This is a genomic window from Ancylomarina euxina, assembly GCF_003863355.1.
GTDB classification, from domain to species: Bacteria; Bacteroidota; Bacteroidia; order Bacteroidales; family Marinifilaceae; genus Ancylomarina; species Ancylomarina euxinus.
The window spans coordinates 57672-115342 of record NZ_QQWG01000009.1 but is presented as its reverse complement, the minus strand read 5'-3'; the positions used below and the strand labels follow the sequence as shown (position 1 = coordinate 115342).

Annotated in this window: 44 protein-coding genes (1 of these 44 only partly in view); 26 read left to right on the top strand and 18 right to left on the bottom strand. The window is 35.7% G+C overall.

The features are described 5' to 3' along the window. The first annotated feature begins 33 nt into the window (after positions 1-33). Complete coding sequence (gene cysN / locus DWB61_RS10505) at positions 34-1305, top strand: sulfate adenylyltransferase subunit CysN (protein WP_125030872.1); 1272 nt, start codon at positions 34-36, stop codon at positions 1303-1305. 350 nt (positions 1306-1655) lie between these two features. On the opposite strand, the gene DWB61_RS10500 is transcribed toward cysN, so the two are convergent. After that, positions 1656-3149 carry an OmpP1/FadL family transporter gene (locus tag DWB61_RS10500; protein ID WP_158614394.1) on the bottom strand — a complete coding sequence of 498 codons (1494 nt, stop codon included), beginning with the start codon at positions 3147-3149 and terminating at the stop codon, positions 1656-1658. Between the two features lie 68 nt (positions 3150-3217). Then, positions 3218-4657, bottom strand: coding sequence for a hypothetical protein (locus tag DWB61_RS10495; protein ID WP_125030870.1), 1440 nt, complete (start codon positions 4655-4657; stop codon positions 3218-3220). Positions 4658-4937: 280 nt separating this feature from the next. Here DWB61_RS10495 and proS point away from each other — a divergent pair, with 280 nt between their 5' ends. The 5 genes from proS to DWB61_RS10470 all read left to right on the top strand — a co-directional run bounded on the left by proS (position 4938) and on the right by DWB61_RS10470 (position 11295). Further along, positions 4938-6413, top strand: coding sequence for a proline--tRNA ligase (proS, locus tag DWB61_RS10490; protein ID WP_125030869.1), 1476 nt, complete (start codon positions 4938-4940; stop codon positions 6411-6413). A gap of 141 nt (positions 6414-6554) precedes the next feature. Then, positions 6555-7238, top strand: coding sequence for a hypothetical protein (locus DWB61_RS10485; protein WP_125030868.1), 684 nt, complete (start codon positions 6555-6557; stop codon positions 7236-7238). A gap of 39 nt (positions 7239-7277) precedes the next feature. After that, on the top strand, positions 7278-8504 hold the full coding sequence (pepT, locus tag DWB61_RS10480) for a peptidase T (protein ID WP_125030867.1): 1227 nt from the start codon (positions 7278-7280) through the stop codon (positions 8502-8504). Between the two features lie 151 nt (positions 8505-8655). Beyond that, on the top strand, positions 8656-10752 hold the full coding sequence (locus DWB61_RS10475; protein ID WP_125030866.1) for a sensor histidine kinase: 2097 nt from the start codon (positions 8656-8658) through the stop codon (positions 10750-10752). A 30-nt stretch (positions 10753-10782) separates the two neighbouring features. Then, complete coding sequence (locus DWB61_RS10470) at positions 10783-11295, top strand: hypothetical protein (RefSeq protein WP_125030865.1); 513 nt, start codon at positions 10783-10785, stop codon at positions 11293-11295. 8 nt (positions 11296-11303) lie between these two features. Here the strand turns inward: DWB61_RS10470 and DWB61_RS10465 are convergent, their stop codons facing one another. Beyond that, on the bottom strand, positions 11304-11621 hold the full coding sequence (locus DWB61_RS10465; protein ID WP_125030864.1) for a winged helix-turn-helix transcriptional regulator: 318 nt from the start codon (positions 11619-11621) through the stop codon (positions 11304-11306). Between the two features lie 131 nt (positions 11622-11752). Between DWB61_RS10465 and DWB61_RS10460 the strand changes: the two genes are divergently transcribed. From DWB61_RS10460 to DWB61_RS10440, 5 genes are all read left to right on the top strand, one after another. Continuing rightward, on the top strand, positions 11753-12769 hold the full coding sequence (locus tag DWB61_RS10460) for a YhdH/YhfP family quinone oxidoreductase (protein WP_225423377.1): 1017 nt from the start codon (positions 11753-11755) through the stop codon (positions 12767-12769). Between the two features lie 242 nt (positions 12770-13011). After that, positions 13012-15459: an ATP-binding protein gene (locus DWB61_RS10455; protein ID WP_125030863.1), complete on the top strand. Its 2448-nt coding sequence runs from the start codon at positions 13012-13014 to the stop codon at positions 15457-15459. A gap of 113 nt (positions 15460-15572) precedes the next feature. Then, on the top strand, positions 15573-16886 hold the full coding sequence (locus DWB61_RS10450) for an anthranilate synthase component I family protein (protein ID WP_125030862.1): 1314 nt from the start codon (positions 15573-15575) through the stop codon (positions 16884-16886). Positions 16887-16963: 77 nt separating this feature from the next. After that, positions 16964-18292, top strand: coding sequence for a tRNA lysidine(34) synthetase TilS (gene tilS, locus DWB61_RS10445; RefSeq protein ID WP_125030861.1), 1329 nt, complete (start codon positions 16964-16966; stop codon positions 18290-18292). A gap of 58 nt (positions 18293-18350) precedes the next feature. Continuing rightward, entirely contained in the window at positions 18351-19433 is a 1083-nt protein-coding gene (locus tag DWB61_RS10440) for an alpha/beta hydrolase family protein (RefSeq protein ID WP_125030860.1), read from the top strand. Between the two features lie 72 nt (positions 19434-19505). Here DWB61_RS10440 and DWB61_RS10435 read toward each other — a convergent pair whose 3' ends face one another. After that, on the bottom strand, positions 19506-21716 hold the full coding sequence (locus tag DWB61_RS10435; RefSeq protein ID WP_125030859.1) for a S9 family peptidase: 2211 nt from the start codon (positions 21714-21716) through the stop codon (positions 19506-19508). 340 nt (positions 21717-22056) lie between these two features. On the opposite strand from DWB61_RS10435, the gene thrS reads away from it, so the two are divergent. From thrS to rplT, 4 genes are all read left to right on the top strand, one after another. Next, on the top strand, positions 22057-24009 hold the full coding sequence (gene thrS / locus DWB61_RS10430) for a threonine--tRNA ligase (protein WP_125030858.1): 1953 nt from the start codon (positions 22057-22059) through the stop codon (positions 24007-24009). A gap of 22 nt (positions 24010-24031) precedes the next feature. After that, the gene (infC, locus tag DWB61_RS10425; RefSeq protein ID WP_125030857.1) at positions 24032-24586 is read left to right on the top strand and encodes a translation initiation factor IF-3; all 555 of its coding nucleotides are present in this window, start codon (positions 24032-24034) and stop codon (positions 24584-24586) included. A 28-nt stretch (positions 24587-24614) separates the two neighbouring features. Beyond that, positions 24615-24812 carry a 50S ribosomal protein L35 gene (gene rpmI, locus DWB61_RS10420; protein ID WP_125030856.1) on the top strand — a complete coding sequence of 66 codons (198 nt, stop codon included), beginning with the start codon at positions 24615-24617 and terminating at the stop codon, positions 24810-24812. Between the two features lie 94 nt (positions 24813-24906). After that, positions 24907-25260: a 50S ribosomal protein L20 gene (gene rplT, locus DWB61_RS10415; RefSeq protein WP_125030855.1), complete on the top strand. Its 354-nt coding sequence runs from the start codon at positions 24907-24909 to the stop codon at positions 25258-25260. A 72-nt stretch (positions 25261-25332) separates the two neighbouring features. On the opposite strand, the gene DWB61_RS10410 is transcribed toward rplT, so the two are convergent. The 7 genes from DWB61_RS10410 to DWB61_RS10380 all read right to left on the bottom strand — a co-directional run bounded on the left by DWB61_RS10410 (position 25333) and on the right by DWB61_RS10380 (position 33008). Further along, positions 25333-25689 carry a hypothetical protein gene (locus DWB61_RS10410; protein WP_125030854.1) on the bottom strand — a complete coding sequence of 119 codons (357 nt, stop codon included), beginning with the start codon at positions 25687-25689 and terminating at the stop codon, positions 25333-25335. 237 nt (positions 25690-25926) lie between these two features. Further along, on the bottom strand, positions 25927-26895 hold the full coding sequence (locus DWB61_RS10405) for a YitT family protein (protein WP_125030853.1): 969 nt from the start codon (positions 26893-26895) through the stop codon (positions 25927-25929). Between the two features lie 78 nt (positions 26896-26973). Continuing rightward, the gene (locus tag DWB61_RS10400; RefSeq protein WP_125030852.1) at positions 26974-28275 is read right to left on the bottom strand and encodes an AmpG family muropeptide MFS transporter; all 1302 of its coding nucleotides are present in this window, start codon (positions 28273-28275) and stop codon (positions 26974-26976) included. Positions 28276-28302: 27 nt separating this feature from the next. Continuing rightward, positions 28303-29616, bottom strand: coding sequence for a SpoIID/LytB domain-containing protein (locus tag DWB61_RS10395; protein ID WP_125030851.1), 1314 nt, complete (start codon positions 29614-29616; stop codon positions 28303-28305). A 16-nt stretch (positions 29617-29632) separates the two neighbouring features. Then, positions 29633-30595, bottom strand: a complete 963-nt coding sequence (locus tag DWB61_RS10390) for a DUF4922 domain-containing protein (protein ID WP_125030850.1) — start codon at positions 30593-30595, stop codon at positions 29633-29635. Positions 30596-30639: 44 nt separating this feature from the next. Continuing rightward, positions 30640-31551: an N-acetylmuramoyl-L-alanine amidase-like domain-containing protein gene (locus tag DWB61_RS10385; protein ID WP_125030849.1), complete on the bottom strand. Its 912-nt coding sequence runs from the start codon at positions 31549-31551 to the stop codon at positions 30640-30642. Between the two features lie 2 nt (positions 31552-31553). Continuing rightward, positions 31554-33008 (bottom strand): glycosyltransferase family 2 protein, encoded by a 1455-nt coding sequence (locus DWB61_RS10380; RefSeq protein ID WP_125030848.1) that lies wholly within the window; start codon positions 33006-33008, stop codon positions 31554-31556. Positions 33009-33438: 430 nt separating this feature from the next. On the opposite strand from DWB61_RS10380, the gene dapB reads away from it, so the two are divergent. The 3 genes from dapB (at position 33439) to DWB61_RS10365 (ending at position 36354) form a co-directional block, all read left to right on the top strand. Beyond that, positions 33439-34152, top strand: a complete 714-nt coding sequence (dapB, locus tag DWB61_RS10375; RefSeq protein WP_125030847.1) for a 4-hydroxy-tetrahydrodipicolinate reductase — start codon at positions 33439-33441, stop codon at positions 34150-34152. Between the two features lie 68 nt (positions 34153-34220). Further along, positions 34221-35612, top strand: coding sequence for a signal peptidase I (gene lepB / locus DWB61_RS10370; protein WP_125030846.1), 1392 nt, complete (start codon positions 34221-34223; stop codon positions 35610-35612). A gap of 103 nt (positions 35613-35715) precedes the next feature. After that, positions 35716-36354, top strand: coding sequence for a WbqC family protein (locus tag DWB61_RS10365; RefSeq protein ID WP_125030845.1), 639 nt, complete (start codon positions 35716-35718; stop codon positions 36352-36354). 171 nt (positions 36355-36525) lie between these two features. Here DWB61_RS10365 and DWB61_RS10360 read toward each other — a convergent pair whose 3' ends face one another. Further along, entirely contained in the window at positions 36526-36951 is a 426-nt protein-coding gene (locus DWB61_RS10360; protein WP_156190233.1) for an NUDIX domain-containing protein, read from the bottom strand. Beyond that, a complete protein-coding gene (gene nth / locus DWB61_RS10355; RefSeq protein WP_125030843.1) occupies positions 36951-37601 on the bottom strand; it encodes an endonuclease III in 651 nt (216 codons plus the stop codon). The genes DWB61_RS10360 and nth overlap by 1 nt, the downstream gene beginning before the upstream one ends. Positions 37602-38090: 489 nt before the next feature. On the opposite strand from nth, the gene DWB61_RS10350 reads away from it, so the two are divergent. Together DWB61_RS10350 and DWB61_RS10345 are read left to right on the top strand one after the other, a co-directional pair. Continuing rightward, the gene (locus tag DWB61_RS10350) at positions 38091-38942 is read left to right on the top strand and encodes a C1 family peptidase (RefSeq protein WP_125030842.1); all 852 of its coding nucleotides are present in this window, start codon (positions 38091-38093) and stop codon (positions 38940-38942) included. A 153-nt stretch (positions 38943-39095) separates the two neighbouring features. Next, a complete protein-coding gene (locus DWB61_RS10345) occupies positions 39096-40961 on the top strand; it encodes an ABC-F family ATP-binding cassette domain-containing protein (protein ID WP_125030841.1) in 1866 nt (621 codons plus the stop codon). Between the two features lie 65 nt (positions 40962-41026). Here DWB61_RS10345 and DWB61_RS10340 read toward each other — a convergent pair whose 3' ends face one another. The 4 genes from DWB61_RS10340 to htpG all read right to left on the bottom strand — a co-directional run bounded on the left by DWB61_RS10340 (position 41027) and on the right by htpG (position 48254). Continuing rightward, the gene (locus tag DWB61_RS10340) at positions 41027-42145 is read right to left on the bottom strand and encodes a mechanosensitive ion channel family protein (RefSeq protein WP_125030840.1); all 1119 of its coding nucleotides are present in this window, start codon (positions 42143-42145) and stop codon (positions 41027-41029) included. Positions 42146-42155: 10 nt separating this feature from the next. Continuing rightward, positions 42156-45194, bottom strand: a complete 3039-nt coding sequence (locus DWB61_RS10335) for a hypothetical protein (protein ID WP_125030839.1) — start codon at positions 45192-45194, stop codon at positions 42156-42158. A gap of 444 nt (positions 45195-45638) precedes the next feature. After that, positions 45639-46094 (bottom strand): hypothetical protein, encoded by a 456-nt coding sequence (locus DWB61_RS10330; RefSeq protein WP_125030838.1) that lies wholly within the window; start codon positions 46092-46094, stop codon positions 45639-45641. Between the two features lie 108 nt (positions 46095-46202). Beyond that, positions 46203-48254, bottom strand: a complete 2052-nt coding sequence (gene htpG / locus DWB61_RS10325) for a molecular chaperone HtpG (RefSeq protein ID WP_125030837.1) — start codon at positions 48252-48254, stop codon at positions 46203-46205. 434 nt (positions 48255-48688) lie between these two features. On the opposite strand from htpG, the gene DWB61_RS10320 reads away from it, so the two are divergent. From DWB61_RS10320 to DWB61_RS10295, 6 genes are all read left to right on the top strand, one after another. After that, the gene (locus DWB61_RS10320) at positions 48689-49480 is read left to right on the top strand and encodes an ABC transporter ATP-binding protein (RefSeq protein ID WP_125030836.1); all 792 of its coding nucleotides are present in this window, start codon (positions 48689-48691) and stop codon (positions 49478-49480) included. A gap of 3 nt (positions 49481-49483) precedes the next feature. Next, positions 49484-51142, top strand: coding sequence for a hypothetical protein (locus tag DWB61_RS10315; RefSeq protein ID WP_125030835.1), 1659 nt, complete (start codon positions 49484-49486; stop codon positions 51140-51142). A gap of 107 nt (positions 51143-51249) precedes the next feature. Beyond that, complete coding sequence (locus DWB61_RS10310; RefSeq protein ID WP_125030834.1) at positions 51250-52710, top strand: aminoacyl-histidine dipeptidase; 1461 nt, start codon at positions 51250-51252, stop codon at positions 52708-52710. 153 nt (positions 52711-52863) lie between these two features. Continuing rightward, positions 52864-54882 (top strand): alpha-amylase family glycosyl hydrolase, encoded by a 2019-nt coding sequence (locus tag DWB61_RS10305; RefSeq protein ID WP_125030833.1) that lies wholly within the window; start codon positions 52864-52866, stop codon positions 54880-54882. A gap of 130 nt (positions 54883-55012) precedes the next feature. After that, a complete protein-coding gene (locus tag DWB61_RS10300; RefSeq protein WP_125030832.1) occupies positions 55013-56704 on the top strand; it encodes an alpha-amylase family protein in 1692 nt (563 codons plus the stop codon). 161 nt (positions 56705-56865) lie between these two features. After that, positions 56866-57096 carry a hypothetical protein gene (locus tag DWB61_RS10295; RefSeq protein WP_125030831.1) on the top strand — a complete coding sequence of 77 codons (231 nt, stop codon included), beginning with the start codon at positions 56866-56868 and terminating at the stop codon, positions 57094-57096. A gap of 42 nt (positions 57097-57138) precedes the next feature. Here DWB61_RS10295 and glgP read toward each other — a convergent pair whose 3' ends face one another. Beyond that, positions 57139-57671 carry the end of an alpha-glucan family phosphorylase gene (glgP, locus tag DWB61_RS10290; protein WP_125030830.1) on the bottom strand. 3706 nt of this gene lie beyond the right edge of the window, so 533 of the gene's 4239 nt are visible here — the last part of the coding sequence; its start codon lies beyond the right edge, outside the window; its stop codon occupies positions 57139-57141.

Sequence of the window (57671 nt, the reverse complement as noted above, 5' to 3'; positions counted from 1 at the left end):
TCGTTTATGAATCTAGAATAAAAAGAAATAAATATGTCAGATAAAACATCAGGATATTTAGATATGGAGCTTTTACGTTTCACCACTGCTGGTAGTGTGGATGATGGTAAAAGTACCCTAATTGGTCGTTTGTTATACGATAGTAAAGCCATTTTTGAAGATCAAATGGAAGCTATCGAGATTTCTAGCAAAAAGCGTGGCGACACCGAGGTTGATCTTGCTTTACTTACCGATGGTTTAAGAGCCGAGCGTGAGCAGGGCATCACCATTGATGTGGCTTACCGTTACTTCGCGACTCCAAAGCGTAAATTTATTATAGCTGATACGCCAGGTCATATTCAGTACACACGAAATATGGTAACAGGAGCTTCTACAGCCAACTGTGCTCTTATTTTGGTTGATGCTCGTCATGGTGTTATTGAGCAAACTCTTCGTCATTCATATATTGCTAATTTATTGCAAATTCCTCACCTTATTGTATGTATCAATAAGATGGACTTGATGGGGTATTCTGAGGAGACCTATGAAAACATTAAGAACGAATATCAAAAAGTTGCTGATAAATTGAATATTAAAGATGTTCGCTTTATTCCTATTTCAGCCAAATTTGGAGATAATGTGGTTGATGCTTCTGAAAATATGGATTGGTATAAGGGTGAGACCTTATTGACTTTATTGGAGACGATTGAAATACTTGACGATAGAAATCATAAAGATGCTCGTTTCCCAGTTCAATATGTAATTCGCCCTCAGAGTGATGAGTTTCACGATTACCGTGGATTCGCTGGTCGTGTAGCTAGTGGCATATTCAAACCAGGTGATAAGGTTAAGGTGTTGCCTTCTGGCAGGGAAACAACAATTAAAGCAATTGATACTCTAAATGGTGAGTTGGATATCGCTTTTACGCCTCAATCTGTAACTTTAAGATTGAATGATGAAATTGATACATCACGAGGAGATATGATTGTAGCCGCTGACAATGTTCCAAGAATGGAGCAAGAGTTCGATGCTATGGTTTGTTGGATGAATGAACGTCCTATGATACAGGGAGGTAAATATACCATTAAGCATACTTCAAACGAAACACGTTGTATGGTGCGTAATGTAAACTTCAAAGTTGATATTAATACTTTGGAAGAAATGACGGATGATAAAACTATTGGATTAAATGATATCGCTTCATTGAAGCTTAAAACGGCTAAACCTTTGTTTTTCGATTCGTATAATAAAAATCGCAATACAGGTAGTTTTATTTTAATTGATGAAGCAACTAACGAAACTGTTGCTGCAGGTATGATTAGATAAATCTGGTTTAGATATAGAATAAAAAAAGCTCCCATCGGGAGCTTTTTTTTTGTCGCATTAAATGTCGTTTAAATTGAAATATCCTACGATGTTTTCTTAGATAGCTACATTGTTTTAGGCATGAAATTAGGTTTTTTTTTAGTGTGCTCAACATGTTAATAATCAGTATTTATATAGGGGCTGTGAAAACATGCTTATGTTTTGACCAAAACTACACTATGTTTTTTTTGTGCCGATAACTATAGCTTTTTATGGCATTTTTTTCGAAGCTCAAAACGATTTAAATATTTGTTTAGTAGAGCATCTTGTGTCGCAGTAAAAATGTTTAAAGCAAACATTTTTCAATGAAGTTAAAATTTGAAGCCAAAAGTTAATCGAACTTGATGATTTTTATCTTGAAGGTCAACTTTTCCTGATGAAATTAAATCGCCATCAGCAGTGGGAGTACTATAGTATATGTATGATTCATCCTTATCTGAATAGCTATAAGCCGCATCGAAGAAGAAATTGCCTTGACGAATACCGAAACCAGCAGAGTAAATATTGTATGACTCATCTATTGAGCTAGCTTTATATGGGTCTCCATAATTTGCAAACCCACCTCGTAAGCTTAAAGCGGATGAAACTCGATATTCTAAACCAGCTCTTAGGTTCCCAACACTTTCATAGGATGATTTAATGATATCATTCGCCTCAGGAGCTTCTGTGGTTCCATTGAAATCAAAATCATCTTGTCCATCAGAAAATTTGGCATTTGAGTAATCTACAAATTCGTAATCAAGACTAAGAATTGCTTTTTTAGAAAGAACTACGGCACCACTTAATGTGAATTTCATAGGTGTTCTATAGTCATAGGTGTAGCTTGATAATCTAGTTTTGTCTGCATAATTTGAATACCCATCATCATCTTCAGTTTTAAAATGTGAAGCCATTCTGTTTTGGAATTCATCTTCCATTGAGAAGAATGTTGGTGTATGTAATGAAGCGCCTAATCTGATATTTTGATTTGGCTTGTAAATCATACCAATCTTAAGATTAGCACCGACACCTGTTGTTTTTACATATTCTTCAAAATAATAATTATTCAAATCCGAAGCACTGTTTGTTAGTGTACTTTCAGTAAAACGAGCTGTTGATTTGTAATTAATACTTTGAATACCAAGTGAAGCTCCTATGTATAATTTATGAGCATAGTTGGCTCCAAAAGCAATATTAAATTCACCCAAATGACCTCTTTCTTCTACCGTTTTTCTTTGATTCATTTTTTCTCCAGGAAAAATAGGTAGATCATAATCTAGGGGGTTTTCATCTTGTGGATTCAATAAGTAAGTTTCATACGCTAAATTTTCAGTCATTGAATTTAACTGATTTGCTGATAAACCATCTGCATTTGTTTCAAACACATCCAGCATGCTTGATTCAGAATTTAGGATTTGAGAGATTGAAGATTTTCTAAAGTTATTGATCCGATTGTAGCCAATCCCAAAATTGAAATTCTGCCAGCCATCTTCAGAAGTTATTCTTGGCTTCATAGTGGCGACGTAACCAATATTGCTGATTCCAAAAGTGAATTTGTCATCACTAAGGTTGCCGCTTGTACTCTTTCTCATTTCCATGGTAGGCGTGAAGGTGAACTCAGAGCTTTGGTAGACTCCAAGGCCAGCTGGGTTTATACCAATACTAGAGAAATCTCCTCCTAGAGCTCCAAAGGCGCCACCCATGGCTGTTGATCGTGCTGTTCCTGTGTAGAACTGCTGAGAATATCGCAGAGCATCATCTGCAGTTTGTGCGTATAATATTCCTGAAAAGACTGTAAGGAATAATAAAGTGATATATCTTTTCATAGTCATGTGTATTTAAATAGCAGGTTAAGAAAAATTTAGTTAATCAATATCCAGATTCAAGTAGCGGTTTATCTTCTTCTAGTTGTGCTTCCACTTGAGCGGTTTCCACTATTTGAAGAACGAGAAGATGAACTTGATGAACGAACAGCTCCTGAAGAGCGTGACGAAGATGAACTTGGAGCTCTATATGAGCTAGAAGAGCTTTTTGTTGAACTTCTGTTATAGCTTGGAGTGCTCTTAACTTTACTGTAATTAGATGTTCTAGTACTAGTTCCTCTCATATTAGTCGATCGTTTTGTTCCAGAGTTATTATACGATGGACGTGAATTACTTTGAGGCTTTGTATAGTTACTTGTTCTTCTTCTAGTTGTAGTACCGCTTTTTGTTCCTTGATAAGTTGAACGGTTCTGTGTCCCATATCGAGTTGTAGTACCCTGATAGTTTGAACGTTTAACAGTTCCCGTTGTATTGGTACGTCTAGTACTTGTTCCTACACGATTGCTATATGAACTTCTATTGTTTCTAGTACCATATTTCTGAGCTGCAGTACTTCTTCTAATTGCATCTTGAGCAGTAGCAGCAGAGCGACGAGTTGTAGTCCCTGATTTGGTGTAACCAGCTGAGCGATTAACTCTGCTTACAGTACCATCTGTTATTGTTGCAGAACGCCTATTCGTGTATGCTCTATTAGTGCCAGCTTTTGATCCCATAGAAGATCTATGTCCGTAATAGTTGTTTGAATATCCTGAACCGTAGTAATTACCATGGTGATAATTATGTCCGTAGTATGGATAACAGCTATTTCCGTAGTATGGATAATTGTTATAATAAGAGTGTCCCCATCCAAAATTTAATGACCAGTAGAAATCGTCGTAGAAACCAAATCCTAAACCAAAACCGAAGTTAGAGCCGCAGTAAGGGGAATAGTTATAAGCAAAAGTTCGACCATAACGTGCAGGCGAGAAATTGAATGAGTTGTAGTAACCAAAGTTAGTCCAAGTAGGTGTCCACCATACGTTGTCTCCATCAACATAAACATTCCAATCTGGATCACCGGCTAGCCACATAGCCATATTATAACCACTGTTGTCGTAGTAGCCAAATCCTTGTGGATACCATTGTCTTAGCCTTTCAGCCTCTTCGCGATCGTAGTCACTACCTTTAAATTCATTGATATAATACCCTTCTTCTTCGTTGTAGTAGGTTGTGTCAATGCTTTCGATAGAGTCATTTGCAAGCATCTGACGATACTGCTCTTGAATCAGTTGAAATTCTCTATCATCGCTAAAAGTAGCCTTAGATGTAGGCTCAGTCTTTATAGTTTGTTCGATAATAGGTTCTTTTTTCTCGGCATGAGTCGTATAGACTGCCATTTCCTTATCGATTAATGTTTCTTCTCCAGGAACATAATAAATGTCATCCTGAAATGCCGATGTTCCCACATATGAGGGAGAACAAGCCGTTGCTATAAGCAAGGGAACGATTAGTAATTTGAAGTAAGCTTTCATCTGGATATGATTTAAGGTTTAGCTTTGATGTAATTTATCTGATTGGATTATTAACCTGTTTAGACAAGGACAAAAATCGAGCCTAAAATGTGTTTAATAATTATTCAATCACCTAAGTTTCATGTCTAGCCTTCAATATGATTATCTAATAATATTTTATACTTTTGTAGCCTAATTTAAAAGCCTAAAGTCTGATCTCTGATAATATATCAATGAAAACAAATTTTAAGAACTTTTAAGTATTATTTAGTTAGCAAATACTATACCAAAACAATATAAAATGGCAAAAGTTTTAACCAGTAGAAGCGAAAATTACTCGCAATGGTATAACGACTTAGTAATTAAGGCCGATCTAGCAGAAAATTCTGCAGTTCGAGGTTGTATGGTAATTAAACCATATGGCTATGCTATTTGGGAAAAAATGCAAGCAGTTCTTGATGGAAAGTTTAAAGAAACCGGACATCAGAATGCTTATTTTCCACTTTTAATTCCTAAGTCATTTCTTAGTAAGGAAGCTGATCACGTAGAAGGTTTCGCAAAAGAATGTGCAGTTGTAACCCATTATCGTTTAATGAACGACCCTAATGGGAAAGGCGTGATTGTTGACCCCGATGCACGTTTGGAAGAGGAATTGATTATTCGTCCGACTTCTGAAACAATTATTTGGAATACCTATAAAAACTGGATTCAATCATACCGCGATTTGCCTATTTTGATTAATCAATGGGCAAACGTAATGCGTTGGGAAATGCGTACGCGTTTATTCCTACGTACTGCTGAATTCCTATGGCAAGAAGGTCATACTGCTCATGCAACTAAAGAAGAAGCTTTGGTTGAAACTGAGCAGATGATTAATATATATAGTGATTTTGCTGAAGGTTGGATGGCCGTTCCTGTCTTAAAAGGAACAAAGACTGAAACAGAACGTTTTGCAGGTGCATTGGACACATATTGTATTGAAGCATTAATGCAGGATGGTAAGGCACTTCAGGCTGGAACATCTCACTTTTTAGGACAGAATTTTGCTAAAGCTTTCGATGTTAAGTTTACAAACAAAGAAGGTAAGGAAGATTATGTTTGGGCGACTTCATGGGGTGTATCTACTCGATTGATGGGGGCTTTAGTTATGGCTCACTCTGATGATCAGGGTTTGGTACTACCTCCAAAATTGGCTCCAATTCAGGTTGTGATTGTACCAATTTATCGCAAGGAAGAAGAGTTGGCTAAACTTGCAGAGGTGATTGATCCAATTGTGGCTAAGCTTAAGGCTAAAGGTATTTCTGTTAAGTTTGACGACAGTGATAATCGTAAACCAGGATGGAAATTTGCTGAATACGAGTTGAAGGGCGTTCCTGTTCGTTTGGCTATGGGTGCTCGCGACCTTGAGAATGGAACGGTTGAGTTAGCTCGTCGTGATACTTTATCAAAAGAGACGGTTGCTGTTGAAGGTGTTGAGGATTTGATTGAAAATCTTCTTGAAGAAATTCAAAACAGTATTTTCCAAAAGGCACTTGATTTCAGAACAGAAAAGACAACTAAAGTTGATTCTTACGATGAGTTTAAAGACTTATTGGAAACGAAAACTGGATTTTTCTTAGCGCACTGGGATGGTACTGCTGAAACTGAAGAAAGAATTAAGAATGAAACTAAAGCAACAATTCGTTGTATTCCTTTTGATAATGAGGAGGAAGAGGGTGTTTGTATGGTTACTGGTAAACCATCGAAGCAACGTGTTGTATTTGCTAAAGCATATTAAAGTCTAAATTAATTTCGCTGTTTAACGAAATTTAAACTTATAAATAACCGCTTCCGATTCTTCGGAGGCGGTTTTTTTTTACCTTTATCAGATGAATCAAAGGAATGATTCTTCGCTCAAAATTAACCAAACCCAAATAGAATGAATATACTCAACACTAAATCAGCCATATTACAAACCATCCGTGAAAAATCCATTTTAAAACAATTGGTTTATAAGAATACTTCTGAAGTTTTTGCCGATTTGAAAGAAGTTCTTAAAAATTTAGTTGAAGAGTATAATGCTGAACTTCATGATCAGTCTGATGCAGTAAAGTTGGATTATAAAGATAGAGGAGCATCTGAGGTTCAAATTCGTATCGCTTCGGATATTTTAATTTTTAGTATGTATTCAAATGTTTTTCAGTTTGATAGAGAGCATGCCGTTTGGAAGAAAGATTACGTTAAGCACAATCCTGATAATTCTTATTCAGGAGTTATTAATATCTATAACTTCTTGTCAGATTCTTTTAAATACAATCGATTAGAAGACTTAGGTTATTTGGTTGCACGTGTTTTTATCAATAAAGAGAAACATTATATTGTAGAGGGGAAACGCCAAATGGGACTATTAGAAAATGATTTGTCTCAATCGATAAGTAATGAAGATAGTTTGAGGAAAATAATAGAGACGGCTATAAATTATTCATTGAATTTTGACTTATTGGTGCCACCTTACGATGATGTTAAGATTTTGGCAGTGGCCGATATCGATGCGAAAATTCAAAGCTCAAGAATTAAAACGGGTAAACGTTTAGGCTTCCAGTTCAAGTCAGACGATGTTTAAATAATTCAGAAGTAAATAATAATATGATACCTATATAAAATGACTGCAGTTGTAGATAAATTTATAAAATACGTTAAGTTCGATACAGAATCTGATACTCAAACAGGCATGACTCCTAGTACACCTGGACAAATGGTTTTGGCTCAGGAATTGGTTAAAGAACTAGAGGAGATGGGCATGAGTCAGGTTTCTCTTGACGAGAATGGATATGTAATGGCCGTATTGCCTTCGAATATCGATAAGGAAGTTCCAACAGTAGGCTTTATATCTCATATGGATACCAGTCCTGATTTTACAGGAAAGCACGTGAAGCCTCAATTTGTTGAAAATTACGATGGGGGTGATATTGTTCTGAATACAGAGAAAAATATCATTATGAAAGTGTCCGATTTTCCTGACTTGAAAAGGTATATCGGACAAACCTTGATTACAACTAATGGAACAACTCTGCTTGGAGCAGATGATAAAGCAGGTGTTGCTGAAATTATGACAGCTGTTGAGTATCTCATTAATCATCCCGAGATTAAGCACGGTCCGGTTCATATTGGTTTTACACCTGATGAAGAGATTGGACAGGGGGCTGACTTTTTTAATGTGAAGAAATTTGGGGCTGATTTTGCTTATACACTTGATGGTGGCGAGCTAGGGGAGTTGCAGTTCGAGAATTTCAATGCAGCTTATGCTGAAGTTACCTTTAAGGGGCGTAACGTGCATCCAGGTATGGCTAAGGATAAAATGATAAATTCGATGAATATTGTTCAGGAATTTAGATCTCAATTGCCTAAGGACGAGGTTCCGGAAAGAACGGAAAATTACGAAGGTTTTTATCATCTTTTAGGTATTGAAGGAAGTGTTGAGAATTCTAAATTGAAATATATCATTCGTGATTTTGATATTAAAGCTTACGAAGCACGCAAACAAAAATTCGAAACAATTTGTAAAGAATTACAGCTTCAGTATGGAAAGGAGAATGTGATACTTGAGATGAAGGATCAGTATTTTAATATGCGTGAAAAGATAGAGCCTGTAAAATTCATTGTTGATATCGCTGAGCAAGCCATGAAAGATGTGGGAGTGACACCTATAGTGGTTCCAATCCGTGGTGGTACCGATGGTAGCCGTTTATCGTATATGGGACTGCCTTGTCCTAATATTTTTGCTGGTGGGCATAATTTCCATGGTCGCTTCGAATATGTTCCAGTTGATTCAATGCAGAAAGCAGTTGATGTTATCCTAAAGGTCGTTGAACTGATTTCGAAACGATAAGCTTGATGATCTTAGTTTAAAAACGGCATGTAACGATTTGTGTGCCGTTTTTTTGCTTCCCCGTGAGCTTCGCCTATTCCTTCTATCGGTATGATAAAAAACACTAGAAAATAAATAATGCACAACTTAATTATTCTCAAAAAAGGAAAAGATGAGTCAGGTAATCAAGAGAGCTATTGTAGCTATAATATCAGTTTTTTGTCTACTAAATATTACATTTGCTTCTGAAATTCCCATTTATGATATTGGGAAAGAAAATAGTCAACTTAAAGATTTTACAGTTGGACTAATCGTTGACTCAGACCAAGAGAATATTGATCAGATTTCCAAGATTAAAGATGTTGAATTGCTTAACTCTCGATTCACAATCACCTCACTTGAAAATAATTATTGGTTTGCTTTTAGAATTAAAAATTCGACATCACAAACTATAAGGCGAGTTGTTGGATTTGATGAAGTCTTTATGGAAACAGCCGATCTTTATTATCGGACAGATGCAGGCTGGCATCATGAAAAGAATGGTTTGTCCCAGCCAATTAATCTTAGAGAAATTAAGAATCGATGTCCTGTGTTTTTTATATCCCTTAGCGCAGGAGAAACTAAGACAATTTATCTTAAACTACATTCAAAATTTTCTGGAGTTGTTGGTGTTTTTCTTGAAGAAATCCCTGAATTCGTTTTGGATGAACAGACCAGAATTATAGGATATTGGGGCTATTTTGGAGCAGCATTAGCTATTCTGTTATATAATTTATTCCTGCTATTCCACATTCGAGAAAGGATTTATTTATATTATGTGATTAATGTAATCTGCATTATCGTTTTCAATCTTCTTTATAGTGGATATTCACTGTATCTCAACTCAGATGTCAATACATTCTACGATCTACATGTTTCAAGTGCTGTAATGGGTGTGTTTCTAACCCTTTTTACACGAGAAATATTAAGGCCTAAAAATCAATGGATCAATAGAGTGTTAAATATCATTATTGGGATTTATGTAGTTCTATCTTTTCTGCTTGTAATTGATATTTGTTTTTATGAATGGCTCTTGCTTTTTGCTATGCCTTCGATGCTTTTTCTTTTGTTTACTGGTGTTTATTATCTGATAAAAAAGACACCTTTAACACGCTTTTATGTAATCGCAATGAGTGGGTATTTATTGGGACTTTTTATGATTGCTGCTGTAAGTATTGGCTTGATTCCTTTTAATACATTTACTAGATATGGATTTTTAATGGGTTCATTTATTGAACTGTTAGTGTTTTCTCTAGCTTTAGCATATAGGGTAAAGTTGCTTCAGGTTGAAAAAATAACTTATCAAAATCAACTACTGGCTACAGAGAAATCAATGAATAATAAACTGGAAACTCAAGTTCAGCTTCGTACAAAAGATCTTGTTCATTTAACCAGAGAGTTACAGACGACGAACATTAAATTAGCTCAACAAATCGATGAAAAAAATAACGCTTTGACGGCGTTAGAGAAATCAGAATTGGAATTGCACGAAAGTAATGAAACAAAAGATAAATTCTTCTCTATAATAGCTCACGACCTGAAAAGCCCGCTCAGCGCAATGCTTGGCTTGTCAAAACTACTAAATGATAATTTTGATGATTTTACTGTGTCTGAACAGAGGAAATACTTAAGTTATATTCATCAATCTGTTAAGCATACACACAAATTGCTTGACAATTTACTTTTGTGGTCCCTGTCGCAAAAAGGAGTCATTGAATTTAAACCAGAAAAATTAAAATTGAATTTATTATCAGCTGAAACGATAGAGTTGTTGAAGGAAGTCGCTGCAGGTAAATCAATAAAGATAAAAGATGAAACTCAAGAAGATATATACGTAAATGCAGATTCAAATATGCTCTTAACGGTTCTTCGGAATTTAGTTTCAAATGCGATTAAGTTTACTCCTAAGGGAGGGGAAATTATTATAAAAGCCCAGAAACTATCAAGTGAAAGAGAGCTAAACTTCACAGAAATAAGTGTGAAGGATAATGGAATTGGTATTTCACTTGAAACACAATCAAAATTATTTTCACTGGGAGAAAATTCTATTACCAATGGAACGGAGAATGAGACTGGTACAGGCTTAGGATTAGTGCTTTGCAAAGAGTTTGTGGAAAAGCACGATGGTAATATCCAGCTTGATAGTGAATTAGGGAAAGGTAGTACTTTCTATTTTACGATACCAACAAATATTGCACGTTCAGAATTAGAAACAGTGTCTGGTTGTTAAAAATAGTTCATTTCAAATTCTTAAAATGATATGCTAGATCCTAATAAATTAAGGTTTGCGGAATTGTATCAGCAAATTGAAAGTCTATATGAAAGTAAGCAGTATGAAGATATTATTGAATTCGATGAGGTTTATTTGCAGCTTGATTCATCAAATTTAGATCCTGATAAACTGCAAGCTTTAGCAGGAATGTTTGCTCGAGCTTATATGAAACATGGTCAGCAAGAGAAAAAGCCGGGTTTAATCAGACAATTTAAAATGAGCTTATGGTATGCAAATTTGGGTGGTGGTGACAGTGATATTATGAATTGGAAGTTGAGTCTTGAAGAAGCTGTGTTGATGCGATATGTAAAGGTGAATAAATATATTTTATATCTAATTCTGTTATCAATATTGCTAGTAAGTCTTGATCTGCTTCCTTCAAATAATGATTATTTGCCTGAATTGACGGGAGTTGCAGTAGTTTGGTATGTTCTAAATATTGTGATGAACTGTCGAGTTAAGCGATTGTATTTAAATTTAATGCGTTTGATCTACTCTTAACTCCAAATTTATTCTTCTATTTGTTTTTCAAACAAACGACCTCCTTTAAACATAGATTTAAGGATAGGAGAGATTTCATCCCCCAGATCAGTTAAGCTATACTCTACCTTAGGAGGAATGACAGCATAGGCTTTTCTGTTTATGATACCGGCTTCTTCCAGTTCCTTAAGATTTTTACTGAGCATACGGTCGCTAATGTCAGGAAGGAGTTGAATTAATTCCTTATAACGTTTAGTGCCTTGTTTGAGGTGTAGGATGATGGTCGCTTTTCGTTTTCCTTTAACGAAATTGATGAATGTATCGATGGGACAATAACCTTTTTCCAAAATTTAAAAAATTTAGTTGTCTGAAAATCAATGTTTCTGAAAGGAATGTTAGTGGCGAACCTAAATGTAAGCTCTTGATTGATAGTTAAACTCCTCGTAACTTTGCACAAGATAAGGATAATTTAGAACAAATGGAATTGAGATTAATTATGGAATCGACACAGACTTTTAAGGCCTTGCGTGTAAATGAAGAGGATGGGAAATACATCAGAAGAATTGAAGAACGTCAATTAAGCGATTTGCCAGAGGGTGATGTACTTATTCGAGTAAAATATTCATCCTTAAATTTTAAGGACGCTCTTTCCTGCATTGGGAATAAAGGGGTGACTCGAAATTATCCGCACACACCTGGTATTGATGCTTCTGGCATTGTTGAGGCATCTTCAGATTCTAGATTTAAAGTAGGTGATGAGGTCGTTGTTACATCTTATGACTTAGGAATGAATACCGATGGTGGTTTTAGCGAGTACATTCGAGTTCCTGCAGATTGGATCGTGCGTAAACCTGCGAATTTAAGTTTAAAGCAAGCTATGGTTTTTGGAACTGCAGGTTTTACAGCAGGATTATCAGTTGAGCGTTTATTGGCTGCTGGTCAAACTCCGGAAATGGGACCTGTTGTTGTTACAGGAGCTCTTGGTGGAGTAGGTGCAGTTGCTGTGTGTATTCTTAATAAGTTAGGTTTCGAGGTTATTGCTGCCACAAGCGATTTGAATGATGGTGATGAAATTCTTAAGAAGTTGGGAGCTTCAAGTAGAATTGATAAGACTGAAACAGATGATCAGTCTGGTCGACCGATGTTAAAACCAAAGTGGGCAGGTGCTATTGATGTGGTAGGAGGGAATGTTCTTTCAACACTCCTTAAGGCTTGTCAGCCTATGGGAAATGTGACTTGTTGTGGTAATATAGGATCAGGTGATTTGGAAGGAACGGTTTATCCATTTATTTTAAAAGGTATTAGTTTAATTGGTATCGACTCTCAGAACTGCCCGATGGGATTGCGCCAAAAGGTTTGGGATAAGTTGGGTCAAGAATGGAAATGTGAAGAACTTGATAAAGTTGTGATAGAGTCTAGTCTTAAGGAACTAGATGCTTATATTGATAAAATGAATGACAAGAAAAGTAGAGGGCGTGTGATTGTGAAATTATAGCATCAAATAATAGATGATTTTAAAAGGCAGCCTGAGGGTTGTCTTTTTTTTTTTTTTGTTCATAAACATTTATTATATTATGCTGTAATTCAATTGTCTATATTGATATTGTAAGTGCTATTATGCGTATGGTTAATGAAAGTATCTCTACTAAGAAGATTTTTTAATATATAATCTAAGGGTTAGACGTGTCATCAAAATATGAATAATGACAAAAGAAATATTTCTAACGTATTTTATTGTTGATTAAATATTGTCTAATGAAAAGGTTCCTTATTGTACTGATTTATGTTTTATTAGCAACTCACTATGTAGATGGACAAGAGGTGGTTCGGATTGGGGCGTTTAATCATTATCCTGCAATATTTAAAGATGTTGATGGTGAGATAAAGGGATTTTATGTTGATGCACTACGGGAAATAGAATTAAAAGAGAATCTTAAATTTATTTATGTCTTTGGTTCGTGGAATGAAGGTCTTGAAAGAATAAAAAATGAAGAGATTGATATCATGGTTAGTGTGGCTTATACTGAAGAACGAGCTACCTATATGGATTATTGTTCTTCCCCTTTACTAACGGTTTGGGGTGAAGTATATGTTGATGATTCTTCTGATATTGATGGTATTCAAGATTTACAGGATAAAAGAATCGCTGTAATGAAGGAGGATATTAATGCTTGGTGTATAAAAGACTTAATTCGCAAATTCTCAATTGATTGCACGTTTGTGGAAGAAGATGATTTTGATCAAGTGTTTAACTTGGTTGCATCATCCAAGGTTGATGCTGGTGTTGTTAATAACACTTTTGGTGCTGGAAAATCGCGTGAATATGGGCTTCGCTCAAGTGGAATTGTATTTCATCCTTTTGATATTTTTTTCACAGTTAAGAAGAATACACACCCTGATTTATTAGAGCTTTTAAATAATTCTCTTCAAGATTGGAAATATAAAAGTACTTCTGTTTTTAATACCTCAAGGCAAAAATGGTCGCATGGAAAAGTGGACTCAATACAAGTTTCCCCTTCATGGTTAAAAGAAACAACTGTTCTTGTGATTATTGTGTTGATATTATTGATTCTTTTCATTGTTTTACTTCGTTTTAAAATTAGTGTTGCCACAAGAAAAGTGAAAAAAAGTGAAGAAAAATTGAGCCGGGCATTAATTGCAGCACCATTTCCAATTATGATACATGCTGAAGATGGAGAAGTGATATCAATAAATGAAACATGGACGGAATTAACAGGTTATTCTCTTGAGGATATACCAACTTTTTCAGATTGGAAAGAAAGAGCATTTAGACAAGAAAGACCTAATGGGAAGAGGCATATTGATGAGTTGTATCTATTTAATAGCAAGATGGAGGAGGGTGAATATAAGGTGTTTACGTCTTGGGGGGAGAAAGTCGTTTGGGATTTTATTTCTGCTCCTTTAGGAAGTTTTGAGGATGGAAGAAAGCTTATTATCTCAATTGCAAAAGATGTTACTGAACGTAAATTAAATGAAGTGGAGTTAATCCAAGCTAAAGAAAAAGCTGAAAAAAGTGACGCTTTAAAATCAGCTTTTCTTGCCAATATGAGCCATGAAATCCGTACTCCGATGAATGGCATACTTGGTTTTGCAGATCTATTAAAAGAACCTCAATTAAACAGTGAGGAACAGCAAAAATATATTCAGATAATTGAAAAAAGTGGTGTGCGGATGCTAAATATTATTAATGATATTATTGATATTTCGAAAATTGAATCAGGATTAATGGAAATGAATATCAAAGAGTCAAATATAAACAAGCAAATAGAGTATATCTATACTTTTTTTAAACCCGAAGTTGAAGCTAAGAATATGCGGTTTACATTTAATACTCCTTTGCCTTTAGAAGAAGCTATTATTAAAACTGATCGGGAGAAATTATTTGCTGTTTTAACCAATTTGGTTAAAAATGCGATTAAATATAGTGAAAAAGGCTTTATCGATATTGGTTATGTAAAGACGGGTAAGCACATGGAGTTTTATGTAAAAGATACAGGGATTGGAATAGAGAAAGATAGACAACAGGCAATCTTTAAGCGATTTGTGCAAGCTGATATTTCAGATAAAGAAGCACGTCAAGGTGCTGGTTTAGGTCTGGCTATTTCCAAAGCTTATGTTGAAATGCTTGGTGGGAAATTTTGGGTTGAAAGCGAAATAGACAAGGGGTCAACTTTTTACTTTACGGTTCCTTGTGAGTTAGAGTTGAAAGAAACAACTATTGCTTCAACTGAACTTGCCGATGGTGAATTAGATAGTCAAATTAGAAACTTGAATATATTAGTTGCAGAAGACAATGAAGAATCAGCCTTGCTTTTAAGTATTCTTTTGAAAAGAAATTGCGATAAAATTTCGTACGTAAAGAATGGATACGAAGCTGTTGAGTTTTGCCATAATAATCCAGATGTCGATATGGTATTCATGGATGTTAAAATGCCTCAAATGGATGGCTATGAAGCTACCCAAAAATTACGTCAATTTAATAAAGATATAGTTATCATTTCTCAGACTGCATTTGGTCTTGCAGGAGATAAAGAAAAAGCAATTGAAGCCGGGTGTAACGGATATATATCTAAGCCAATTAATAAAAGAGAATTAATGATATTAATAGAACGTTACTTTGGTCATAAAAAGGAATTGCATTCAGAATTAGTTGAAAATGATTAATACGAATCATTAAACGAATCGTTATCAATACTTCATCTTATATGCCATCAGAATAATGTTGCTATTTATGTTAGGGTATGGAATTCTATGCATCTTTTATCTAAATTTGCACCATGCGAAAAATCTTAAGTTTTCATATATCGGATCCGGTCGAATTTAAGGAGCAAGTATTGCTTTGGAGCAAGCAATTTAACAGACTTGCTATTCTCGATAGTCATGAGGTGAATCAGAAAGCGAATTCTAAAAAAGAATACAATTCATACGAATTGATTGCTGGGATAGATGCTTTGAATGAGATTCAGCTTGAAGAGAACTGTTTTGATACTTTGAAACAAACTTACGATGCTAATCAGGATTGGTGGTTTGGCTTTATGACTTACGATCTAAAGAATGAATTGGAAGATTTATCTTCTGAGAATTTTGATGGCGTAAAAATGCCAGCCCTTCACTTCTTTCAACCTCGATGGGTCTTAGCTTTGAAAGAAGATCTATTAGTGATTCATTATTTCGAAAGCGAAAATTCAGAGGAAGATATTAAGGAGCTTGTTAATCAAGTTTTATTAACAGAAGTAGATCAAATAAAAGCCTCATTGGTTCCAAGTATTCAGCATCGTATTAGCAAAGAAGAATATCTTGAGGCTGTAAATGCCTTGAAAAATCATATCCGTCTGGGAGATATTTATGAAGTCAACTTCTGTCAGGAGTTTTATGCTGAAAGCACAAAGATTGATCCTTTGGAAACGTATCGAAGTTTACGAAAAGTTTCTCCAACACCTTATTCATGTTATTATGCTTTGGGAAATAAGTTTTTATTATCTGCATCACCAGAGAGATATATCAAGAAACAAGGGTTAAAGATTATATCTCAACCTATAAAAGGGACTGCTAAAAGAGGAAAAACACCTGAAGAGGATTATCAAATCAAGGAATTTCTGTATAGTGATCCTAAAGAGAGAGCTGAGAATATTATGATTGTGGATTTGGTTCGCAACGATTTGTCAAGAACAGCTGCAAAAGGATCGGTAAAGGTAGAAGAGCTTTGTGGGATATATAGCTTTCCTCAAGTGCATCAAATGATTTCAACAGTGGTTTCTGAATTGCGAGAAGATATTCATTTTGTAGACTGTATAAAACATAGTTTTCCTATGGGTTCGATGACTGGAGCTCCCAAAGTGCGGGCCATGAAATTGATTGAGAAGTATGAGATGACTAAGCGGGGTTTATTTTCTGCTGCCGTGGGTTATATCACACCTGAAGCCGATTTCGATTTCAATGTTGTGATTCGTAGCATACAATATAATGCCATAGATGATTATCTTTCATTTATGGTTGGTGGTGCCATTACCATGCAATCCGATCCAGAAAAGGAATATGAGGAATGTCTGTTGAAAGCTAAGGCGATTAAGCAGGTTCTGGGAAATAACTAGTACTTAACGATTGTTGTCTGTTGTTAGTTGTCGGTCTTCCGATAGTCGCAATGGATAACCGATAACCGATAACTGAAATGCTTAGAAAATTAGTTCGTCATATCGAAAAAGAAGACTTGTTTTATCGAAATGAAAAGCTTCTGGTTGCTGTTAGTGGTGGACTCGATTCTGTGGTTTTACTTCATCTTCTACACAAAATGGAGATGAATTGCGTTGTTGCACACTGTAATTTCAGATTGAGAGCTGGGGACTCTGATGGTGATGAGATTTTTGTTGGGGAGTTGGCTGAAAAGTATAGTTTCCCGTTTTGTACGACAGCATTCGACACGACTGCGTATGCTAAAGAAAAAGCGATTTCCATTGAGATGGCTGCACGCGATTTACGATACGAATGGTTCGAAAGCATACGTCAGGCTAACCAGTGTCTGTATATACTTACTGCTCATCATGCTGATGATGTGATTGAAACGGTTTTAATCAATCTGGCTCGTGGAACTGGTATTCATGGTTTAACAGGAATAAAAGCAAAAAAAGACCGTCTGATTCGACCTTTACTACCTTTCTCGAGAGATGAGTTAAAAGCTTATGCCGAAGAGAATACTTTGAATTATCGTGAGGATTATACCAATGCTCAAACCGATTTCGTGAGGAATAAAATTCGCCATCAAATTATTCCTGTTCTGCGGGAAATAAACCCTAGCATTCAGAAAACTATGAATGAAAATGTGGCTAGGTTTTCAGATGTCGAGTTGATTTACAATAATGAGATCAGCAATAAAAAAATGAACTTCATCAATCAGAAAGACGATAAATTGTTGATTTCAGTTTCTGAACTCAAGAACCTGCCAGCTAATAAGTCTCATCTCTTTGAATTATTGAAACCCTATGGTTTCCATTCTCGTGACGTGGCTAATATTATTGAATCTTTGGATGCCACTTCGGGAAAGTTATTTTATTCTGAAAACTATCAGCTTTTACGCGACCGGGAATACTTGATTCTGATAGAAAAAGAAGAAAAAGTGGCTGGTGAATATGAGCTCAATAAAAGCGGACTATCCATTGAAGAGGAATTGAAATTGGAATGCCGTATTTTCGAACTCTCCTCAGACTTTAAATTCTCAACAGACCCTCAAGTTGCCTGTTTCGATGCTGATAAATTAAGCTTCCCCCTGAAGTTACGTAAATGGCAGGAAGGTGATGTTTTTCATCCTATTGGAATGAAAGGTAGAAAGAAGATCTCCGATTATTTTATCGATAATAAATTCTCATTGACAGATAAAGAAGATGCATGGTTGCTTGTCTCTGGTGATGATATTATTTGGCTGGTTGGCCACAGAATGGATGATCGTTATAAAATAACAAAAGCGACCCGTTCGATTTATCAAGTAAGTAATGTCTTGAGATAATTCCATTGATTTGTGTAAATTGGGCATGCAATTTAATTGCTAACCTAAAACTCAAACAATGAACAAAAGAATTTTCTTAAGCCTACTGGTTATACTCATTTCAGCGGTAGGCCTTAATGCACAAAATCAGAATCCGATTAAGGAAGAGCTGAAAGACCTTAAAAAATACAATACGAATTTGGATCATAGAATGGATCGCCTACAAAAAATGGTTGATGATCTGATTTGGTTCGAGAGGGTTGGCGATGTGGCTCATATCGATAAGCTTTATATTTATGGACCTCCAAAATGGAAAGAGAAGAATCCAACTGCAAAAGGTGCAGGAAATCCTGTAAAGTTCTGGACTTATACTTTTGTTCCTAAAAGCATCAACCCTGATAAGAAATACCCTTTAATCGTTTTGCCCCATGGTGGTGTTCATGGTGATTTTACAACCTATTACACACATATTGTTCGTGAGTTAATTGCTCAGGAATATATTGTGGTTGCTGCGGAATACAGAGGTAGCACAGGATATGGTAAGGGGCACTATGAGAAGATTGATTATGGTGGGTTGGAAGTTGAAGATGTATATGCCAGCCGAAATTATATGATAGAGAACTATGACTTTGTTGATAAGAACAGAGTAGGTATTATGGGTTGGAGTCATGGAGGTATGATAGCTCTTTTTAACCTATTCGATCATCCCAATGATTTTAAAGTTGGATTTGCAGGTGTACCTGTAAGTGACCTTGTTGCTCGCATGGGATATATGACTCAGGAATACCGGGATCTATATTCCGCAGAATACCATATAGGTAGAACAGCTAATGATAATTTGGCAGAATACCGTCGTCGTTCGCCAGCATGGAATACCCATAAGTTTCAGAATACGCCTTTGCTAATCCACACCAATACAAATGATGATGATGTGAATGTAATTGAAGTGGAACACTTGATTAAATCATTAAAAGCAGATGGAAAGACCTTTGAGTATGAAATTTTTCAGGATGTACCAGGTGGACACTCTTTTGATAGAATGGATACAAAGAAAGCAAAAGAGATTCGTGTGAAGATCTATAAATTCTTGGGTAAAGAACTTAATCCAAATAAGCCCATTACTAATTTGAAGCAATTGCAAAAAGCTGGATACAGATTTTAGATAGAAGATTATTGAAACGAAAAAGAGCCTATCCCGATTGGAATAAGCTCTTTTTTTTTATGCTATAAAATTCTACAAGTTGTCTTTCAAGAACTTGTTGAATCTATTGTAAAGATGTAAGCGAGTCACACCACCATAAATACTATGGTTACGGTTGGTGTAAATCTGCATTTCAAATTGCTTGTTAGATTGTACTAAGCGTTCAGCAAATTCGTATACGTTTTGTACATGTACGTTATCATCAGATGTACCATGGCATAACAATAAGTTACCTTTCAGTTTATCGGTATGATTGATAGGCGAATTGTCATCGTATCCTGATGGATTTTCAGCAGGTGTTCTCATGAAACGCTCTGTGTAAACACTGTCATAATAGCGCCAGTTAGTTACCGGAGCAATGGCAATAGCAGATTTAAATACGTCGCTTCCTTTTTCTAAACATAGCGAAGACATAAAACCTCCGAAGCTCCAGCCCCATATCGCAATTCGATCTCCGTCGATAAAATCTTTTTTAGCTAATGCTTTTGCTGCTGAAATTTGATCGTCAGACTCTAATCGGCCTAATTGCATATAAGTGCACTTGCGGAATAATTCACCTCTGGCACCCGTTCCTCTAGGGTCAACACAAACAACGATATAACCTTCCTGAGCCAAGTAGTTGTACCAGTCAATTCCCCAACGGTTTAATACCTGTTGTGAATTAGGACCACTATACTGAGTCATTAATACAGGATATTTCTTTGCTGGATCAAAATCAAAAGGTTTGATGATCCATGCATTCAATTGAGTCAACTCATCAGCAGCAGGTAATTGAATAAATTCTTTTGACGTGAACTGATAATCTTTAAGCTTTTCAACAAGTTCTTTATTGTCTTCAAGGGTACGAATCAGTTTTGCTTTAGCATTATAAAGGCTAACTGTTCTTGGTTGCGAAACGCTAGATAAGCTGTTGATGAAATATTTGAATCCTTTTGAGAAAGACGCGTCATTTGTTCCCTTTGAAGGAGTTAAGTTTTTCTTTGAGCTCCCGTTTAGTTTAATTGAGTAAATGTTACGATCCATAGGCGATACTTCTGCCGACTGGTAATAACATACCTTTTTCTGTTGATCGTAACCAAGGAATTCAGTAACATCCCAATCACCTTTAGTAATTTGCTGAACTTGGTCCCCATTCATGTCAAATAGGTATAAGTGAAGAAAGGTATCTTTCTCGCTAGAGAAAATGAAATGCATGTTGTCATCCAAGAAGGTTAAATCATCAAGAGTATTACTGTCTATATAATACTTGTTTTCTTCAGAATATAAAATTGAAGTTTTACCCGTCTTAGAGTTTGCTAGTAGGATGTCTAGTTTGTTCTGGTGACGGTTAAGGCGACAAATACTAAGGGTTTTAGCATCAGCAGTCCATTTAATACGAGGGATATACTGATCTGTTTCAGCACCAACATCCATCTTTTTAGTTAATCTGTCGTTTACATCATAAACGTAAACCTCAACAATTGAATTCTTTTCGCCAGCTTTTGGGTATTTGTAAGTGTAGTTTTCAGGATATAAAGCATTGCCTTTAACTTGAGGGTACATGCCCTCAAATTTATTCATATTGAACATTGGAACTTCGCTTTCATCAAACTTCAGATAAGCTAAAGCCTTACTGTCTGGAGACCAGTCAAAAGCTTTATTGAATTCAAATTCTTCTTCGTAAACCCAGTCAGGAGTACCATTCTGAATTTTATTGAATTCTCCGTCTTTAGTCACTTTACTTTCTGAGCCGAAAGCAATGTTATGAATGAAAATGTTGTTGTCACGAACAAATGCAATACGTCTTCCATCAGGAGAGAATGTCGCTAAACGTTGCTTCCCATTTTTAGAAAGAGGCTTCAGCTCTTTATTCTTAAAGCTGAAAATGAAATAGTTTGCAGTGAATGAACGCCTATAGATATTCTCACGATCAGTCATTAATAGAATTCGACTTTCGTCAGTATTAAATTCATAATCGAAGGTGCTCGTTAATTCTTCCGATTTTAACTTGTTTAAATCAAGAAGTGTATCAACAGCTTTACCTGTAGCATAAGCATATTTCACAATTTTAGTTCCATTTTCCTCGAGTGTTGTGTAATGTATGCCATCATTCATGGAACGTAAGCCGTATACTGATTTCTGCCCAAAAGTGTGGTTGAGCATGATATCCTCCATGGTGATTTTTTTCACACCTTGCTGTGCAAATAGTGAAATTGAAAGGCAAAGGAATAAGCCTATGGCAAGCAAATGCTTGAAATTTTTCATACTTTATGAATTGATTTTTGTTTTAGATTGTCCTTAAGTTGATTTGTCATTAATAAAATGAGCGTGTTTTTATATTGTTGCCCCAAAGGTTTCATTTTTTTAAAAAATAGAAAAGGATTTATGTCATTAAAGTACAGTTTTTATCACTTGGTGAATTGGAGCTATTAAATGAGACTATTTTATCCAGAATGTTATATCTTTGTGGATTGAATTTCGGACTGGCTTGTTTTCATGGAAAATAAGCCAATTTAGTCAAATGATTTTTCTGGAATTCAGGTTTTCTATTCTAGTATAATCATGCCGGTTTGTAGCGGTGTGAATAAAAATTAAACACAATAGGATGATTAAAATTACATTTCCGGATGGAACAGTAAAAGAATTTGAAGCTGGCATCTCAGGACTTGAGATCGCAAAAAGCATTTCTAGTCGATTGGCAAAAGAAGTTTTGTCAATTACGGTGAACGAACAGTTGTATGATCTGACACGTACGATTAATGAAGATGCAAACATTAAGCTTCACACGTGGGATGATGAAGAAGGGAAGCACGCTTTTTGGCACTCATCGGCTCACTTAATGGCTGAAGCTCTTGAGGCACTTTATTCTGGAGTTAAATTTGGTATTGGACCCGCCATCGATATGGGTTTTTACTATGATGTTGACTTAGGTGAAGATCGTATGCTAACCGATAAAGATCTGCCAGTAATTGAGCAGAAGATGTTGGAATTAGCTCGAACTCAAAGCGAGTATACGCGTAAGGATGTAACGAAAGCTGAAGCTATTGAGTTTTTCAACTCGAAAGATGAGGGATATAAAGTGGAGTTGATTAACGATTTAGATGATGGTACCATTAGCTTTTATCAGCAAGGTAGCTTTACTGATCTTTGTCGTGGACCACACTTACCAAACACTTCATATATTAAAGCAATTAAATTAAATTCTATTGCTGGAGCATACTGGAGAGGCGATGAAACGAGAAAACAGTTGACTCGTGTTTATGGTATTACTTTTCCAAAGAAGAAATATTTGGATGAGTATGTTGTGATGATGGAAGAGGCGAAAAAACGCGACCATCGTAAGTTGGGTAAAGAGATGGAACTTTTCACTTTTTCTCAAAATGTTGGTCAGGGAATGCCATTGTGGTTGCCAAAGGGAGCCCAGTTAAGAGAAAGTCTTGAGACATTTTTGAAACGTGTTCAGAAGCAGTTTGGATATGAGCAGATCATTACACCTCATATTGGAAACATCAATTTATACAAAACTTCTGGGCACTACGATAAATATGGTGAGGATTCATTCCAGTCAATAAAAACGCCTCAAGAAGGAGAAGAATATTTATTAAAACCGATGAACTGTCCTCATCACTGTGAAGTTTACAAATTTAAGCCACGTTCATATAAGGATCTTCCTGTTCGTTTTGCTGAATTTGGAACCGTTTACCGTTATGAGCAAAGTGGAGAACTTCACGGTTTAACTCGTGTAAGAAGCTTTACGCAGGATGATGCACACCTTTTCTGTACTCCAGATCAGTTGAAAGAAGAGTTTAAAAAAGTAATAGATATTATTTTTATCATCTTTAAAGCACTAAACTTTACTGAATATACGGCTCAGGTTTCTTTACGAGATAAGGAAAAGAGCTCGAAATATATTGGTAGTGACGAGAATTGGGAGAAAGCTGAACAAGCAATTATCGAAGCAGCTGAAGAAAAAGGTCTAAATACTGTTGTGGAATATGGAGAGGCAGCTTTCTATGGACCCAAACTTGATTTTATGATTAAGGACGCAATTGGACGTAAGTGGCAATTGGGTACCATTCAGGTAGACTATAATTTGCCTGAGCGTTTCGATTTGGAATATGTAGGAAGCGATAATCAAAAACATCGTCCTATTATGATTCATCGTGCTCCATTCGGATCTATGGAGCGTTTCGTTGCTGTTTTGATCGAACATACTGGCGGTAAGTTCCCATTGTGGTTAACTCCTGAGCAAACGGTGATTATGCCAATCAGTGAAAAATACAATGATTATGCGAAAAAAGTTTTAAATTCGTTAAATAATTCCGATATTCGCGCCGTGTTAGATGACCGAAATGAGAAAATTGGTCGTAAAATACGTGATAATGAATTGAAAAAGATTCCTTATCTTCTAATTGTTGGTGAAAAAGAAGCCTTAGAAAATACGATTTCTGTTCGTCGACAAGGAGAGGGTGATATGGGGACTATGCAAATTAATGAATTTGCTGAATTAATTAAGAAAGAAGTAGGAGAACAGATGTCTTCTATTGAGAATTATTAACTAACTAAAGGAGGAACTAGCCATAGCTGGATTTCAAAACAGAAACAGAAGAGGTTTTGCACCTCGTGAGGCTCAACATAAGATAAATCAGTTGATTAGAGCCCGTAATGTTCGTATCGTCGGTGATGATGTAGAACCAGGTGTGTTTTCTATTGCCGAAGCATTGAAAATTGCTCAGGAAAAGGAATTAGATTTGGTGGAAATTTCACCTAATGCCGATCCACCAGTTTGTAAAATAATCGATTATAATAAGTTTCTTTATCAGCAGAAAAAGAAGCAGAAAGAGATTAAAGCAAAAGCCGTTAAAGTTGTTGTTAAGGAGATTCGTTTCGGTCCAAATACCGACGAACATGACTACAATTTTAAATTGAAACATGCTAGTAAATTTCTTGCTGAAGGTGCTAAAGTGAAAGCTTTTGTATTCTTTAAAGGTCGCTCTATTCTTTTTAAAGATAAAGGAGAGATCTTATTGTTGAAATTTGCTCAGGATCTTGAAGAACATGGTAAAGTTGAACAATTACCTAGACTTGAAGGTAAGCGTATGACGATGTTTATTGCGCCAAAAAAGAAAAAGTAATTTAGTATATAATCAATAAGTTTGTACAATGCCTAAGATGAAAACAAACTGCAGCGCAAAGAAAAGATTTACTTTGACTGCATCTGGAAAGATCAAAAGAAAGCACGCTTTTAAGAGTCATATCTTGACTAAGAAAAGTACAAAGAGAAAGAGAAATCTTACTTATTTTGGTGCTGTAAGCAAAGCTGACCAGAAGAATGTTAAGTTAATGCTTAACATGTTGTAAAAAAAATCAATTTTTGATTTTTTCAGTTTATTAACCGAGTGATTTAGCACAAAAGAGTCCCAATGGGAACGCTAACATTCTAAATTTTAAAATTATGCCAAGATCAGTTAATTCTGTAGCATCTAGAGCTAGAAGAAAAAGAATTCTTAAGGAAACTAAAGGTAACTTTGGTGCTAGAGCTAATGTGTGGACAGTAGCTAAGAATACATGGGAAAAAGGTTTGCAGTATGCTTACCGTGATAGAAAAAAGAAAAAAGGAAATTTCCGTGCATTGTGGATTCAGCGTATCAACGCTGCAGCAAGACTTGAAGGTCTTTCATATTCTCAATTAATCGGATTAATGCATAAAGCTAACATCGAGATCAACCGTAAGGTTTTGGCTGATTTAGCAATGAATCACCCACAAGCTTTTACAGCTGTAGTGGGAAAGGCTAAAGCAGCTAAATAGCATTATAGATTATTTTACTTTGAAAAGGACTTGCTCATGAGCAAGTCCTTTTTTTATACCTTAGATTTAGACTTATAGTTTGGTTTTCTTCTTGATAAATTCAATGATTTGACCTTTGATTTCCAGTTTTTTCATTTTAAGAAAGGCGTAAACAGTTTGAGATAGAAGTTGGTCTTTGATAAGAAACTTTCTGAGTAAATACGCCGATCCGGCATAAGGAAGTACAGAGATAAGAATATCGTAGACTTTAACTTTCCCTTTCAGACTGATTAATATATAAATCAGTTTTGCAAGGATATTAGCTCCGAGGAAGAGGATAGGGGGAGTGAGGACTTTATAATCGACTACGCCATGAAAAATAGCATAAACGACAATGCCCGGAAAAAGAATGGAGTCGATTAAACCAGCTATAAATGGCCAAGCTGCCAAAACACTACTGACATATAAGATTCCTGATATCTTATCATCCAGAATGACCTTTGTGAGATAGGTTTTTCGCTTGATGAAAAATTATCATCATGATTAATGTATTTGCAAAAATTGCTTTTTGCACAATCGCACTTTTCTTTATAGGATAGCTTCGAATCCATAGTAGTTCTAATTCTCAATAGAACTAAGATAGTTAAACTTTGTTGAAGCTATAAAATTGCAAAATGGCTAATCGTATTAATGCAAGGGTCTTTTTTTTATCATTCCCCCTTTAGCGTCTTTAATGCTGTGCATAACAGTAAATGCATCACGATCAATTTTATCGATCTCTGTTTGAAGTTTCACTAATTCTAATCTTGTTACAAGTGTGTATACGATTTCAGTAGGCTCTAATTTTTGTCCCTTGGGTGCAAATCCTTTTTTGCCATTATATAGGGTACAGCCTCGTCCAAGTTTTTCAACAATGGCCACCCTGATTTCTTCACTTTTGTCTGAAATGATTGTGACACCAACATATTCTTCTATTCCGGATACAACAAAATCTATAGTTTTTGATGCCGCTAAATAAGTTAACATGGCATACATGGCAATCTCAATAGAGAAAACATAGGCTGCAATTAAGAAAATAAATACATTGAACACTAAGATGACATCTCCAATTGTTAACGAGGATCTTTTGCTAATGAATATGGCCAGAATTTCTGTTCCGTCGATAACTGAGCCACCGCGTATTGCCAATCCAATTCCTGCGCCCAGGAAAAATCCACCAAAGACAGCAATTAATAATTTGTCATGAGTAATAATAGGAACGGGTATAAAGTGAACTGATAAGGCAAGTAGAAAAATAGCAATAATACTTCTCACCGCAAATTGTTTATTGATGGTTGAGAAAGCCATTAGTAAGAAAGGAATGTTGATAGCAACCAGTAAGATTGATAAGGGTATATTTGTTAGTTCGCTTATAATAAGTGAGATTCCCGTAACACCACCGTCAATAAAGGCATTAGGCAAAAGGAAACCTTTTAGCCCGAAACAAGCAGATAGTATGCCAATTAGGATGAAGAAACTTTCGCGGATTAAGTGAGTAAATTCAATTTTTGTTTTAATTACGATGCTATCAAATTCTTCATTAGGATCTGTTTTGTGAGATTTTTTTAGTTGACGTCTGACTGTTTCACCAATAATGTATTGAAAGAGTGGATTCATATTGTAGATCTTCAATTGTTAGTTTGGTATTGAAGATACTACTTAGCTCTTTGTTATTTACAGTTTTGTTCTGAAAAATTATTTTTTGATACTAGATCTGATTCCAAATTCAGGATCAATATCAATTAGTTTAATCATGATAAAACTTGGTATAGTGCATAAGATAACCCAAATAAAGAAATGTTGGTAGCCAATCATTTCTTGTATCCATCCAGAAACCATTCCTGGCAGCATCATTCCTAAAGCCATAAAGCCAGTGCAAAAAGCAAAGTGAGCTGTTTTGTGCTTCCCTTCTGAAACATAGATTTGATAAAGCATAAAAGCCGTAAATCCAAAGCCATAGCCAAACTGTTCGATAGCTACTGAAACACTTATTAGGATGAATGAATCGGGTAATGATTGTGATAAGTAGACATAAACGAGGTTAGGAAGATTGATGGCTAAAACCATCCACCACATCCAGTATTTTAATCCATTTCGAGAAGCCAGATAACCACCTAATATGCCTCCAATGGTTAGTGCTATAACTCCTATCGTTCCATAAATTAAACCTACATCGGAGGTTGGTAAAGCTAAACCTCCTATTTCTTTACTATCTAAAAGAAAAGGAGATGCCATTTTTACCAATTGAGATTCTCCCAGACGATAGAAAAGAAGCATTCCGAGAATTGTCCAGATATTTTTCTTCCCAAAGAATGTTCTGAAAGTTTCTCCAAAATCATGAAATACATCTGTAAAGCTTTTTACGTCTTTTTCATTATCGTCTTGTGGTTTAGGTAAAGAATATTTGTGATATAAGGCAATAATCAGAAAACTGATAGTTAAGATTCCAAATGTAAATGACCAGGCTAATGGAATGCTTTTTGCACTTTGCCCAAAGAGTTTGATTTCTTCTAAAAAACCTGCAAGTATAATCAAAAGGCCTTGTCCAGTTATCATTGCCAGTCGATAAAAGGTGCTGCGAATCCCAATAAAATAGGATTGTTTGTGCTTATCGAGTCCATACATATAGAAGCCATCAGTAGCAATGTCGTGTGTGGCGGAACTAAACGCTAATAACCAAAAAAAAGCGAGCGAGGCTCTGAAAAAGTTAGTAGAGGGGATGGTAAAAGCTACACCTGCTAATGCTGCACCAATGAGTAATTGCATTGTTACTATCCACCAACGCTTACTTTTAATAATATCAACCAAGGGACTCCAAAGGGGTTTGATGACCCAGGGCAAGTATAACCATGATGTGTATAATGCAATATCTGTATTCGAAATGTCCAAACGCTTATACATGATTACCGCCACTGTCATTACGACGACATAAGGTAAGCCTTCTGCAAAGTAAAGGGATGGAATCCATGCCCAGGGTGATCTCGTTTGTTTACTCATATTCGATACAATTGCTTAAATATTATTCTAATATTTTTTTTCCAGTTGGGCTCCTTTGAAATAGTGTAACAGAATTTCTTTGTGGAAATAGCCTTTTGCTCCCATCACGGCAGCGCCAATTTGACAAAGCCCAACACCATGTCCCCAACCTGCACCTTTCAATATAAAATCCGTTGATTTATTTTCTCTTTCAAGTATGAAATTTGAGCTGTACAGGTGTGATTCGGAAAGAGTCTTTCTTATTTCTAATTCCTTGCCAATGACAAAACTCAATTTTTCACCGATTATTCTTAGCTTAATGATTCGACCAGAGAGTCCTCTTTCTATTGGAATAAGATTTAATATGCGACCAAAGTCTTTCCCCGTTTTTCTATTGACTAGTTCAGATAATTCATCTTGTGTATACCTAGCTTCCCAACGAAAAAAGTCAGGTGTTTCCATATCGTAATCATTTAAAACCTGAGAGAGAACGGCTTTATCACTACTGTTGCAGAAAACATCAGGAGAATTTTTAATCCAGCTTTCGGCATTCGTTTCATTTCTTAAATCGAGTTTTAAGTCAGATTCTTCTCCGTCAGTAATAGCTTGGAGGTATTTGTGAGCTTTAGGTTCCCAAACATTTTCAAATGTTTCTGAAACACCACCACAGCACTTCGAAAAGCGAGCATCACAGATTTTACCATCGCTAGTTAGGAGAATGCCTTTGGTTGCTTCAATGGCTTTTAAAACCGTTTTGTTTGATTGTCGTGTGATCCCTTGGTAGCGTTGGCAGTGATCATCAGCACAAACATCGAAATTGTGATGGTCTTCTCTGTCATACCATTTGATCAATTCTTCAGAATTCTCAGTTATAGATTGATAGGCTTGATCTGAAGCCAGTATGGCTTCTCCCTTTAAAACTTGTGCCATTAGCCAAGAGCGAGAGATAACGGCATGCGCTTTTAAAAGCTCTATATTGCTAGTCGCTTTCATCTCTGAAGAAATAACGCTTGCCAGGTAATCTTCAAGTTTAAGGACATTGATAGCAGTTAGTTTATCATCTTCAGAAAGAAAATGCAAGCTACCTTTGAAGGATTGATTCTCTTTTCGTTCCCAGTGAAACTTGATACCAATAGTCACGTCAAATAAATCGAAAGAGTTGCTTTCGTAATTCTCAGGACTAAAAATCAATTCTTCAGGTTCAATTATTAAACCATCAAATTCGATTTTGCCATTCAGGTATTTTATAACTTGCGTATCCGTATAGTTTTTCCCGTTTTTATGAAGCGAGTAAATCCCATTCAATTTGAATGTGATTTCCTTGTCATACATAATGCCTATACGTATTTTAGGTTCTTGCATATGGGTTCTTTGCAATTTAAATCATGACTAGTTTTGTGAAATCATGACACAGTTTGTCGAATACTAAATCATCTAAACTAACCTGTTTGTAAATACTTACGATATCTTCTTTTGTGATTTTATCGAAATCTTCTTTTCGAGGTGTAATAATCACACCACCCATATCTACCGCACCAGGACTAATTAGTAACTGTTCTTTACCTTCAGCAAAAAACTGAGATGGACGGTGTTTTTTTCGTGGGAAAATATGAAGTCGATATTTATTATTTTTGAATACACAAATCGCATTCAACATTGGTTCTTTTTCGTCTGATTGTAGCTTTTCGAGATAACGATAAAATATTTTACTAGCACTTACAATATCTTGTGCTCTATCAGCTTCTACACTAATCATTTTCCGCAGGTAATGGTTGAAACGATAAACTTCAAATCGACCATTCCAAGTGACTAATTTGCCATAATTCTTTTTTCTATCTACGTATTCAGTGTCAATAGGCAAAAAGTCGTTTTCACCAGCCTGAAAATGCATGTGATCAGGTGCAGACGCTCCAGATTTAGGGCCGTTATAGAATACTGAATAGCCTTCCATGGTTTCAGATAAACTGACCAGATCAGCAATGTGATTAACAAAGTTCTGATCGGTATGATCGTTTTTAGTAATGGTGAAATGTTCTTTGAGAATAGGGAAGGGGTTAACTAAAAGGCTATAATTATTATCCAAATCCATTTTCCCTTGCTCTGCAGGCCTGTTCTCTTCACACAAAAAGCAGGGTCTTTTTTCAATAGCTTCTTTATCGACTTTAGCTGCAGTGGATGTTATTCGTTCAGGATTATACTGAACCTTGATTTTAAAGCCTTCGAATTGAAATTCCTTTTCTTCAACCTTTTCTAAACCTTTATAATTGGTTTTAGCCAACGCCCAATTCTCCTTTTGTTCAGTTATGAACGTTTGTAAGTTTTCTTTATTAATTTTTTGCATTAGTTCTCTTTTAAGTCTAGTTGATTCTCATTAAGAGAAAGTAATTAATTCGATATTTGTTGTTTTAGCTGCACTCTCGCTACGATTATTCCTGATTGTAAATGATTTTTCAGAATCATGTCAGCTAAAGGAATGTCCGAGATAATGACTTTTTTTGCCTTGCTAGATGCATGCATAAGGTGTAATCGCTTGTTTAAATGTATCGCAATCCCCGTATGAGATACATCCAGACCGTTAATCTTAGTTGTTATTGCAATCAAGTCGCCATCTTCAATTTGATTTTCTAACTGTTGTATTTTGTCTTCAGGAATATAATAATGTTTTCGATCATTAATTGTTTTTTCCGTTTGAATGATTGTTTCAATTAGTGATGAGTCATTGACCAAGGCTGGATATGAACTTGTATGTAAACTCATAAAGTTGATGGTTTTATCATATGGTTGCCCACCAATTTTTTTTGTGACATCAAGAAGCAAGCCTTTTTCTTCGTTATTAAATATCCAATCCGTAAAATAATGTAATCGCGATGTGTAGTCATTCAGCTTCCCATTACGATAGCGAATATACTTCAACTGATTTGAGAAGTTATCAATACTAATTGAAGCTTTATTCGATAATATTGATAGAGCCAAAACATTCTCAAGATAAGTCGTGCAATCAAGCTGATGTAAATTGATCCTTATTTTTTCAATCTCATTATTATCAAGTGTTCCACCCACATATGGAGTTTGTAAAAATAGTTTACCTGTTTCAATAATCAGACCTCCATTGGAAAGTGAATTAAACGATGGATCTGATATAAACTGGATCAGGGATTTAAATAATTCTATATCAGTTGAATTAATTTGCAGAGATTCATTCTGAGATAAAACACTCTTGTTTTTATCCGTTTTAGCTTGGCACGAAGCTAAAAACAGTATTAATCCAAGAATAATGAATATTGCTTTGAACTTCATATTTATAGATTTTGAATTCGTCTAGCCTTTAGTTCAATTGTTCTAATTCTATCCTTATAGCTGTTGTGCGCATTCATTTTTTCAATGCTCAGTGAGGCATCTGAATTTTCGTCCCAACGGCGGCATAAGTACAGCGAATTGTAGATACGACCAATTTGGTGCTTTCTCGAAATAGCTAATCCTAAGGCATAATCTTCACCATAGTTAACGTTTGGAAGAGGTGTTTCTCTTAGAATTGGCGTATAGAAAGCCCTTGGAGCACCAAGCCCATTTATTCGTATAGCATTATTGCGTCCATTTTCAGGAGTCCATTCTTTGTGATCAATTAAACCTGGAGGGATTTCTTCCAGTTTGAAATTCACCATTTGATAGCTACCCACAACCATCGCACACTTCTCTTTATGGAAGCTTTCAATGATTTGTTGTATGGTTGTTTCATCAGCATACAAATCATCGCTGTCGAGTTGAATGGCAAATCGACCACAGTTTTTATGGTGTGCAGCTTCGTTCCAGCAACCACCGATTCCTAAATCCTTGCGTTTGGGAATAAGGTGGATAATTCGGTCATCTTGCTCAGCGTATTTTTGAATAAGATCAGTTGTCCCATCTGTCGAGTGGTTGTCTACAATGATTAGGTTGAAAGCAAAATCACTTTTTTGACATAACACAGATTTGATAGCGTCTTCAAGGGTTTTGACACGATTGAGAACGGGGATGATAACCGATGCTTCCAGATGAAACTGTTCTGAATTAAAATCAAGTTCTGCAAACTTAGGCTCAAGATAACCACCAGCTCGTTTCAGATATTCAGTGCATACTTTTTCCATTTCGATTTGAACGACACGATTTTTAGGATCGACATAGTCAAATATTTTTTCACCAGATTTACGCGTGTCTAATTCTTCGTCGGTATATAAATATTCAGGAATTCGAAGCAATTCAGATTGTTCAGAAAGTGCTAGCCTAAGAGAATAGAGTCCTGCATATTGAACTGCCTTGTCTACCCCAACAGATGCTTTTTTAAGAGCTTTTGTATTGATGAAAAGCAATGAGCCAAAATCAAAATCGTCTCTTAAACTTCCTTCTTGATAGTCAATTACTGGATGGTTCTCAACTTGACCTTTTTTAATGACTTTGGAATCTGAATAAGTTAAACTTGCTTGTGTATCTGTAGCAACTTTAACGAAGCGATTTAGTGCAAATTGGCCTAGTTTAAGAGCACTCGTTTTAGTATAGATCAATGTGAAATCAGAAATTGATTTTTCGCCAATCTCATGTATTGTTTGGCCTGATAATAGAGACTTTGAAGATAATAATTCTGCCCCATCCAATTCGAAATCAGAATCTCCAATTAGGAATATCTTGGTAACTAAGTTTGAGCTTTGTAATTCTTTTATAGTAGATTGAGTTTCTTCCTGAGTTCCCACAGGTAGAAAGCAATTGATTGTATAATTCATCTGTTGATATTGTATGTAAATCTTTGGAGCTATTTTCTATACTAGTAGCTAGTAGCCTCCTCTGTGTTTGTTTATTGAATTGATTAACGATTCAATATGAAATATATTGTCATTTTTCAACCTATGAATATAAGACTTCTGGTTCAAAATTTGAATTTAGTAGGTATAAATATTTTGATGGCTAAATCTTTCATTTATGGTGCGATATATCAAGGTTATCGAAAAATTTAGAGACTTAAGTTTTATTAAGCCTTCAAAATGCAGCAATCTTGTTTTGATTTGTTATTTTTGAAATTCGATAAACAAATATAGAATTGTGTTGGTATTTGCATATTTAGCTAAGCTTTTTCACAATCTAGAAAAGAAGAACTATTAGCCATTTCTCATTCTAAACCACAGAAACAAAGGATGGGGTTAAAATTAAAGGAACATGAAGATTGCACTGATTGGTTACGGTAAGATGGGTAAGGAAATTGAAAGTATTTCTCTCGATCGTGGCCACGAAATTGCTTTGATAATAGATCAGAATAACCAAGCTGATTTAACTGTTGACAATTTAAAAGGGATTGATGTTGTTATTGAGTTTACAAATCCTGATTCTGCATATCAGAATTATATGACTTGCTTTGACGCTGGCGTGCCTGTGGTTTCAGGTACAACAGGTTGGTTAGATCAATTGGATAGGGTTAAGTCTCGATGTGAAGATGGTAAAGGTTTTTTTTACGCTTCAAACTTTAGTTTAGGTGTTAATTTATTTTTCGAATTGAATAAGAAATTAGCTCAACTGATGTCTGGTTTCGATCAGTACGATGTGGATATGGAAGAGATTCATCATATTCATAAATTAGACTCGCCCAGTGGAACAGCATTAACTTTAGCCGAAGGGGTTCTTGAGAATCACCCAGTGAAGAATTCATGGATTGAAGGTTTAAGTACTAAAGCTTCTGAAATGAGCATTGTGGCTAAGCGTCATGGAGCTGTTCCTGGAACTCACAATATCACATGGCATTCTGAGGTTGATGAAATTCAAATTCAGCATCAGGCTTATAACCGAAAAGGTTTTGCTTTTGGTGCCGTATTAGCCGCAGAATTTATGCCTGGTAAATCTGGATACTTCGGGATGAAAGATTTGTTGAAATTGTAAACAATAATTTTCGTAGATTCGCACAAAATCAATTTGAAACAAGACTTCAAAATAAAACTAAATACTCTATGAAGGAATTTTTAAAGAATAAATGGTTTAAGTTTTCATTAGCAGCCATTATTTATCTGTTGATGATGATTTGGATTGGTAACTTTTGGTTAGTGTTAGGTTTGCCAATTTTGTTTGATGTTTATATCAGTAAAAAAGTGCATTGGGCATTTTGGAAGAAACGTGGCGTTAAAAAGCAAGGTTTTATTGTAGAATGGATTGATGCTTTAATATTTGCAGTTGTAGCAGCGACACTTATTCGTATGTTTTTTATAGAGGCCTACACCATTCCGACTTCTTCAATGGAGAAATCGATGTTGGTAGGTGATTACCTTTTTGTAAGTAAAATGGCTTATGGGCCTAAGGTGCCAAATACACCCTTATCGTTCCCATTTGCACATCATACCATGCCAGGTACAAAGTCTACAAAGTCATATTCAGAATTGATACAATGGCCTTATCATCGTTTGGCTGGTTTTGGAGATGTGGAGCGTGATGATGTTGTTGTTTTCAATTTTCCTGCAGGAGATACCATCTGGGTAGGGAATGAGAATCCTGATTACCATTCTATTATTCGTGGTTATGGTCAGCAATTTAAGGCTGATGATATGAGCAAAGGACGCTTATTGCAGTCTGATCATGCCTACCAAAATATGGCTCGTAAGTTCATGAAACAGCGTTACGATATTCGTTCTCGACCAGTGGATAAACGTGAGAATTATATTAAGCGATGTGTGGGTTTACCAGGAGATACGTTGATTTCTAAAGATGGTCAACTGTTTGTAAATGGCAAAGCACAAGCTGCTATCGAAGATATGCAATACAAATACATTGTTAAAACCAATGGAACGACTATTAATCCAAGAATCTTGGATGATCTTAATATTGCACTTGCTGATAGAGGTAGGAGAAGTGCTTCTGAGTATGAATTGCCATTGTCAAATGCTAAAGCTGAAGAGCTCAAGAAACTGAATAATGTGATATCGGTAACCCGAGTGCTATATCCACTTGGCATGTACGAAGAGGTTTTTCCATTCAGTAGAGATTATAATTGGAACCGTGATAATTTTGGTCCTCTTGTTTTACCTAAAGAAGGAGCAAGTGTTACTTTAAGTAAAAAAACGCTTCCGTTATACGAAAGAGCCATTACGGCTTATGAAGGCAATAAGCTGGAAGTGAAAGAAGATGGTATATATATTAATGGTAAGTTAGCTGAGACATACACATTCAAGATGAATTATTATTGGATGATGGGTGATAATAGACATATGTCTGCTGACTCTCGTTATTGGGGATATGTGCCAGAAGATCATATTGTAGGGAAAGCTTCATTTGTATGGTTATCTCTTGATAAGGACAAATCATTCTTGAGTAAAATCAGATGGAATCGAATTTTTAAAGGAATTGAATAGTATTCGAATTTCTTAAATCGAATATTAAAGGCTATCTCTATTGGGATAGCCTTAATTTTTATTCATTATTTTTGTAGTTTCGCACAAAATCAAGAAAAAGAAGATGGAAAACTCAGTCCTATTATCTACTGCATATTTTGCCCCAATTCAATATTACAGCAAGTTGGTTCAATTCCCCAATGTATTGATTGAGCAATTTGAGAATTACTCGAAGCAATCATATAGAAACCGATGTAATATTTTTGGAGCCAATGGCGCTTTAGCTCTAACAATACCAGTTGTTAAAGCGAGTAGTAAGAAAATTATAACAAAGGACGTGAGAATCTCTTACGATACCGATTGGCAAAAACTGCATTGGAAGGGCATTGAATCAGCCTATCAATCATCACCTTTTTACGAATACTATATCGATGATTTAAAGAAGTTTTTTGATAGGAAATGGGATTTTCTATTGGATATGAATCTTCAAATTCAGGAAGAGATCTGTTCTTTGATTGATTTGGATTATGACATTAAATTAACGGATGATTATATTGAAGATGTTAATCAGATTATCGATTTTAGAGAAGGCATTCATCCCAAAGCGTTAAAATCTATTGTTGATCCAACCTTTGTTTCAAAAGAGTATTATCAGGTTTTTAGCGATAAACAGGGTTTCATTGAGAACCTGAGTATTCTGGATTTATTATTCAATATGGGACCAGACAGTTTGATATATCTTGAACAAAGTATTAAAAGGTAAAAGTAAGAACAAGGATAAAGGTTAAAGTGAGCAATCATACTTTAGGAATCCGTAAAGGTGGAATGTTTATGGTATCTAAAGTACTTAGAGTGTCTTGAGTACTTAAAGTTAAAGGGGGATTTCGTATCGTTTCTATAATCCCCACATTCTCATATCATCAAATTACCCCATTTACTTATCAAGTAATTCTGTCATTATCAAATCATGATCGAAAGCTAATTGTGGCAAGTCATCGATTGGCCACCATTTTGCTTGCTTGGCATCATCCATTCCTTTTACCGCAGGAAGTTCTGATAGATTGAGTTCCCCTTTGTAAACCACAGATACAGTTCTTCCTCTAGGATCACGATTAAGACCGCCGTAGGTTTTAAATTGTTTAAGTTCACAATTCTCAAACCCGGTTTCTTCTTTAAGTTCGCGGTAGGCTGCCTGATCCAGATCTTCATCCATATCAACAAAACCTCCAGGAAAAGCCCAGCAATTTGCGAAAGGTTCCTGTGCGCGTTCAATGAGTAAAATATAGTCGATGTTTTTGTGTTGACAAAAAACAGCACAATCAACCGTTAGTGCTGGGCGGGGATATTCGTAGCTGTACATTATAGTTCTTTCTTCTGTTCTTTAATATAGTATTTGCATAAGTTTTTCAAGCCACATGATTTACATTTAGGTTTTCGAGCAATGCATACATAGCGACCATGTAAAATTAACCAGTGATGTGCTATTGGAAGTAATTCTTCAGGAATATATTTAATGAGTTGCTTTTCCGTTTCTAGAGGTGTTTTTGCATTGGTGGTTAAACCCATGCGGGCTGAAACTCTAAAAACATGTGTATCTACTGCCATGGCTGGTTTGTCGTAAACCACTGAGGCAATCACATTAGCTGTTTTCCGACCCACACCTGGCATTTTCTGCAATTCTTTAATGTCATCGGGAACTTCTTCTTTGAAATTTTCAACCAGCATCTTAGCCATTCCAAGAAGATGCTTGGCTTTATTGTTGGGATAAGAGCATGAACGAATAAAATTGAAAATATCCTCCTGAGTGGCGTGAGATAGATCAAATGCTGTTGGATACTTCTCAAAAAGAGCCGGAGTCATCATGTTTACTCGTTTGTCGGTGCACTGCGCAGATAGTATAACAGCAACGAGTAGTTCGTAAGGGTTGGTATAATGGAGCTCAGTTTCTGCAATTGGCATATTCTCCTGAAACCAAGCTATGACTTTTTCAAAACGTTCTTTCTTTCGCATGTATTTACTTACTGATTAGGCTTACGAAAATAGTAAATTTTAATAAAAGACTTCCTTGTCTAAAAAGAGATATTTAAAGGCATAAACATTATTTGATCTTAGTAATGTTTGTTGTCCTAAATAAAATATATGTTTTTTTACTAAAACACCTTGCTTTTATATACATATTATTGGTTAGTGTGTAGGCTGGTTATAGATGTGCTTGGTTTGTGTTATATTTATTTTTAGTCTAAATAGTTATTTGATAAATATGACTAATGATGTTTTTTAATTGACTAATCGTACCTTATTCTAATTTAATGATATTTTATTATGTTTCTCATTTGTTTTATTTTTAGTTACAGTGTTGATTATGTGCAGTATTTTATTCTATATTTGAGATGAAGTTTTGAATTCAACATTCTTATTTAGAATGAAAAGTGCATGTGTGATGTTATGAAATTTCGACCGACTAACTAACCCCATTATTAATCGAATAAGTAAAAAATTATGAAAAAATTATTTTTAAGATCAACATTGTTGGTTTTTTCAGCAGCTACCCTAATTCTTTCTTTCCCTTCTTGTGATAATTCTGAAAATGAAATTCAGGAAGAAGCCATTCAGGAAGTAAGTATAAATACAGGTTATTTACCATTACCTGAGGCAGAATACAATAAAATCCCTTTAGCTGGAGCTATCAGTAAAACTAAAGCCTATCCAACTTCAGTAGCACTTAACTGTCCCCCTGTTAGAAATCAAGGAGGTGAAGGTTCATGTGTTTCTTGGGGAGTAGGTTATGCTGCAAGAAGTATTTCCTGGCAATCCCTTAATGGAGGCGCTTATAGCTTAGATTACAATATTTTTAGCCCAGAATTCATTTACAACCAAATTAAGGTAGGTGACTGCGGCAGCGGTTCCTATGTAACAAGTGGTTTGAATTTAATTCAAGATCAAGGTGTTTGTTTATGGGCTAATATGCCATACACTGACGTTTCTTGTGATTTGTATCCTGATAATAATCAGGCCGCTTTAGCTGCAAATTATAAGATTGCAAATTACACTCGTTTATCTGTAACCCTTGATGCTTTTAAGGATCAGTTAGCAGCTGGTAAGCCAATTGTAGTTGGGGGTTCTGTTTATAAAACATTTATGAATCTTGGTTATGGTGAAATCCAAACTTCTGCAAGAGGTAGAAATTTAGGAGGACATTGTTATTGTGTTGTGGGTTATGATGATACTAAGAATGCTTTTAAAGTCATTAATTCTTGGGGAACTTCATGGGGAACCGATGGTTTTGGATGGATTTCATATAGTATCATGTCAAAAGTTTGGCAAGAAGCTTACGTTGTGACCGAATTATAAATTATCAATTTTTAGTTGGTTGAGGTTAATGTTAAAATCCTGTTGCATATTGTCAGCAGGATTTTTCTAGTTTATAAAATTCGGATTAGATAATAAGATAGTGTGTCGTTTCTAATTCGTAAATTTGCAAACTAATCGAAAGTAAAGCCATTCATGATATCATACTTACAAATAGAAAACTTTAGCAAAAGCTACGGTGATAAGATTTTATTCACCGACATTAATTTTGGTGTTGGGCAGGGACAAAAGATTGCTCTGATAGCTAAAAATGGAACGGGAAAAACCTCGCTCTTAAATATTATTGCGGGAAAAGATAGTCCAGATAGTGGGGAGATGTCTTTTCGTAAAGATATTAAGTTGGGTTATTTGGAGCAGATTCCTGAAATGAATGAAAATAATACAGTTATCAATGAGTTGTTCAATTCAGCTGATCCTGTATTATCTGTCATTCGAGATTATGAAAGGATGATTGACTCGGGTCAGGAAGAGGGTATGACTGAGATTCTCGAAAAGATGGATTTGCACAAAGCCTGGGATTATGAAGTAAAGGTAAAGCAGATTCTTTCTAAGCTGAAGATTACCAACTTCGATCAGCCAATTTCTCAGCTTTCTGGTGGGCAGAAAAAGCGTATTGGTATGGCTAAGGTGCTGATTACTGATCCTGACTTCCTAATGCTCGATGAGCCAACTAACCATTTGGATCTAGAGATGATTGAATGGTTAGAAGAATACTTGAAGAAATCTAAAGGCACTCTTTTAATGGTGACTCACGATAGGTATTTTCTTGATAGAGTATGTAACGAGATTATTGAAATGGATGCTACTAGTATTCATTCATATAAGGGGAATTACACCTACTATTTGGAAAAGCGTGAAGAAAGAATTCATAATCAGAATGCTGAGGCTGGTAAAGCTAAAAGTTTACTGAAAACTGAGCAGGAGTGGATGCGACGCATGCCTCAGGCGCGTGCTACAAAGGCTAAGTCGAGAATTGATGCCTTCTATGAATTAAAGGAAAAGGCGAGTAATAGTTATCGTGAGGATAAAATGGATCTTGATATTAAATCTGCTCGATTGGGAACCAAAATACTCGAATTCGAACATTTGAATAAGAGCTTTGGTGATTTGAAGATCTTAAAGGACTTCTCCTATAAATTCCAAAGAGGTGAGAAGATTGGGATTATCGGAAAGAATGGAACAGGAAAATCGACATTCTTGAATATCATTACTCAAAATATTGAGGCTGACTCTGGAAATATCGAAATTGGTGAGACTGTTGTCTACGGCTACTATAAGCAGGATGGTATGAACATCAACGAGAATCAGAAAATAATTGAAGTCATCAAAGAAATTGCTGAAAGTATCGACTTGGGTAATGGTAAAGTGATGTCTGCCTCTCAATTTTTGGAGTATTTTCTCTTCCCAACCAAAACACAGTATAACCTGGTATCGAAGTTGAGTGGGGGCGAAAAACGCCGACTTTATCTGATGACGGTTTTGATGAAAAATCCAAACTTCCTGATTTTGGATGAGCCTACCAATGATTTGGATATTATGACTCTGAATGTTCTGGAGGATTATCTGATGAATTTTAAAGGCTGTTTAATTATTGTATCTCACGACCGTTACTTTATGGATAAGGTGGTTGAGCATATGTTTGTGTTTGAAGGGCAGGGGCAAATCAGAAATTTCCCAGGCAACTATACCATTTATAGAGATACTCTTGAGGAAGAAGAGTTGGAGCAGAAGCAGATTGAAAAACCAGTGAAAGTAAAGAAGGAAAAACCAAAGCAGAGCACCAAAACCAAGATGACTTTCAATGAGAAGCGGGAGTTTGAACAATTAGAAAAGGATATGGAAAGCTTGAATGTGGAAAAAGATGCTATCGAAAAAGCAATGAGCTCTGGAACTTTATCTAATGAGGATTTAATGATCAAATCGGCTCGTATACAAGAAGTCATGGATTTGATTGACGAAAAAGAAATGCGTTGGTTAGAGTTAAGTGAAATTGGAAATTAAAGAACTACGATATAAAGTAAAAAATACCGACTTTTGATGAGGTCGGTATTTTTTTTGACTGGTATTTAAAATAATTCATCCTTTGAAATAAGTCCTTCTTTTAGCAGTTCGCGTATAACGATTTCTGTCATATCGCTTTTAAATTGAAATTCGTAGCGAATATCCATCACATAGGCTTTTATCCTCATTTTAAGATAAGAACGTCTTTCTTTTACCTCATTAAAAAATAGAACCGTAATGGGTTTGTTGAGATAAACGTATCGAGAAACTTGAGCACTCTCGGTCGCAATTTGTCTTACTTTGAAGGTGTCAATATCAATAGGCAGATATATTTCTGCAACCACCTGGCAATTGAGTTCGCCCGAGTTGGAGTTGGACACTGATGAGTTTACAAGCTCAGCATTAGGCACTGAAACAACCGAATCGTCTGCAGTAACCAGTCTGGTGGCTCTTAGTCCAATTTCAATCACTTCCCCGTAATATTTTCCGCTGTCAATTTTGTCCCCGACCATAAAGGGTCTGTCCAGAAGCAAGGCCATGCCACCAAATACATTTTTGAGTAAATCTTGTGCTGCCAAACCAATAGCAATACCAACTGATGCGGTAAAAGCGATAACCGTTTCGAAGGGTGGGTCGTAAATGCCTTTTATAATGGCAAAAATAATGATGGCCCAAGTTAGAATCCGAAAAACGGGAATAATACCTTTTATAGTGATACGAAATCGAGCACTTCGTTCAGAAAAGATATAGAGAATTTTAATGACTAATTGAATAAAATAATAGCCTACTATTATAAGAATGAGAGTCCAGAAAATTTTTGATAAGGAAATAACTTCTAATACATCCTTGGGTTTATTTGGTACTTTTTGTTCGAAACTAGAGAATAGATTTTTTGCACTAAATAGGTTTGTGTCCTGCTCATGTGAATTGATTTTATCTTTTGCCACTTTATCTTGCACACGCTCAATGGTATCAGGAGTGGATGTAGAGCTGTCTTTTTTTATAGCAGGCGTCTTGATCTTGATAAGGGGCTCAGACTTTATTCTTTCCAAATTAAGTGCATTTACCGAAGTATCATTCCAGTTTGTCAGAGACTTAAAGAGGATTGTATCTTGAGCTGTGGCGGTTTGTGGATATAAGTATCCTATCAACAGACATAAAAGGAAAAAGGTAAAATGTTTCATTGTGATACAATTAGTTGATAAAGTTGTGTGAGCTTAATAAACTGACTACCTGTCTGAATATAATAGGATTAATATTGAATTTTTCTTTAGGACGAATAAGTAAACCTTTTTCTAGCATTGGGATTAATACATTTCCGCAATTACTTTCAGGTATGTTTAAGGATAGTGCATAATCTTCGAGGTTTAAACCGTCGTGTATCAGTATGGTATGCATGGCAAATAAATGTTCTGCAGGTAAATCTTTAACAAAGGAGGCATCGATTTCACGTAGAGAACTAATGTTTATAGTATCATCGCTTACCGAGCATGTAGAGCGAAGCCAGTATAGCTGAGCTAAACTAACATTTCCATTAGACATTTGATTTAGCTCAATGAAAAAATGTTTCCTTAAATAGGATTGTCTATCATCGTCATTCATTTTCTGAAAGGTTTTGGAGCTAAGGTTTTCTTTTGATGGTTCAAATTCAATCTTGTAACCACTAAGATTATTGCGTTTGAAAATAACCTCATCCAGCATTTCACCATCAAACTTTTGCAGTTGAATCTCTTTGGTAAAATGTTCGGATACACGTACCGTCTTTTTAAGATACTCCCAAGAATGTATGGTATAACTCGCAATCCAGAATACTTTTTTAGAAGTTCTGGACATGAGTTCGAAAAGCATTTTTTGGCATTCAAATCCATTTACTTTTTTAATAAAAAAGTGATGGAGGTTCTCAATAATAAGAATCAAATAATCGGTTCGATTATTTAGATAATCAATAATTTCTTCGTTCGATTCAAATTTTTCTTGTTCAAATATTTCAGAAAAGAATGTCAGATAAGCTTGAGTATTGTATATCTTTTTATCTGATGATTGATGAATAATAGGAATATCAGTTTCAATTTTGTTTAGAAAAATCTTTAATAATGAAGTCGCTCCATTCCCTTTTTCTGAAATAAGTGCTGTAGTGACAAAACGATCTTTTGTCCAATCAGAAAAGGCTTTTTGTAAGCTCTCCAACTCTGCCTGACGATTAACAAAAAAACGATCTTCATCGGTAGGTGTTAACTGGTAAAGGCGTTGGTAAACGAAGGGTAGTTTTTTTAGGGCCAGTTCTGTTTGGCGAATAAATTCTGGAAGCTCGTGAGAGATTTGTACTTTTTTTATATCCCTTACACCCAGATGTTTTTTTATTTCAGCAATATAGCCCGTAGTGCCAGAAATATGTTTTTTCACAAAATCGATTATTCTGGGAACAATGGTCAGAATCCAAGTAATGGCATCTTTTCTTAGCTTTTTTGATCGTTCAATAGCCTTAATTTTCACAATCTGTAAATTCAGCTCAAGGATGGTATCGATATTCTTGAGTTTCTGAATCTCTGTATTAAAAGTTGTAATGGTTTGATGAAGCTGTTCCTGTGGTTCTTGTTTTATCCCCTCCATAAGCTCTGTTACTTCATCTAAATGGCTTAAGGCACGATTAAGACCTTCTTCCGCAACTTGAGCGGTAGATTTTATTGCCCCTTTTTTATTTTGTAACATGATTTGAGCTGACTCGAGACTAAAATCACTTACAGTTCCCATAGCAAGAAGCTTAACTCTTGCTTTTTTCATATTGGCTTCAATAAATTGTTTAATTTCTTTTATCGATGCTTCAAAATGAGGAAGAGCTTCAAAGTTTAAAAGTTCTTTAGGTGATAGCCAATTGATCTCTGAACTTCGGATGCCTCGCTCGTAATTTTTACTTTTTATAAAGCTACGCTTGTCTGAAACATTATTGATAAGGCTGATCATTCTGGAATTAAACTTTTCTATATCTTGAGTAATGCTCCCTGATAATTTTTTAATTGTTTGGGCAAGCATTTTATCAATAAAGTCATTGGAGACTTTAGATCTTTCCTCGTTTAAAACTTGAGTTAGTTCCTTAGCTGTAGTGGCATTGTCCTGAATTCGCTTGACTGAAGCACTTATGAATTCACGTAATTGCTCAATGTTCAGGCTTAAATGTTCATCTATAAATTTGCTTATTTTTGAATGTAGATCTGTGTAATCACTCAGGACAGTGAAATAAAGGCGTACGATTTCAACATCCAATGACCAGTCATCTAATAAAGTCCGATGTGTATTATGCCATTTCTGATTCTCTAAATCAATAGTAGTAAACAACAGGTTCTGTTCAGCTTTTATGTTATTGGGCTGGAATTTATTTCTGGGCATTTCAGGTGTGTCTACTCGTAGTAATGCTTGGTCAAGCGTATCAAACAGGGTCGAATTTATTAAAGTAATATCATTTTTTAGTTTATCTGTTAAATCATTAAGTCGTTGCTTTTGTATGGCAATAACTTCGTTTATTGAATATTTATCTGAAATAAGTTCTATTTGATCGGTTTGGATTTCTAATAATTGGTTTTGTATTTCAGTATCAAAATCATTATCGAATCGCCATAAGTCTAATAAAACAATACTTTTAATTTGCATGATTTCGTGTAAACTATTGGCCATTTGTTTGGGTAGCTGAATACCAAAATAATAGTCTACCATATATTTATAGGGAATCTTACGGGTTTGGAAAGTATCAAGACCTAAAAGATTCATCTTAAATATTCTTCGGAATATGTTGAAGAATTTTCTTCTTTGAACTTTGATTGTGAATTTTGAGTTTATACTCAATTTCTTGAGGAAAACAGATAGCTTATCCTTTTTAGAAAAGACGTATGGAGAGAATTTCTCTCTTCGAATAATGGTTTTGTTTAAACTCAAAGAGCTGAGTTTGGATAAATAAGTTTGAGTAATCTTACTAAAATCCCTATCAAGCATCTTTTCTTGGCTCTCTAGTAAGAGTTTGAGTATGGATTGATTAAACTCACTTAAGCAAGCAAAATTGTTTTTGTCCTCATTTTTTGATTTGCTAAGTGACTCATAGAATTCCTTGTAGGTATCGGAGATTCCATTTAGTTCGCTTAGGTGAACATTGAAGCATTGAAACATTTCTTCTTGAGAAATTGATCCAAACGTGTCCCATAACTGTTTTATTTCATCATTGCTGAAATTTTTCTCAACTTTCATACTTAGTATCTTTTATACTAAAATACTATTTTTTTTTATGATGAGTGAGAAATTATTTTATTTCAGTCTTTTTCAACTAAGGCCATATTTTATGTCGTATGCTCAACTATTAATAGGAAGATAGAACATTGATGATTCTAATAATTAAAGCATGTTTTGTTAAAACGAGTTGGTTAAAGGTATTACGACTTAGAGGATTTTAATCAAAACCTGGATAAATCGCCGATAAAGGTTTTAGAGGGGGGGAATCATAGCTCCAACTAGCCTTAGGTAAAGGCTCGGAGGTTTAACCATAGCTCCAACTAGCCTTAGTTGGAGGCTTGGAGGTTTAACCATAGCTCCAAATAGCCTTAGTTGGAGGCTTGGAGGTTTACCCATGGCAGCAAAAAGCTCTTAGTGGAGGCTTGGAGGTTTATCCAAAGCCCAATTAAATCATTCTGTTTATTATTTCGTTGTAGCCTTTTGCAAAGAATTAATAGTTGCCTGTTGTGCTTCAATTTTAGCCTTTTGATCGGAGATAATCTGATCATCATTATTTTTTGTTATCATCAACATGGCTATAAATAATGCCAGAATAAGGTTAATGACCAAGCTGATTGTCTTTAAGGAAAGGGGTGATTTTATTTGAGGAGCAGGCTGCATGTAGGTTTCTATGAAAGCCGTATAAGAACCAAATACATTAATGATATCTCGACCTTCCTTAGTCAGAACCAGGAAGCCTAAGCCTTGATCTACGGCCCATTCGTTCGATATGAACTCTTCGATAATCGATTCGTATATTGGGCTGTCATCCTCAGTATGAAGATGCTCCATTCCCCAACAAGCAATATCTAATGACTCATTTTCTGGTTGAGCGTAAAGGGCATCGAATATATAATTAATGAATTCTGTTCTTTCCATAGGTGTAATTGTATCTAAATGTAATGCAAAGATAAGCTTAAAATAAAAAGAAGAAAGCCACATTCCATTTAGGTTGTGGCTTTCTGTCTTGAACTAGATTCGAACAGACTATTTGATTAGCTTGATGCTACGTTTTACGAACTTAGCCAACTCTTCACCTTTAAGCATATTGTTTGCTAGTAGAGCAAGGTCAACCAGTTGTTTTACAACTTGATTATCCTTACCAAAACCAGTTAATATGGCTTCGCGCTCAGCGTTAATTGCAGTAATTTGCTTCTGAACCTCAGTCATTTTGTCTTTTTCTTCCTGAGGAACTTCGTCTTCTTTTTTGTCCTTTTTAAGGGCTTCAAGAGCTTCTCTCTCGGCAACTACTGGCGTCAATTTAGCCTTCACTTCAGCAATCTTTTCGCTTAGTTCAGCATCCTTGCTTTCAATAATTTTTTCGATAAGTGCATGATCGGTATTCACAACCAAGTTGTACGAATCTGGCATTTCGCCAAACATTGCCATACCCGGGTTCATAGCAGCCATATCTTTCATACGACGCATAAACTCAGCCTGAGTAATCATTAATGGCTGTGCTTCGGCACCCAAAGATTCGAAAGCTACGATGTAGTTCACTTTTTCCTTAGGTAGTTGTGAGTTGAATACAGGAATTAAATCGTTTCTCTGCTCTTCAGTTATATTAGAAGCTTTTGCCTCGTCCTTCTGAATCAACTTGTCGATAACATCAGAGTCAACACGTACATATTTAGTCGTTGTTGTCTTCTGCTCTAAAGTGTTAATCAGGTGATTGTCCAACTGGCTATCCATAATCAAAACATCATACCCTTTGGCTTTAGCCAAATCGATATAAGTGTATTGCTCATCTGCATTGGTTGAGTAAAGGCAAATCATATTACCTTCCTTGTCTGTCTGATTTTCTTTTACGATTGCTTCGTACTCTTCAGTCGTAAAGTACTTGCCATCGGTGTTTTTAACAAGCATGAATTTCTTAGCGCGATCGTAAAACTTCTCTTCGCTAAGCATACCATATTGAACGAAAATCCTCAAGTCATCCCACTTCGCTTCAAAGTCCTGACGGTCTTTTTTAAAGATATCGAATAAACTATCCGCTACTTTCTTGGTGATATGGTTTGAGATCTTCTTTACGTTACCATCACTTTGCAGGTACGAACGAGATACGTTCAATGGAATATCCGGTGAATCGATAACACCATGCAATAGGGTTAGGAATTCAGGAACAATACCTTCAACCGAATCGGTAACAAATACCTGGTTGCAGTACAATTGAATCTTATTCTTCTGAATTTCAACTGAGTTTTTAAGCTTAGGGAAATAAAGAATACCAGTCAGATTGAATGGGTAATCAACATTAAGGTGAATGTGGAACAAAGGATCTTCGCCCATTGGGTAAAGCTGACGGTAGAAATCGTTGTAGTTTTCGTCAGTTAAGTCAGCTGGTTTCTTTGTCCATGCAGGATTGATGTCGTTTATTACATTCGCTTCCTCTGTCTCAACATTTTTACCATCTTTCCACTCTTTTTTGTTACCAAAAGTGATTTCTACAGGTAAGAATTTACAATACTTATCTAAAAGCTGTTGAATACGGCTTTCTTCCAAAAATCCCTTTTCTTCCTCTGAGATATGCATCACAATATCGGTACCACGCTCTGTCTTTTCAACTGCTTCAAGTGTGTACTCAGGATTTCCTTCGCAACTCCATTTCACTGCCTCAGCACCTTCTTTGTGAGAAAGGGAAATGATTTCAACTTTATCAGATACCATGAATGAAGAATAGAAACCCAAACCGAAATGACCAATAATAGCATTGGCTTGATCCTTATATTTATCCATGAACTCTTCAGCACCTGAAAAAGCAATCTGGTTGATGTATTTCTCAACTTCTTCTTTAGTCAGTCCAATACCACGATCAGAAACAGTTAAGGTTTTAGCTTCTTTATCAAGTTTTACCGAAACCTTAAGTTCTCCTAAATCGCCTTTGAATTCGCCTGTTGCAGCTAAAGTCTTTAGCTTTTGAGTCGCATCGATTGCATTCGAAACGATTTCACGTAAAAAGATATCGTGATCAGAGTATAAGAATTTCTTAATAATCGGGAACAGATCCTGACTGGTAACACCAATTTTTCCTGTTGACATATTTTTAAATTTAGAATTTATATGAAAATTTACGATTGAGCATTAATCAAAGCTTGTGCCACGACTCGGAGGCTGACAAAACGACATAAAAACAGAAAAGTTTGCAGCATCTTGTTTGAGAAAATGACAGGATGTGTTTTAGTTTATAGCTAATAAGTCATTGCTGTCTAATTAAAATTAAGACTCCCAACTTATATAAGTTGCTAATATTGTATTTTCTAAACTATTGGTTTAAAGTCCGGATTGCACTCGTTTTTTAAGGGCTGTATTAACCCTGGGTTTAAAAGAGACTGACCAATCGAGGGCTTTAGCCCTTGCTATAAATAGAATGATAAGGATTATCTGCTTAATAAAAACTAATGTGTCATTTAACATTGTATGGATCTAAGTTTTTATTGTAGATTTAAGCCATATTTATCAAAAAAATAATATCAATGGAAACGAATACAGTCATATCAATAAAGAATCTGCATAAATCTTATAAAAATGGAGTAGCAGTCAATCATGTTTTAAAAGGTCTTGATTTGGATATAAAATCAGGACAAATTATTGGATATATTGGTCCTAATGGCGCAGGTAAGTCTACGACTGTGAAAATTCTTTGTGGTATACTAACCGATTTTGAAGGTGATATCAAAGTCTTGGGAATGGATTTGAGAACACAGGATCTCGACATTAAAAAGCGTATTGGTTATATTCCAGAGAACGCTGCTTTGTATGATACATTAACCCCAAGTGAATACCTGCAATTTGTTGGCGAACTCCAAGGGATGGAAGAAGGGGATATTCAGACTAAAACAGCGAGGCTGTTGGATCTTTTTGAGATGAAATCGCATGCCGATGAACGAATGAACAGTTTTTCGAAGGGAATGAAACAGAAGATCCTTATCATTTCGGGATTGATTCATAATCCAGATATCATTTTTATGGATGAGCCTTTATCTGGATTGGATGCCAATGCAGTGATTATTGTAAAACGTGTCCTACAGCAATTGGCACGCGAAGGCAAAACCATCTTTTATAGTTCACATATTATGGATGTGGTTGAGAAAATATCAGATCGAATTATTTTGATTGATAATGGCGTTGTGTTAGCTGATGGTAGTTATGCTGAACTGAATTCGGAGGCAGACAATGAGTCATTAGAGACTTTATTCACCAAATTGACCGGTAATTCAGGCCATAGCGAAACAGCTAATGAGATTATTAATGTATTTGAGAACTAAGCTATGGTTAATTTTATTATAAGAATCATCCGTCTTTTTAAGGGGCTATTCACAATGATGGGGGTGGATTACCAACAACTTGAATGTATCCTTAGAGTAAAACTGACGATGGATAATCGCCGCGGTTTTTCGACATCAACAAAGAAGACGGATTCGAGTAATCAACTCTTGTTACAATCATTTGTGTATGCGATTATTGGGGTTTTTATAGGGATATTGATTGATTCCATGGATCATACTTTTACGGCTTATACGATGGTTTTCTCAATGATCATGGTAATGATTGCCATGTTGATGATATCTGAATTTTCGGTTGTACTAATTGATACGAGAGATAATGCAATTTTACTTTCTCGGCCTATAAACAGCAGAACAATGACCATGGCTAAGCTCTTGCACATTGCTATTTATCTTCTGCATTTGAGTCTGTCATTATCCATAGCTTCTTTATTTTTTACTGTAATTGATTATGGTATCGTCGCTGGCTTCCTATTTTTATTTATGGTTTTCTTATCAACTTTATTCACGCTATTCTTGACTAATTTATTTTATTTGGGTTTGATGCGATTTGTGAATGGTGAAAAGTTGAAGGACATCATGGTCTATTTTCAGATTGGGATGGCTATTATTTTTATGGGAGCTTATCAGCTTTTGCCACGCCTAATTGAAGTGAATGATCTTTATAATTCTCAGATAAAAGTGGAGTGGTTTACTTACCTTATTCCTTCATGTTGGTTTGCGGGTTCGATAACAGCTTTAACAACTTCTGTTTATAGTTTATCTAGTATATTATTTGTCTTGTTGGCCTTATTTGTTCCATTGGTAAGTCTCTGGTTAATTATCAAATATCTTTCTCCAAAATTTAGTCAACGATTGAGCCAGATGGATGCAGTAGCTTCTAAACCTGAGAAAAGAAAAACTCAGAAAGCTCATCGATTAAGATATTCAGATAAACTTGCTCAGCTCTTAACTCAAAGCTCTGTTGAAAGAACAAGTTTCAAAATGATATGGAAAATGAGTGGGAGAGAAAGAAAATTTAAACAAACCGCCTTTCCTGCCTTTGGTTATATATTTGTTTTTATTGCCCTTATGGTAGTGAAAGATTTTGGTAATGAGGATAAAATAGCAAGTTTGTTGGCATCGAAACGCTATCTGCTATTTATTTATTTTATCATTTTTGCTGCATTCGCAGTTTGTATGAATATCATATATAGCGATGAGCCCAAATCGAGTTGGTTTTATAGTTCTATGCCTATTTCAAAACCTGGAGATATTTTATCAGGTACAATTAAAGCCTTACTTGCAAAATACGTTTGGCCTCTCTATGTCATAATTGGTGGCCCGATTCTCTATTTCTGGTCGTATAAAGCTCTTCCAGACCTTCTTTATGCTCTTGTATCTATTACTGTTATAACCTCCTTTGTGACCGTGATGCAAAGCAAAGCCTTACCTTTTTCAAAAGAGAGATTATCACAAGATTCAGGAGATAACTTCATAAAGGGTATTTTAATGATGATATCGGCAGGTTTGATTGGATTAACGCATTGGGGCTTGACATATATTGAATATGGTGTTATGCTTGGCTTGCCTATTATGCTAGCTTTTCAATACTTAAGTTTTAGATATATCAAACGCATTAATTGGAAGCAGATAGAAGATTAATTTAATGCTAGCTTTTATTACCTTTGGGTTTGTTAAAAAAAAAGAATACTAACACTAATTGAGATGGATGAATATTCACTTCTTTATCTCAAATTAAAAAATAAACAATGAGCGTACTAAGCGGATTAGAACCTAAAGTGATTTGGGAACATTTCGAGGCCATTTGTCAGGTTCCTCGTCCTTCAAAAAAAGAAGATAAAATTATTGAATTCCTAATGGACTTTGGTAAGAAACACAATCTTGAAACCAAGCGCGACGAGATTGGTAATGTTTTAATTAAGAAGCCGGCAACTCCAGGCTATGAAAATCTTAAAACTGTCGTTTTACAGTCGCATATGGATATGGTTTGTGAGAAGAACTCTTCAACAGAGCACAACTTCGATACCGATCCTATTATTCCTTGGATTGATGGTGAGTGGGTAAAAGCTAAAGGAACAACTCTGGGTGCTGACGATGGTATTGGTGTTGCTGCTGAAATGGCTCTGTTGACTTCTAATGATGTTGAGCATGGACCGATTGAGTGTTTGTTTACTGTTGATGAGGAGACAGGTTTGTCAGGAGCTTTTGCTCTTCAACCTGATTTTGTTAGTGGTAATATTCTATTGAATCTTGACTCCGAAGATGAGGGTGAGATTTTCTTAGGTTGTGCAGGGGGTATTGATACTTTGGCGACTATGTCATATACTAGGGAAGATATTCCTGCTGGTTATTTCGCTGTTCGTTTAGATGTAAGCGGTTTGCAAGGTGGTCACTCAGGTGATGAAATCAATAAGAATCGAGGTAACTCCAATAAGATTCTGAACCGTTTCTTATGGGAAATCAATAAGAAATACGATGTTCGTTTAGCTGATTTTGCTGGTGGAAACTTGCGTAATGCTATTCCTCGCGAAGCTTCTGCAGTTGTTGTCATTCCTTCAAAATTTAAAGAGCAAATCCGTATCGATTTGAACCTTTATGCAGCTGAAATGGAAAACGTATGGTCTATTGCTGAGCCTAAATTGAAGATTGAATTGGAGTCTACTGATATGCCAGCTTTCGTTTGTGATAAGCAGACTTCAAATAATCTATTCGATGCCCTTTATGCTTGTCCACATGGTGTATTTACCATGAGTTCGCGTATGCCGGGAATGGTTGAGACTTCAAATAACTTGGCTTCTGTTAAATTTATCGATGGCGATAAGATCTTTATTACCACTTCGCAGCGTAGCGACGTTGATAGCGAGAAATACAATATTGCACAGAATGTAGGGGTTGCCTTTACGATGGCAGGTGCTGAAATTGAGCATACCGATGGTTACCCAGGATGGGCTCCTAATCCTAGCTCAGCAATTTTGAAAGTGGCAGTTGCTTCATACAAGCGTTTGTTTAATGTAGAGCCAATTGCACGTTCAATTCATGCAGGTTTGGAGTGTGGTTTATTCCTTGAGAAGTATCCAAATATGGACATGATCTCTTTCGGACCAACTCTACGCGATGTTCACTCACCTGACGAGAGAATTAATATTGAAACTGTAGATAAGTTCTGGAAACACATACTGGATATTCTAGTTAATGTCCCTTCAAACTAGAGTTTATCTCTAAAAATAATTTCGAAAAGCGATTCCATTAGGAGTCGCTATTTTTTTATCTAAACATTTGTTTTATGTTAGTTGTCTAACTGTATTTTTAGTAACTTGGGATGTAATATTATCCAAAATCTAATACTCAAAACTAACAGTCCAATGATCCAGACTTTGAAGCTTATAGATGCTGACCCATTTTTAGAGAATTATCAATCAAAAATATACGGAAGAAAACTTGCTGCAGAGAAAAAAGAAGCAGAAATCCTACAAGGATTGGATTCTCTTGAGTCTTTCTCAAATGGTCATTTGTACTTTGGTTTGCAAAGAACTGAGCATGGATGGATTTTTCGAGAGTGGGCACCCAATGCGACTCAAATCTATTTGCTAGGAGAACTGAACCATTGGCAAGATTCAACTGAGTTTGAATTCACTCAGAAAGAAAATGGTGTTTGGGAGCTGGAGTTAGTTGATTCTGCACTTAAACATGGTGACCTATACCGGTTCTCTGTTCATTGGCAATCTGGTCATGGTCAACGTCTTCCTGCTTATGTCACAAGAGCTGTTCAGGATTCTGAATCCTTGGTTTTTAGTGCTCAGGTATGGCAGCCTCCAATAAGTTTTGTATGGCAAAATGATAGGAGAATACCTGAGTCAAAATCACTTCTCATATATGAAGCCCATGTTGGAATGGCATCTGAAGAGGAGAAAGTGGGCAGTTACAATGAGTTCAAAAAGAATATTCTACCAAAAATAAAACAGGCTGGTTATAATACGATTCAGCTAATGGCTGTTCAGGAACATCCATACTATGGTTCTTTTGGTTATCATGTTTCCAATTATTTTGCGGTGTCTTCACGATTTGGAACGCCCGAAGATTTAAAATCTCTGATTGATGAGGCTCATGGTATGGGTATTCGCGTGATTATCGATTTGGTACATTCACATTCTGTGAAAAATGAGGAAGAAGGGTTGGGTAATTTTGATGGCAGTGCTTATCAATATTTTCATGAAGGAGATAGAAGAAATCATAAGGCATGGGATTCTCTCTGTTTTGATTATGGTAAAAATGAGGTTTTACATTTTCTTTTATCCAATATCAAGTACTGGATGAGCGAATTTCATTGTGATGGTTTTCGTTTCGATGGGGTTACATCGATGCTATATTTGAATCATGGTCTGGACTGTGATTTTACCTCCTACGATTTGTATTTTGATGGAGAACAGGATGAGGATGGGATTACTTATTTGATGTTAGCGAATAAGCTGATGAAACAAATCAATCCGGATTCGATTTCAGTTGCCGAAGAAATGAGTGGTTATCCTGGACTTGCAGCTCCAGTTGCTGATGGAGGAATAGGTTTTGATTATCGTTTGGCTATGGGAGTACCCGATTATTGGATCAAGTTGATTAAAGAGGTGAAAGGAGAGGAGTGGAGCGTTGGAAGCATGTTTTGGGAATTATCAAATAAGCGGGTAGAAGAAAAAACGATCAGTTATGCCGAGTCTCACGACCAAGCTTTGGTGGGGGACAAAACGATAATCTTTCGACTGATTGATAAAGAAATGTATTGGAATATGCACAAGGACAGCCAGTGTTTGGCAGTAGATAAAGGAATTGCTCTACACAAGATGATTCGCTTGATTACCATTGCCAGTTCAGGTGGTGGCTATCTTAATTTTATGGGTAACGAATTTGGACATCCCGAGTGGATAGATTTTCCACGTCAAGGTAATAATTGGTCGTACCAACATGCCAAAAGACAATGGAGTTTAGCTGAAAATAAGGAATTGCGCTTTGAGAGTTTAAATAAATTTGATGAGGCAATGATTCATTTGATCAATGAAAAACTGAAATTTACCTCAAGTTTCCCCGAATTGACTCAGCAAGATGAAATTAACCAAGTTTTGGCCTTTTATCGTGGTGATCTACTTTTCGTATTTAATTTTAATTCATCTGAATCATTTGCAGGTTATGAGCTTCCAGTTCGTCCGGGGAAATATCACTTGGCTTTAAGCACCGATGCTGAAGAGTTCGGGGGTTACAATCGTGTTGATACATTACAAATGTATTATTCTTTTAGCTCAGCCCCCTTGGCTAGAATTCATAAGCTGAGTTTATATATACCATCGTATTGTGCCTTGGTTTTTGAACATATTCCTTCAACGAGGTTGGTTTGATTTTTTAATAGGATGAGTTTCTGATATAAGGATTCAGTCAATTTTATTTAGATATCTTTTAAACGAATATGCTTATTCTTTTAACTGTGTTCGATTATTAAATTCATTTTTAAACAGCGTCTAGAAAAACATGAAACCAATCATATACCAAATCTTAACCCGTTTGTTTGGAAATAAAAACGAGGAATGTAAACTCAATGGAAACCGAGATGAGAATGGTGTAGGAAAGATGGATGACATCTCGGAAAAAGCATTATCTGAAATCCATAAACTAGGAATTACTCATATCTGGTATACAGGTATTATCGAACATGCTCTTGTTAAGGGGTATCCTGACTGTGATATTCCTGATGGGAATCCTCTGGTTATAAAGGGAAAAGCGGGATCTCCTTATGCTATTAAAGATTATTACGATGTGAATCCTGATTTGGCGGTTGATGCGGATAAGCGAATTGAGGAGTTTCAAGATTTGATAGAGCGAACGCATCAGGCGAATATGAAGGTGATCATCGATTTTATACCCAATCATTTGGCTCGGGAATATTATTCTGATAAAAAGCCTTTGGGAATTGTTGATTTTGGGAAAGATGATGATAATTCAAAGGCTTTTGATAGGGATAATAATTTCTACTATATGCCCAATGAGAACTTGTACTTGCCTGATTCTTTATTGGAGAAACATCCTATCGCCAGTTATTCTGAAAAACCTGCCAAAGCGACTGGGAATGATATTTTCTCAGCTTACCCCTCCGTAAACGATTGGTACGAAACGGTGAAGCTGAATTATGGTATCGATTATTTGAATGGCAGGAATAAGCATTTTGATCCTATTCCTGATACCTGGCTTAAAATGGAGCAGGTAATTTCTTATTGGGCAGCAATGGGGGTGGATGCTTTCCGTTGTGATATGGTTGAAATGGTGCCTGTCGAGTTTTGGAATTGGTTGATATCAGTTGTCAAATTAAGCTTCCCAAACCTGATCTTTATTGCTGAGGTTTATGATCCTCAAAAATATGATAGTTATATAGAATATGGAAAATTTGATTATTTGTATGATAAAGTTGGATTATATGATACACTAAAAAGAGTGATTCAGGGCGATAGCAAGACGTCGGATATTTCACAGTGTTGGCAAAATTTGAATGGAAAGGATGCTCATATGTTACGTTTTCTAGAAAACCATGATGAACAGCGAATAGCATCTGCATTTTTTGCTGGTGAGCCTACAAGAGCTATTCCTGCTATGTTTATCGTAGCTACTCTGAATAAGGGGCCGATTATGCTATATTTTGGTCAAGAGGTTGGAGAGGCTGCTGATGGCGTTTCAGGTTATAGTAAGGATGATGGTAAAACTACCCTTTTTGATTATTGGCGAGTACCACAGTATCAAAAATGGATGAATGATGGCAAGTTCGATGGTGGACGTTTATTAAACTCTCAGAAGGAACTGAGAAAGTCGTATCATGATATTCTTAATATTGCGCAAAAGGATGCTGTCGTTAATGGAGAGTTTTATGATTTAATGTGGTACAATCCTGCCTCCTCTGAATCCGATACATCTCGATATTATTTTTATCTAAGATATACCCATTTGCAACATTTATTGATGATTGTAAATTTTTACAATTGTGAGAAAGAGATTCGGGTTAAAATTCCCAAGCATGCTTTTGAATTAATGGGGATGCCAAAGAATGGAAAATTGAGGTTAGAAGCTAATAATGCAACTATAGATACAATAACTTGTGAAGAATTTTTGAACAAAGGGAAGTCGTTTAAACTCCCTAAATGGGGATATTTGGTATGTAAAATATCAAGCTTCTAAAATGAACTTTTGTGTTTGCTGTCTTTTGGGGATTACCAATACTGATGTTTTTGTTATTTAAAGAAAAAAAACCGCATTAAATTATTATGTTGCTGTAAAAATAACTAACTTGTTAGTCTATAGGTGAAAACTACTAAGCAAAACAAACTACTTAACACATCATGAATCAACAAACCGAAAAATTAGAATTAATTGAATGGCTTGTAAAACAAAGTGATTCAAGCGTAATTGAAAGATTTCAAAAGTTAAAAGGCGAAAATTTTAACTCGCCAGATAGCGAAAGAGAAATGACCCCTGATGAAAGAGCATTTCTTTATAGAATTCAGTTTTTGGAAGATCGAAGTTCTCAAGAGCAAGATGAGTGTCGCGATTTCTACGAACAGTATTTGTAGAACAAAAAAAAACGACTGGTCATATGACCAGTCGTTTTTTTGTTAGATCCATTTTACGTAACAGAAATCCTGACGATGAGGTAAATCATTATTTTCAGCATATATTCTGAGTCCAAAATCGAAAACTCCAGCATCGTCAAGAGTTAAATTTAGCTTATAAAAAGCCAAGCTGTTGACTTTTGAATTCAGTACTAGCTTTCGGGTAAGTATTTTACCCAAGTTCTCAGGATAAATAGATGAACGCATAACAAGTTCAACACATATAGAATCGTTAATGAGTTCTTTCAAATCTAAAACAACCTCGATATTATAGTTGTCGCTAGCGATATACTGTTTTTTTTGTGTGTTGGGTGCATCTACTGAAATCACTTCTATATTGTCCCAATGACTAAGGATATGTTGTTTCCAATTAACAATGTTTTTAGCTAACTGGAAGTTGTTTTCTTTCAGTTTCTGAACTTTTTCATACATTTTTGAGTAGAACTTATCGTTGTAGTCATCCATCATACGTTTAGTCGTATAATGTGGAGCAATTTCAGCTATACATTTTTTGATGTACTGTATCCATTTTATAG

Bases quoted from the DNA above. Each gene is read 5' to 3' on its own strand.
- cysN (WP_125030872.1), top strand. From the start codon at position 34: ATGTCAGATAAAACATCAGGATATTTAGATATGGAGCTTTTACGTTTC.
- DWB61_RS10500 (WP_158614394.1), bottom strand. From the start codon at position 3,149: ATGAAAAGATATATCACTTTATTATTCCTTACAGTCTTTTCAGGAATA.
- DWB61_RS10495 (WP_125030870.1), bottom strand. From the start codon at position 4,657: ATGAAAGCTTACTTCAAATTACTAATCGTTCCCTTGCTTATAGCAACG.
- proS (WP_125030869.1), top strand. From the start codon at position 4,938: ATGGCAAAAGTTTTAACCAGTAGAAGCGAAAATTACTCGCAATGGTAT.
- DWB61_RS10485 (WP_125030868.1), top strand. From the start codon at position 6,555: ATGAATATACTCAACACTAAATCAGCCATATTACAAACCATCCGTGAA.
- pepT (WP_125030867.1), top strand. From the start codon at position 7,278: ATGACTGCAGTTGTAGATAAATTTATAAAATACGTTAAGTTCGATACA.
- DWB61_RS10475 (WP_125030866.1), top strand. From the start codon at position 8,656: ATGAGTCAGGTAATCAAGAGAGCTATTGTAGCTATAATATCAGTTTTT.
- DWB61_RS10470 (WP_125030865.1), top strand. From the start codon at position 10,783: ATGCTAGATCCTAATAAATTAAGGTTTGCGGAATTGTATCAGCAAATT.
- DWB61_RS10460 (WP_225423377.1), top strand. From the start codon at position 11,753: ATGGAATTGAGATTAATTATGGAATCGACACAGACTTTTAAGGCCTTG.
- DWB61_RS10450 (WP_125030862.1), top strand. From the start codon at position 15,573: ATGCGAAAAATCTTAAGTTTTCATATATCGGATCCGGTCGAATTTAAG.
- tilS (WP_125030861.1), top strand. From the start codon at position 16,964: ATGCTTAGAAAATTAGTTCGTCATATCGAAAAAGAAGACTTGTTTTAT.
- DWB61_RS10440 (WP_125030860.1), top strand. From the start codon at position 18,351: ATGAACAAAAGAATTTTCTTAAGCCTACTGGTTATACTCATTTCAGCG.
- DWB61_RS10435 (WP_125030859.1), bottom strand. From the start codon at position 21,716: ATGAAAAATTTCAAGCATTTGCTTGCCATAGGCTTATTCCTTTGCCTT.
- thrS (WP_125030858.1), top strand. From the start codon at position 22,057: ATGATTAAAATTACATTTCCGGATGGAACAGTAAAAGAATTTGAAGCT.
- rpmI (WP_125030856.1), top strand. From the start codon at position 24,615: ATGCCTAAGATGAAAACAAACTGCAGCGCAAAGAAAAGATTTACTTTG.
- rplT (WP_125030855.1), top strand. From the start codon at position 24,907: ATGCCAAGATCAGTTAATTCTGTAGCATCTAGAGCTAGAAGAAAAAGA.
- DWB61_RS10405 (WP_125030853.1), bottom strand. From the start codon at position 26,895: ATGAATCCACTCTTTCAATACATTATTGGTGAAACAGTCAGACGTCAA.
- DWB61_RS10400 (WP_125030852.1), bottom strand. From the start codon at position 28,275: ATGAGTAAACAAACGAGATCACCCTGGGCATGGATTCCATCCCTTTAC.
- DWB61_RS10395 (WP_125030851.1), bottom strand. From the start codon at position 29,616: ATGCAAGAACCTAAAATACGTATAGGCATTATGTATGACAAGGAAATC.
- DWB61_RS10390 (WP_125030850.1), bottom strand. From the start codon at position 30,595: ATGCAAAAAATTAATAAAGAAAACTTACAAACGTTCATAACTGAACAA.
- DWB61_RS10385 (WP_125030849.1), bottom strand. From the start codon at position 31,551: ATGAAGTTCAAAGCAATATTCATTATTCTTGGATTAATACTGTTTTTA.
- DWB61_RS10380 (WP_125030848.1), bottom strand. From the start codon at position 33,008: ATGAATTATACAATCAATTGCTTTCTACCTGTGGGAACTCAGGAAGAA.
- dapB (WP_125030847.1), top strand. From the start codon at position 33,439: ATGAAGATTGCACTGATTGGTTACGGTAAGATGGGTAAGGAAATTGAA.
- lepB (WP_125030846.1), top strand. From the start codon at position 34,221: ATGAAGGAATTTTTAAAGAATAAATGGTTTAAGTTTTCATTAGCAGCC.
- DWB61_RS10365 (WP_125030845.1), top strand. From the start codon at position 35,716: ATGGAAAACTCAGTCCTATTATCTACTGCATATTTTGCCCCAATTCAA.
- DWB61_RS10360 (WP_156190233.1), bottom strand. From the start codon at position 36,951: ATGTACAGCTACGAATATCCCCGCCCAGCACTAACGGTTGATTGTGCT.
- nth (WP_125030843.1), bottom strand. From the start codon at position 37,601: ATGCGAAAGAAAGAACGTTTTGAAAAAGTCATAGCTTGGTTTCAGGAG.
- DWB61_RS10350 (WP_125030842.1), top strand. From the start codon at position 38,091: ATGAAAAAATTATTTTTAAGATCAACATTGTTGGTTTTTTCAGCAGCT.
- DWB61_RS10345 (WP_125030841.1), top strand. From the start codon at position 39,096: ATGATATCATACTTACAAATAGAAAACTTTAGCAAAAGCTACGGTGAT.
- DWB61_RS10340 (WP_125030840.1), bottom strand. From the start codon at position 42,145: ATGAAACATTTTACCTTTTTCCTTTTATGTCTGTTGATAGGATACTTA.
- DWB61_RS10335 (WP_125030839.1), bottom strand. From the start codon at position 45,194: ATGAAAGTTGAGAAAAATTTCAGCAATGATGAAATAAAACAGTTATGG.
- DWB61_RS10330 (WP_125030838.1), bottom strand. From the start codon at position 46,094: ATGGAAAGAACAGAATTCATTAATTATATATTCGATGCCCTTTACGCT.
- htpG (WP_125030837.1), bottom strand. From the start codon at position 48,254: ATGTCAACAGGAAAAATTGGTGTTACCAGTCAGGATCTGTTCCCGATT.
- DWB61_RS10320 (WP_125030836.1), top strand. From the start codon at position 48,689: ATGGAAACGAATACAGTCATATCAATAAAGAATCTGCATAAATCTTAT.
- DWB61_RS10315 (WP_125030835.1), top strand. From the start codon at position 49,484: ATGGTTAATTTTATTATAAGAATCATCCGTCTTTTTAAGGGGCTATTC.
- DWB61_RS10310 (WP_125030834.1), top strand. From the start codon at position 51,250: ATGAGCGTACTAAGCGGATTAGAACCTAAAGTGATTTGGGAACATTTC.
- DWB61_RS10305 (WP_125030833.1), top strand. From the start codon at position 52,864: ATGATCCAGACTTTGAAGCTTATAGATGCTGACCCATTTTTAGAGAAT.
- DWB61_RS10300 (WP_125030832.1), top strand. From the start codon at position 55,013: ATGAAACCAATCATATACCAAATCTTAACCCGTTTGTTTGGAAATAAA.
- DWB61_RS10295 (WP_125030831.1), top strand. From the start codon at position 56,866: ATGAATCAACAAACCGAAAAATTAGAATTAATTGAATGGCTTGTAAAA.